At 36.2% G+C, this 57,671-nt stretch carries 59 protein-coding genes and 2 pseudogenes; 41 read left to right on the top strand and 20 right to left on the bottom strand.

The features are described 5' to 3' along the window. Positions 1–46: 46 nt before the first annotated feature. Positions 47–289 (bottom strand): twin-arginine translocase subunit TatC, encoded by a 243-nt coding sequence (locus tag ACIQZG_RS09240; RefSeq protein ID WP_402754886.1) that lies wholly within the window; start codon positions 287–289, stop codon positions 47–49. Positions 290–675: 386 nt separating this feature from the next. Continuing rightward, positions 676–765 (bottom strand): annotated as a pseudogene (locus ACIQZG_RS09235) (AIR synthase related protein); the annotation flags it as partial. A gap of 198 nt (positions 766–963) precedes the next feature. On the opposite strand from ACIQZG_RS09235, the gene ACIQZG_RS09230 reads away from it, so the two are divergent. The 3 genes from ACIQZG_RS09230 to ACIQZG_RS09220 all read left to right on the top strand — a co-directional run bounded on the left by ACIQZG_RS09230 (position 964) and on the right by ACIQZG_RS09220 (position 2,553). After that, positions 964–1,218, top strand: coding sequence for an AIR synthase-related protein (locus ACIQZG_RS09230; RefSeq protein ID WP_402754885.1), 255 nt, complete (start codon positions 964–966; stop codon positions 1,216–1,218). Between the two features lie 120 nt (positions 1,219–1,338). Further along, positions 1,339–2,178 (top strand): MBL fold metallo-hydrolase, encoded by an 840-nt coding sequence (locus ACIQZG_RS09225; RefSeq protein WP_402754884.1) that lies wholly within the window; start codon positions 1,339–1,341, stop codon positions 2,176–2,178. A 75-nt stretch (positions 2,179–2,253) separates the two neighbouring features. Then, on the top strand, positions 2,254–2,553 hold the full coding sequence (locus ACIQZG_RS09220; RefSeq protein ID WP_402754883.1) for a hypothetical protein: 300 nt from the start codon (positions 2,254–2,256) through the stop codon (positions 2,551–2,553). A 135-nt stretch (positions 2,554–2,688) separates the two neighbouring features. Here the strand turns inward: ACIQZG_RS09220 and ACIQZG_RS09215 are convergent, their stop codons facing one another. Then, a complete protein-coding gene (locus tag ACIQZG_RS09215) occupies positions 2,689–2,877 on the bottom strand; it encodes a CPCC family cysteine-rich protein (RefSeq protein ID WP_402754975.1) in 189 nt (62 codons plus the stop codon). A gap of 249 nt (positions 2,878–3,126) precedes the next feature. Between ACIQZG_RS09215 and ACIQZG_RS09210 the strand changes: the two genes are divergently transcribed. From ACIQZG_RS09210 to ACIQZG_RS09195, 4 genes are all read left to right on the top strand, one after another. Further along, complete coding sequence (locus tag ACIQZG_RS09210) at positions 3,127–3,822, top strand: response regulator transcription factor (RefSeq protein WP_402754882.1); 696 nt, start codon at positions 3,127–3,129, stop codon at positions 3,820–3,822. A gap of 2 nt (positions 3,823–3,824) precedes the next feature. Continuing rightward, a complete protein-coding gene (locus tag ACIQZG_RS09205; RefSeq protein WP_402754881.1) occupies positions 3,825–4,736 on the top strand; it encodes a sensor histidine kinase in 912 nt (303 codons plus the stop codon). Between the two features lie 100 nt (positions 4,737–4,836). Beyond that, positions 4,837–5,763 carry an ATP-binding cassette domain-containing protein gene (locus ACIQZG_RS09200; protein WP_402754880.1) on the top strand — a complete coding sequence of 309 codons (927 nt, stop codon included), beginning with the start codon at positions 4,837–4,839 and terminating at the stop codon, positions 5,761–5,763. Then, entirely contained in the window at positions 5,756–6,481 is a 726-nt protein-coding gene (locus tag ACIQZG_RS09195; protein ID WP_402754879.1) for an ABC transporter permease, read from the top strand. The genes ACIQZG_RS09200 and ACIQZG_RS09195 overlap by 8 nt, the downstream gene beginning before the upstream one ends. A gap of 76 nt (positions 6,482–6,557) precedes the next feature. Here ACIQZG_RS09195 and ACIQZG_RS09190 read toward each other — a convergent pair whose 3' ends face one another. From ACIQZG_RS09190 to ACIQZG_RS09175, 4 genes are all read right to left on the bottom strand, one after another. Then, on the bottom strand, positions 6,558–7,058 hold the full coding sequence (locus tag ACIQZG_RS09190; RefSeq protein ID WP_402754878.1) for a hypothetical protein: 501 nt from the start codon (positions 7,056–7,058) through the stop codon (positions 6,558–6,560). Positions 7,059–7,270: 212 nt separating this feature from the next. Then, entirely contained in the window at positions 7,271–7,876 is a 606-nt protein-coding gene (locus tag ACIQZG_RS09185) for a response regulator transcription factor (RefSeq protein WP_402754877.1), read from the bottom strand. After that, entirely contained in the window at positions 7,873–8,943 is a 1,071-nt protein-coding gene (locus tag ACIQZG_RS09180; RefSeq protein ID WP_402754876.1) for a sensor histidine kinase, read from the bottom strand. The genes ACIQZG_RS09185 and ACIQZG_RS09180 overlap by 4 nt, the downstream gene beginning before the upstream one ends. A gap of 61 nt (positions 8,944–9,004) precedes the next feature. Then, positions 9,005–10,138 carry a DUF418 domain-containing protein gene (locus tag ACIQZG_RS09175; RefSeq protein ID WP_402754875.1) on the bottom strand — a complete coding sequence of 378 codons (1,134 nt, stop codon included), beginning with the start codon at positions 10,136–10,138 and terminating at the stop codon, positions 9,005–9,007. 1,231 nt (positions 10,139–11,369) lie between these two features. Between ACIQZG_RS09175 and ACIQZG_RS09170 the strand changes: the two genes are divergently transcribed. After that, positions 11,370–13,130: an ABC transporter ATP-binding protein gene (locus ACIQZG_RS09170; RefSeq protein WP_402754874.1), complete on the top strand. Its 1,761-nt coding sequence runs from the start codon at positions 11,370–11,372 to the stop codon at positions 13,128–13,130. Next, positions 13,123–14,973 carry an ABC transporter ATP-binding protein gene (locus ACIQZG_RS09165; protein ID WP_402754873.1) on the top strand — a complete coding sequence of 617 codons (1,851 nt, stop codon included), beginning with the start codon at positions 13,123–13,125 and terminating at the stop codon, positions 14,971–14,973. Before ACIQZG_RS09170 ends, ACIQZG_RS09165 begins: the two co-directional genes overlap by 8 nt. A 130-nt stretch (positions 14,974–15,103) precedes the next feature. Here the strand turns inward: ACIQZG_RS09165 and ACIQZG_RS09160 are convergent, their stop codons facing one another. From ACIQZG_RS09160 to ACIQZG_RS09150, 3 genes are all read right to left on the bottom strand, one after another. Next, positions 15,104–16,294 carry an MFS transporter gene (locus ACIQZG_RS09160; RefSeq protein WP_402754872.1) on the bottom strand — a complete coding sequence of 397 codons (1,191 nt, stop codon included), beginning with the start codon at positions 16,292–16,294 and terminating at the stop codon, positions 15,104–15,106. Between the two features lie 319 nt (positions 16,295–16,613). Continuing rightward, positions 16,614–17,396, bottom strand: a complete 783-nt coding sequence (locus ACIQZG_RS09155) for an enoyl-CoA hydratase/isomerase family protein (RefSeq protein WP_402754871.1) — start codon at positions 17,394–17,396, stop codon at positions 16,614–16,616. A gap of 1 nt (position 17,397) precedes the next feature. Then, the gene (locus tag ACIQZG_RS09150; protein ID WP_402754870.1) at positions 17,398–17,547 is read right to left on the bottom strand and encodes a hypothetical protein; all 150 of its coding nucleotides are present in this window, start codon (positions 17,545–17,547) and stop codon (positions 17,398–17,400) included. 250 nt (positions 17,548–17,797) lie between these two features. On the opposite strand from ACIQZG_RS09150, the gene ACIQZG_RS09145 reads away from it, so the two are divergent. From ACIQZG_RS09145 to ACIQZG_RS09135, 3 genes are read left to right on the top strand one after another with little or no spacing between them, the layout of a single operon-like run. After that, the gene (locus ACIQZG_RS09145; RefSeq protein ID WP_402754869.1) at positions 17,798–19,117 is read left to right on the top strand and encodes a GntP family permease; all 1,320 of its coding nucleotides are present in this window, start codon (positions 17,798–17,800) and stop codon (positions 19,115–19,117) included. 54 nt (positions 19,118–19,171) lie between these two features. Next, positions 19,172–20,107, top strand: a complete 936-nt coding sequence (locus ACIQZG_RS09140; protein ID WP_402754974.1) for a 3-hydroxyacyl-CoA dehydrogenase family protein — start codon at positions 19,172–19,174, stop codon at positions 20,105–20,107. Beyond that, the gene (locus ACIQZG_RS09135; protein ID WP_402754868.1) at positions 20,104–20,874 is read left to right on the top strand and encodes a 3-hydroxybutyrate dehydrogenase; all 771 of its coding nucleotides are present in this window, start codon (positions 20,104–20,106) and stop codon (positions 20,872–20,874) included. Before ACIQZG_RS09140 ends, ACIQZG_RS09135 begins: the two co-directional genes overlap by 4 nt. A 167-nt stretch (positions 20,875–21,041) precedes the next feature. Here the strand turns inward: ACIQZG_RS09135 and ACIQZG_RS09130 are convergent, their stop codons facing one another. After that, the gene (locus ACIQZG_RS09130; RefSeq protein WP_402754867.1) at positions 21,042–21,665 is read right to left on the bottom strand and encodes a hypothetical protein; all 624 of its coding nucleotides are present in this window, start codon (positions 21,663–21,665) and stop codon (positions 21,042–21,044) included. A 356-nt stretch (positions 21,666–22,021) separates the two neighbouring features. On the opposite strand from ACIQZG_RS09130, the gene ACIQZG_RS09125 reads away from it, so the two are divergent. Together ACIQZG_RS09125 and ACIQZG_RS09120 are read left to right on the top strand one after the other, a co-directional pair. After that, positions 22,022–22,639, top strand: a complete 618-nt coding sequence (locus ACIQZG_RS09125) for an NUDIX hydrolase (RefSeq protein ID WP_402754866.1) — start codon at positions 22,022–22,024, stop codon at positions 22,637–22,639. A gap of 35 nt (positions 22,640–22,674) precedes the next feature. Next, positions 22,675–23,094: a hypothetical protein gene (locus ACIQZG_RS09120; RefSeq protein ID WP_402754865.1), complete on the top strand. Its 420-nt coding sequence runs from the start codon at positions 22,675–22,677 to the stop codon at positions 23,092–23,094. A 276-nt stretch (positions 23,095–23,370) separates the two neighbouring features. Here ACIQZG_RS09120 and ACIQZG_RS09115 read toward each other — a convergent pair whose 3' ends face one another. The 3 genes from ACIQZG_RS09115 to ACIQZG_RS09105 form a co-directional block, all read right to left on the bottom strand. Then, on the bottom strand, positions 23,371–24,042 hold the full coding sequence (locus tag ACIQZG_RS09115; RefSeq protein ID WP_402754864.1) for a class I SAM-dependent methyltransferase: 672 nt from the start codon (positions 24,040–24,042) through the stop codon (positions 23,371–23,373). A gap of 775 nt (positions 24,043–24,817) precedes the next feature. Next, positions 24,818–26,476: a glycosyl hydrolase family 18 protein gene (locus ACIQZG_RS09110; protein WP_402754863.1), complete on the bottom strand. Its 1,659-nt coding sequence runs from the start codon at positions 26,474–26,476 to the stop codon at positions 24,818–24,820. Between the two features lie 138 nt (positions 26,477–26,614). Continuing rightward, a complete protein-coding gene (locus tag ACIQZG_RS09105) occupies positions 26,615–27,670 on the bottom strand; it encodes an NAD(P)/FAD-dependent oxidoreductase (protein ID WP_402754862.1) in 1,056 nt (351 codons plus the stop codon). 146 nt (positions 27,671–27,816) lie between these two features. On the opposite strand from ACIQZG_RS09105, the gene ACIQZG_RS09100 reads away from it, so the two are divergent. The 12 genes from ACIQZG_RS09100 (at position 27,817) to ACIQZG_RS09045 (ending at position 40,151) form a co-directional block, all read left to right on the top strand. Then, the gene (locus ACIQZG_RS09100) at positions 27,817–28,608 is read left to right on the top strand and encodes an ABC transporter ATP-binding protein (protein WP_402754973.1); all 792 of its coding nucleotides are present in this window, start codon (positions 27,817–27,819) and stop codon (positions 28,606–28,608) included. Between the two features lie 14 nt (positions 28,609–28,622). Further along, positions 28,623–29,549 (top strand): iron-hydroxamate ABC transporter substrate-binding protein, encoded by a 927-nt coding sequence (locus ACIQZG_RS09095; RefSeq protein WP_402754861.1) that lies wholly within the window; start codon positions 28,623–28,625, stop codon positions 29,547–29,549. 24 nt (positions 29,550–29,573) lie between these two features. After that, on the top strand, positions 29,574–30,575 hold the full coding sequence (locus ACIQZG_RS09090; RefSeq protein ID WP_402754860.1) for a FecCD family ABC transporter permease: 1,002 nt from the start codon (positions 29,574–29,576) through the stop codon (positions 30,573–30,575). Continuing rightward, complete coding sequence (locus tag ACIQZG_RS09085; protein ID WP_402754859.1) at positions 30,568–31,575, top strand: FecCD family ABC transporter permease; 1,008 nt, start codon at positions 30,568–30,570, stop codon at positions 31,573–31,575. The genes ACIQZG_RS09090 and ACIQZG_RS09085 overlap by 8 nt, the downstream gene beginning before the upstream one ends. Positions 31,576–31,872: 297 nt before the next feature. Continuing rightward, entirely contained in the window at positions 31,873–32,754 is an 882-nt protein-coding gene (locus ACIQZG_RS09080; RefSeq protein WP_402754858.1) for a nuclease-related domain-containing protein, read from the top strand. A 173-nt stretch (positions 32,755–32,927) separates the two neighbouring features. Then, entirely contained in the window at positions 32,928–33,347 is a 420-nt protein-coding gene (locus tag ACIQZG_RS09075) for a MarR family winged helix-turn-helix transcriptional regulator (protein ID WP_402754857.1), read from the top strand. A gap of 12 nt (positions 33,348–33,359) precedes the next feature. After that, complete coding sequence (locus ACIQZG_RS09070) at positions 33,360–34,550, top strand: MFS transporter (protein WP_402754856.1); 1,191 nt, start codon at positions 33,360–33,362, stop codon at positions 34,548–34,550. 163 nt (positions 34,551–34,713) lie between these two features. Beyond that, a complete protein-coding gene (gene efeO / locus ACIQZG_RS09065) occupies positions 34,714–35,583 on the top strand; it encodes an iron uptake system protein EfeO (RefSeq protein WP_402754855.1) in 870 nt (289 codons plus the stop codon). A 6-nt stretch (positions 35,584–35,589) separates the two neighbouring features. Continuing rightward, positions 35,590–36,849 carry an iron uptake transporter deferrochelatase/peroxidase subunit gene (efeB, locus tag ACIQZG_RS09060; protein WP_402754854.1) on the top strand — a complete coding sequence of 420 codons (1,260 nt, stop codon included), beginning with the start codon at positions 35,590–35,592 and terminating at the stop codon, positions 36,847–36,849. Beyond that, on the top strand, positions 36,824–38,545 hold the full coding sequence (locus ACIQZG_RS09055) for an FTR1 family iron permease (protein ID WP_402754853.1): 1,722 nt from the start codon (positions 36,824–36,826) through the stop codon (positions 38,543–38,545). The genes efeB and ACIQZG_RS09055 overlap by 26 nt, the downstream gene beginning before the upstream one ends. A 206-nt stretch (positions 38,546–38,751) precedes the next feature. Next, positions 38,752–39,045: a PadR family transcriptional regulator gene (locus tag ACIQZG_RS09050; protein WP_402754972.1), complete on the top strand. Its 294-nt coding sequence runs from the start codon at positions 38,752–38,754 to the stop codon at positions 39,043–39,045. Then, the gene (locus ACIQZG_RS09045; RefSeq protein WP_402754852.1) at positions 39,042–40,151 is read left to right on the top strand and encodes a DUF2812 domain-containing protein; all 1,110 of its coding nucleotides are present in this window, start codon (positions 39,042–39,044) and stop codon (positions 40,149–40,151) included. Before ACIQZG_RS09050 ends, ACIQZG_RS09045 begins: the two co-directional genes overlap by 4 nt. 10 nt (positions 40,152–40,161) lie before the next feature. Here the strand turns inward: ACIQZG_RS09045 and ACIQZG_RS09040 are convergent, their stop codons facing one another. Further along, positions 40,162–40,644, bottom strand: a complete 483-nt coding sequence (locus ACIQZG_RS09040) for a hypothetical protein (RefSeq protein WP_402754851.1) — start codon at positions 40,642–40,644, stop codon at positions 40,162–40,164. Between the two features lie 130 nt (positions 40,645–40,774). Between ACIQZG_RS09040 and ACIQZG_RS09035 the strand changes: the two genes are divergently transcribed. Continuing rightward, complete coding sequence (locus tag ACIQZG_RS09035; RefSeq protein ID WP_402754850.1) at positions 40,775–41,632, top strand: patatin-like phospholipase family protein; 858 nt, start codon at positions 40,775–40,777, stop codon at positions 41,630–41,632. A gap of 7 nt (positions 41,633–41,639) precedes the next feature. Beyond that, positions 41,640–42,080 (top strand): hypothetical protein, encoded by a 441-nt coding sequence (locus ACIQZG_RS09030; RefSeq protein ID WP_402754849.1) that lies wholly within the window; start codon positions 41,640–41,642, stop codon positions 42,078–42,080. Positions 42,081–42,192: 112 nt separating this feature from the next. On the opposite strand, the gene ACIQZG_RS09025 is transcribed toward ACIQZG_RS09030, so the two are convergent. From ACIQZG_RS09025 to ACIQZG_RS09010, 4 genes and pseudogenes are all read right to left on the bottom strand, one after another. Continuing rightward, positions 42,193–44,034, bottom strand: a complete 1,842-nt coding sequence (locus tag ACIQZG_RS09025; protein ID WP_402754848.1) for an FtsX-like permease family protein — start codon at positions 44,032–44,034, stop codon at positions 42,193–42,195. After that, on the bottom strand, positions 44,024–44,785 hold the full coding sequence (locus tag ACIQZG_RS09020; protein ID WP_402754847.1) for an ABC transporter ATP-binding protein: 762 nt from the start codon (positions 44,783–44,785) through the stop codon (positions 44,024–44,026). Before ACIQZG_RS09020 ends, ACIQZG_RS09025 begins: the two co-directional genes overlap by 11 nt. 97 nt (positions 44,786–44,882) lie before the next feature. Then, a pseudogene (locus ACIQZG_RS09015) lies at positions 44,883–45,862 on the bottom strand (sensor histidine kinase). Next, on the bottom strand, positions 45,859–46,551 hold the full coding sequence (locus tag ACIQZG_RS09010; protein ID WP_402754846.1) for a response regulator: 693 nt from the start codon (positions 46,549–46,551) through the stop codon (positions 45,859–45,861). Before ACIQZG_RS09010 ends, ACIQZG_RS09015 begins: the two are co-directional and overlap by 4 nt. A gap of 686 nt (positions 46,552–47,237) precedes the next feature. Here ACIQZG_RS09010 and ACIQZG_RS09005 point away from each other — a divergent pair. The 7 genes from ACIQZG_RS09005 to ACIQZG_RS08975 all read left to right on the top strand — a co-directional run bounded on the left by ACIQZG_RS09005 (position 47,238) and on the right by ACIQZG_RS08975 (position 52,785). Next, positions 47,238–47,993 carry a hypothetical protein gene (locus tag ACIQZG_RS09005; protein ID WP_402754845.1) on the top strand — a complete coding sequence of 252 codons (756 nt, stop codon included), beginning with the start codon at positions 47,238–47,240 and terminating at the stop codon, positions 47,991–47,993. Further along, the gene (locus ACIQZG_RS09000) at positions 47,990–48,346 is read left to right on the top strand and encodes a GntR family transcriptional regulator (RefSeq protein WP_402754844.1); all 357 of its coding nucleotides are present in this window, start codon (positions 47,990–47,992) and stop codon (positions 48,344–48,346) included. Before ACIQZG_RS09005 ends, ACIQZG_RS09000 begins: the two co-directional genes overlap by 4 nt. A gap of 10 nt (positions 48,347–48,356) precedes the next feature. Next, on the top strand, positions 48,357–49,058 hold the full coding sequence (locus ACIQZG_RS08995; RefSeq protein ID WP_402754971.1) for an ATP-binding cassette domain-containing protein: 702 nt from the start codon (positions 48,357–48,359) through the stop codon (positions 49,056–49,058). Further along, positions 49,059–49,982: an ABC transporter ATP-binding protein gene (locus ACIQZG_RS08990; RefSeq protein WP_402754843.1), complete on the top strand. Its 924-nt coding sequence runs from the start codon at positions 49,059–49,061 to the stop codon at positions 49,980–49,982. Then, positions 49,960–50,898: an ABC transporter permease gene (locus ACIQZG_RS08985; RefSeq protein WP_402754842.1), complete on the top strand. Its 939-nt coding sequence runs from the start codon at positions 49,960–49,962 to the stop codon at positions 50,896–50,898. The genes ACIQZG_RS08990 and ACIQZG_RS08985 overlap by 23 nt, the downstream gene beginning before the upstream one ends. A gap of 251 nt (positions 50,899–51,149) precedes the next feature. Continuing rightward, positions 51,150–51,650: a sigma-70 family RNA polymerase sigma factor gene (locus ACIQZG_RS08980; RefSeq protein ID WP_402754841.1), complete on the top strand. Its 501-nt coding sequence runs from the start codon at positions 51,150–51,152 to the stop codon at positions 51,648–51,650. Then, positions 51,643–52,785, top strand: coding sequence for a hypothetical protein (locus tag ACIQZG_RS08975; protein ID WP_402754840.1), 1,143 nt, complete (start codon positions 51,643–51,645; stop codon positions 52,783–52,785). The genes ACIQZG_RS08980 and ACIQZG_RS08975 overlap by 8 nt, the downstream gene beginning before the upstream one ends. A gap of 54 nt (positions 52,786–52,839) precedes the next feature. Here ACIQZG_RS08975 and ACIQZG_RS08970 read toward each other — a convergent pair whose 3' ends face one another. Further along, a complete protein-coding gene (locus tag ACIQZG_RS08970; protein ID WP_402754839.1) occupies positions 52,840–53,607 on the bottom strand; it encodes a sporulation protein in 768 nt (255 codons plus the stop codon). A 113-nt stretch (positions 53,608–53,720) separates the two neighbouring features. On the opposite strand from ACIQZG_RS08970, the gene ACIQZG_RS08965 reads away from it, so the two are divergent. The 6 genes from ACIQZG_RS08965 to ACIQZG_RS08940 all read left to right on the top strand — a co-directional run bounded on the left by ACIQZG_RS08965 (position 53,721) and on the right by ACIQZG_RS08940 (position 57,595). Continuing rightward, positions 53,721–54,584 (top strand): LysR family transcriptional regulator, encoded by an 864-nt coding sequence (locus ACIQZG_RS08965; RefSeq protein ID WP_402754838.1) that lies wholly within the window; start codon positions 53,721–53,723, stop codon positions 54,582–54,584. Positions 54,585–54,614: 30 nt separating this feature from the next. Then, positions 54,615–55,223, top strand: coding sequence for a transglutaminase-like domain-containing protein (locus ACIQZG_RS08960; RefSeq protein ID WP_402754837.1), 609 nt, complete (start codon positions 54,615–54,617; stop codon positions 55,221–55,223). A gap of 125 nt (positions 55,224–55,348) precedes the next feature. Then, positions 55,349–55,660, top strand: coding sequence for an ArsR/SmtB family transcription factor (locus ACIQZG_RS08955; protein ID WP_402754836.1), 312 nt, complete (start codon positions 55,349–55,351; stop codon positions 55,658–55,660). Next, a complete protein-coding gene (arsB, locus tag ACIQZG_RS08950; protein ID WP_402754835.1) occupies positions 55,657–56,709 on the top strand; it encodes an ACR3 family arsenite efflux transporter in 1,053 nt (350 codons plus the stop codon). The genes ACIQZG_RS08955 and arsB overlap by 4 nt, the downstream gene beginning before the upstream one ends. Before the next feature lie 403 nt (positions 56,710–57,112). Continuing rightward, positions 57,113–57,415 carry a hypothetical protein gene (locus ACIQZG_RS08945; RefSeq protein ID WP_402754834.1) on the top strand — a complete coding sequence of 101 codons (303 nt, stop codon included), beginning with the start codon at positions 57,113–57,115 and terminating at the stop codon, positions 57,413–57,415. Further along, a complete protein-coding gene (locus tag ACIQZG_RS08940; protein ID WP_402754833.1) occupies positions 57,416–57,595 on the top strand; it encodes a helix-turn-helix transcriptional regulator in 180 nt (59 codons plus the stop codon). Positions 57,596–57,671: the final 76 nt, after the last annotated feature.

Here is a 57,671-nt window from a genome sequence, read left to right as displayed (position 1 = left end):
ATTGATTTGAGTGAAGTACCCAGCCGGAACGAAATTCAACCTCAATTTATGGGGGGAAGATACAGGCGATGGTAAAGTAGATCCACATTACATCACCTGGACCTAGTACGATTAAATGATCATCCAAATCTCGAGTGAAAAATAAATAAATATCTTTTACAAAAATGAATGATGCAAAAAGAAAAATAAGAAAAGCTACAATGGTAATAATGAGCCTTTTACGTAATTCATCTAGGTGTTCAATTACATTTAATTCTTTATCGTTTAAATAGATGGCTTTATTTTCCATTTAGAAAACGCCACTCTCACATTAATATTGGGAAAGGTGCAGCGTAACCAGTTACATCTAATCGTTGTATTCTAACTTACCATCAATAAAAATACAAATATATCTAATTTAGGATACTACTGTAATAATTTATCTTGATTATAACAAATTAAAAAATAGTAAATGTGTCTAAATTAGGAAGTTTTTACATTTGAATGTTGTAACATGTCGTAATTATCGTAATTTAGATGCGAAAATAGTGTACTGTTATAATGTACTCGTAACTGCTATTTTTTTGAAAAAAGGGGGGGCAGAATAATGGGGAAAAGAAAAACGATTTATGAATCTACCTTAGACCAAGGTATAACAAAGCGAATCTTTTTAAAAATGTGTGCGGTACTTGCAGCAATAAACCTACACGTTAAATATAACGGTTTCGCTCCATTTACAGCTATATCATTCACAGTACCGGCAACTGCAAGCTTCCCAATCGAGCCTCTTGCATCAAAATAGCCAAAATTGGAATAGTCGTTTCAAATCCAATACCAAGAAAGATTATTTGGAGATTTAGAAAATTTAAATACGATAGAACACTTTAAAAATGAACTGCGGCATTTGTAGAAATGGGTTCAGCCTAATAAGGAAATGGGTGTCTTTGACTATCTCCCTAACTACGAAACCCGTCAATAGACGAAGTGTATGGTGCATGTGATCTGCTAGGCTATGATCCGATGTTCTTAGCGAATGAAAGAAAAGCGATTATCATTGTTGCCAATGAAGATAAAGAGAAAGTTCTTGAAGCACTTCATCAACATCCAGAGGGACAAGATGCTGTTTGTATAGGTAAAGTATCTGATACATCAAAGGGCCAATTATTATTAGAAACACCACTTGGCGTAAAACGAGCACTACATCGCTTATCAGGCATTATGTTGCCTCGTATATGTTAGCGTGTTGAAAAAAGGTTATTTAATATCTATGCTGCACAGTTAATAAAGTGTAGGATAGATTTTTTCAATATTATTCAGGGTTGCTTTCTTATCATAGTTAATAGAAAAAGGAGATATTATATGAAATTAACCGTTTTAGTAGATAATAATACTTTCATAGATCGCTATTTTTTAGGAGAACCAGGGCTTTCTTTTTTTATTGAAGAAGACGGTAAACGCATTCTTTTTGATACCGGATATTCTGAAGCTTTTATAAAGAATGCAGATAAAATGAGAATTGATTTAAGGAATCTCGATTATGTCGTCTTATCGCATGGGCACGTAGATCATACATGGGGTCTGACACATTTAATTAGACTACATATGGAAGCTAAAAATGAAGAAATAATACACAATACGCCCGCGATTATTGGACACCCATTGGTTTTTAACACTAAACTATTTGATCCTGTAGGAGAGATAGGGAGTATTATATCTCATGAAAAGTTAAGTAGACACTTTCCAATCCGATTATCTAAAGAACCTTTATGGCTAACAGATAAAGTAGTATTTCTAGGAGAAATTAAAAGGAAATTTAATTTTGAAGGAAAAGATTCTATTGGGCAAGTAATTACTGAACAAGGTAGTGTTAACGACTTTGTTAAGGATGACACAGCAATCGTTTATAAATCAACAGAAGGGTTAGTTATTATCGCTGGATGTGCACATTCGGGGATCTGTAACATTATTGAATATGCTAAAGAGGTATGTCAGGAAGAGCGAGTAGTTGATATTATCGGAGGATTTCACCTTTTAAATCCGACTAAAGAGCAGTTAGATAATACAGTTCAGTACATAAAGGATCTTAAACCAACTAAGCTTCATGCTTGTCATTGTACAGATTTATACGCAAAAATTGCTCTTTCGACAGCGGCTGATTTAGGAGAAGTTGGAGTAGGATTACAACTTTCATATTTGTAGCATCGTATTGAATTGAAGGATTTCCCGTATACTCTATAGAAATTTTAATATAAATAAATCGAAGGGGCTTGGATTATGTTTAGATTATTTTTCGAATTAATCCGGATAATTGGAATTCTAATACTTCTAGGTGGTTTGATGGGGGCTTTGGTGAAACTACTCTTCGCGATTTTTGGAATAAATGTAGATAATACCAATGGTGGATGGATAGTTGGTATTTCAATTCTTATTTTAATTTTTGTGTTATATAGAAACAAATTTCAATTTTATGGATTTTATAAAGGGCGAGAAATAGTAAAACTTCCGAAAAAAGTGACTGATTGTCTAGTTTTATGTTCGATTACAATGCTATTTATTGCTCCATTTTTCAACTAACGTAATTCGGGGCTTTGGTTGAAGAGTCGGTTTGTCAAATATATAAAAACAGAGGTGATTTCTACCCATTTGTAGGTTAACTCTGTATTTAGCAATCACTTTTAAGAAAACAGTCTTATATTAAAAGGCTTCCACTTATATCATATTCATAGTGTTGTCAGTAGGGAACTTTGATAGTACCTTTAAGTTAATACTTCCTTCATCGCATGCTCTAAATTTTATAAAATTTAGAGCATGTTTTAATGAAACCTCATTTGCACAACCTTTGTAAAAAGGATCTCCATATTGAACGTCGTTAACTTCCCAAATACAAAAAGTACAAATTATATGTGTGCCAGGTCATGAGTTTTTTCATGAAAGTTCAATTAGCGGTTGTCATAGTGTACTATAAAATCTGTTTTGATTTGTATATTTTGAGAATTTAATATTCAGCAAAGGTGTCCTATTTAAGAACCTTTATGTAAGATAGGTTTTGAGATTTGATAATATTGTATATAATTTACTTGCGGATTATATAGGAAAAGAGAGAGAAGTAAAATAAATCAGAGCCGAATAAAAAAGCGAGGGTAAGCAATGGAAAATAAAATATTAATAATTGATGATGATACTGATTTATGTTATTTATTGAAAAATTATCTGATGTTAGAAAACTATAATGTTACTATTTGTAATGATGGAGCTAGTGGAATAAAAGAAGGAATCTCTAATACATATCAACTTATAATTTTGGACATCATGCTTCCAATTATGAACGGATTTGAAGTGTTGACTACGATACGAAAGACAAGTAGTGTACCGATTTTAATGTTAACTGCTAAAGATTCAGAGGTAGATAAAGTATCTGGATTACGACTTGGTGCTGATGATTATTTGACAAAACCTTTTTTGCAGAATGAATTCATAGCGCGAGTCCAGTCACTGATCAGGCGATATACGATATTTAATGCAAAACATGAAGAGTCAGAAACACTTTCTTTTAAAGGGTTGGCCATCAATCGTCAATTAAGAATAGTGAATGTAAATGGTGATACCATCAAACTAACTGCAAAAGAATTTGATCTGCTGCTTTTTCTTGCGTCCAACAAAGGTCAGGTTTTCACAAAGGAACAAATCTATAATCATGTGTGGAAAGAGGAATATTCTTATGATGACAGTAACATTATGTCCTTTATCAGTAAGCTAAGGAGAAAAATTAAGAATACTGAACTAGAACTTGATTATATTCAAACGATACACGGTGTTGGTTATAGATTTAACCTGGGGGTGTAGGTGTGCCATATTTAGTAATTACATGCGCAGTACTAGTTATAATAGTACTCTTTCAATACCTACACATCCGAAAAACAAGGAAACAACTTCACACTATTTCTGATATACTCGATGAGGTTCTAGAGGGGAATTTAGATCGTAGATTATATGCAAATGAAAATGACAGCACAAGTGATATAGCCTATAAAATCAATGAGATTGTCATACATAACAAGAAACAATTGCTCGCGCATAATAAGTCTGAGAAGGCATATAAAGAATTAGTGACAAGCCTTTCTCATGACATTCGGACACCACTTACTTCTTTAGTAGGTTATCTAGAAGCACTTGATAGAGATTTAGTCAATTGTAACGAAAGAGATCGATACATTAAAACAGCTAAAAATAAAGCGTTAAGCCTAAGTGAATACATACAAACACTTTTCGAATGGTTGAAGCTAGAGTCAGGGGAGTGGCTCTATTCGTATGAGAAAGTAAACATATGTGAACAAAGTAGAGTAATTATTGCGGAATGGATTTTTAGATTTGAAGAATTGAAAATCGACTATCTTATTGATATTCCTAACACTGCTATACCAGTAAATCTCGATGTGAAAGTATATGAAAGAATAATGAATAATCTATTATCAAATGTACTTAAACATAGTCAAGCTACCCAGATTGGAATTTCAGTTTCTTATAATGAGCATAGTGCTATGATCAAAATTGCTGATAATGGAATAGGTATTTCAAAAGAGGATTTACCTTATATTTTAGATAGACTGTACAAGTGTGACTATTCTCGAAGTACAAGCAGTAATGGATTAGGGTTGGCAATTGTCAATGAGTTAGTCATCGCACACAATGGGCAAATCAAAGTGGAAAGTAGTTTGAATAGCGGTACAACATTTGTAATTTCACTCCCTCGTATATGACGTGGGAGTTTTTTTAAAACATACAAATAGCCAAGTATAGGCAAGGTTTTGGCAAGGTTCATAGATTATCCTATTTTTAAGGTTTGAAAGGAGCGTTAAAATGTCGAAAGAAATTATTCTAACTACAACTAATTTAACAAAAAAGTACAAGAAGCAAATTACAGTGAACAACGTTAACATCAATGTGAAAAAAGGAAGAATCTATGGACTATTAGGGAGAAATGGTGCTGGGAAAACGACTGTAATGAAAATGATTTTAGGGTTAACTTCTATTTCATCTGGAGAAGTTAGTATATTTGATCAACCAATAAAAAATAACAAAAAAACAATCTATCCTAGAATTGGTTCAATTATTGAAGTGCCAGGATTCTATTCAAATTTAACAGGTACAGAAAATCTAAAGGTCTTTGCCAGACTAAGGGGGACGATAAATCCTAATGCAATTCAGGAAGCATTAAATGTTGTCGGCTTGCCATTTAATGACAAGAAGACTTTCTCTTCCTATTCGTTAGGTATGAAACAACGTTTAGGCATTGCAAATGCATTACTGAATGATCCCGAACTATTAATTCTCGACGAGCCCACCAATGGACTTGATCCAATTGGAATTGCTGAAATAAGAATGTTTCTACAAAAGCTTTGCCATGAACAAGGTAAAACGATTGTACTTTCAAGTCATATCTTATCTGAAATTGCATTAATGGCAGATGATATTGGGATTATCCATAATGGTGTATTACTAGAGGAATGTACACTTGAAGAATTACAAAAGAAATCTGAACAGTATGTAAGTGTACAAACAACGAATATGATCGACACTGTTCACATTTTGGAATCAAAACTAAATATAACGAATTACTCAATAGAAGATGATAACTTTATCAAAATATATGACTTAGCTCATTCTGTCTCACTGATCGCTAAGGTATTAGTTGATGCAAACATTGAATTAACGCATCTTCAGTTATGTACCGATAATTTAGAGGATTATTTCAAGAAAATAACTGGAGGTGAGGGCATTGCTTAATATCCTAGCGAATGAAAGATTAAAATTAAAAAGAAATAAATTAATACCTATGTGTACGTTAATCGGGATAATGCTACCAATCGCTATGATACTTGCAGACTTATCAGCTAAAAATGCAGTTGTTTCTTCTTTTACAAGTACTGAATGGGTGAATCGATTAGTTTTACCTATCCAGGTAATTGTTTATCCGGTATTAAGTGGCTTTATAATCACTTTTCTTATCCAAAAAGAATATGTGGAACGAACAATGATAAACACACTGACGGCGCCTACTAATAGAATTAAACTTGTACTAGGCAAATACATCATATGGTCCTTATGGGGCGTCATATTAACACTATTTTTTCTGTTGATCACATACGGCGGTGTTTATCTGTTATTTGGAAAGACACAATTAATAGAAGGTCTTTATGAAATAACGGAATTATGCTTAAAAACAGGCATATTAAACTTGCTTTCTATGAGTCCAATTTTAATTATTTGCATTTTACAAAGGCATATTTTTTATCCGAGTTTGCTCTTTAGCTGCCTTGTATCAGGAATAGGATTTGTTGGGCTTTATTGGTCTGAAAGCATCCGTAACGTAATTCCTTGGTCAGCAGTTACTTCTATTACTTTTCTAGATTCAAATGTACTACTACCTTATGTGTCAATAATAGAGTGTTATATATGTGGGCTGGCTTTTAGTTTTTACTCATTTAATCGGCAAAATTTATAGTATGAATTATAAATATTTTTTGTAAGCATGAAGAATTGCCAATCTACTAGAGGCAATTTTTCACGTTTATTATCAGTTAAAGTATTTTAATCAATCTCACATGCGTAAGTTTTTCATTAAATTGGATAACAGCTTCGTCTAAATTATTGAAAAGGGTTAGATAGTCGTTTTCCAAACTTATATAAATACCGTTTAAGAAACCACAATTTTTTAGTTCCATTAGAAGTATGTCATTAATCTTTTGACCTATATAATTTTTTGATTGATGTACTTCATTCATACGCCATTCAAGTATTAAATCAGGACTGTTAAACCAACTTATTTTCTTCGATAAATCGATGCTATTCCATGTAATCGCTATTTCATTATCATAAAGGGCATTAAATTCAAGCTGGATATCATTTAATTGAACAACAATTGGACAATCAGCCCAGTGTTCGTTTGTATTTGCATCATGAACAGTCCAAATGGCAGCGATTTCTTGTTCAATTATTTTCGATAAATGTGGTCGTTGCTCAGATAAAAAGAGATTAGCATCGGAGTAAAATGTTGGTTTATAGTCAGTAATACCAAACATGTAATTTCCTCATTTCGCTAGTTAATGATGTATAAGGGGGTTGATCTTGATCGTGTAAAAGGTGGAGTTCAACGATACTTACTATCTATAAATCATGAACGGGATCTCGATAATTTGGAAATGAAAAATATATAGAAAAGGGAATTAGTGTTGATTGCCTTTTCTACATATAATAATGGCTAAATAGATGTTTATTTATTGGGTTATTATCGTTAAATCCAGCCTTTTTCACTTGCAACTGTAGCAGCTTGTTGTCTGGATTCTACATCGAGTTTTTGAATAGAGGTCGATAGATAGTTTCGAATAGTGCCCTTTGTTAAATATAATTTTTTACTGATTTCGTTTGTTGTACAGCCTTCTTTGACAAGTTGTAATACAGCGATTTCTCGTTCATTTAATGGATTTTGTTCTTTCATAAATAGAGTAGCTGCTAAATCTCTACTAACAACCTTGTCTCCGCGATTTACTTTTCGTATGGCTTCTATTAAATAGTCGATTGGTTCATCTTTCAGCAAATAAGCATTTACATCGCAATCCATCGCTTTTTGTAAATAGCCAGGTCGTGCAAACGTAGTAACAATCATGACTTTACAGGGTAAATGTGCATTTTTGATTTTTTCTGCAAGATCAAGTCCAGTGAGGTAGGGCATTTCAATATCTAATATACAAACGTCAGGAATTTCACTTTGAATAACATCCCAAGCTTTTTGTCCATCTGAAACTTCTGCTACTACCTGGATATCGGACTCGAATGACAGCAACGATGTTAAGGCACCACGTAACATTTGTTGATCTTCAGCTAATAGGACACGTATCATAAGATTCGCTCCTCCTTTCTAGAGTATTGGATAGGCAGCTTTAACGTCACAATGGTTCCACCATTAACCAAATTATCAATGGAAGCGGTTCCTTGAAGGGCATTCATTCGTTCCTTCATAGAAGAAATACCATTACCTAGACCTTGGTTTTCGAGACCAACACCGTCATCAGCAATTTTTAGACAATAGTTATGGTCAATACATTCAATTTCAACGTTACAATTTTTAGCTTTACTATGCTTGATAAGATTTGTAGTAGCTTCTCTAAGACATAAAGCAAGCATTGTTTCTTCCACACTTGCTAATAGGGTATCGGAACTCTGATGATTCAGCTTAAACGAAATATTCGCTGTCTGTAATAGGTTTTTACAATGAAATAGCTCACTTTCTAGTGAGATAAAATTCATATCTGATACGATTTCTCTTACTTGTTTTAGTGCAGTGCGTGTCGTAGATAAAATGTCATCTAATTCATCTTTAGCTCTATTTGGATCTCTGTCCATCAGTTTTGTTGTTAACTCGGTTTTTATTTTAATCATTGTTAATGTATGACCAATCGTGTCATGGAGATCTCTTGCAATTCGTTGTCTTTCGTCTTGTTGTACGAGTTGTGTATTCACCGATGCTATTTCAATTTTTAAGCTTTTTGTTTTCTCTACAAAGTAAATTAATATAGGGAATATTATTTGAATCATCATAATTGGGACGATTATAGGGTCTTCTATTTTAAATAGCTCTCCAGTTTCAACCCATAAAACTATGATAAACATAAGGGCGATGGCAAGCATTGCCGAAGCTATATGCCATTTGGCTTGTGCTCTCCCGATTAAATCCGCGAACATAAATCCAAAAACTAATATGTTAGAGTTTATATAGATTCCAAAAATTGCTATAAGTAAGAGTCCTGTTAATGTTGCCAGATATAGACGCCAATCCCTATGCCATAATGCAATATAAAACGCCAAAAAGAATAAACTGAGGATAATAACTTTGACTACTATCGATAAATCAGAGTCAGAACTTAATACAATTGATATTAAAAAAATAATAGATACAACGTCGATCACTAAATATTGTTTTGCTTGATCTCTTGGATAAATTTTTATACTTTACACCAACCCTTGTCGTTTATTTAGTTGCTACGGCTTGAACCGCATGTTTACGAATCCATTCCAAAGGTCCAACATGGAAATGTTTTATACAAATATGAGCAATGAATAGTTGGAGAAGTGAAAGGGTAACCCATATGGCTATAACTTCAATACTATTTAGCTTTCCACCTAAACCTAAGCCCCACCCATAGAAAATGAATGATGCAATTATATTTTGTAGAACGTAGCAGCTTAAAGACATTTTGCCAATTTGCTCAAATCGCCGCCAAAGCCAATTTGCTTTCTTACATTCTATCATTTTACCAAATATACCAATATAACCAAGAGATAAAATCGGTGCAAATAAATAGCGAACAGGTAAATCCAAAGCTCCACCAGGAATAAAGATAAGAAGATTTAAGGGTACACCAATGTACAGCCCAATAGTAAACAACTTTTTACGCGCTTGACGACCATTTTCATCTTGAGTAAATACGCCGTTACGCATTAATTTTACGCCCATTAAAAATAAGAAGATATTCATCGGAATAATAAAGATAGCCTCTGTTCTAAAAAACCAAAAATTCGTTAAACGATTGACGATTTGTTCAAACCAAGTACCATTTTGATAGAGACTCATAATCGTATCGTTGGTAGGTAAGGTCATATTAGCACCTAGTAAAGCACTTATTAGTATGAGTAGAATCAGTAATGTATGAAAACCTCCAATCATATATAAAGCACGGTTAATGGCTTTATTTCCGGCCCTTACAATAAACGCAACGACAATGGCTGTCACAGCGTAACTCATCAAAATGTCATATTCCATTACGAAAGTGAAATGGATAAAGCCCTCTACAAATAAGAATAAAATTGTCCAAATGTAGACACCTGGCCAAGCATTGCCATTCCGAATTGCTTGTTGATATTTTAGTTCTAAACCAACTCCAAACATAATGGTTAACAATCCAAGCAGCTTACCATTTACGAGAAATAAGACAAGCATTCGAAGAAAATCATTCAATGACCACCAACCAGTATAAGCACTTGTCGTAATGTAAGATAAGTCCCCAAGATAAGCAAAAATCCAAATGTTTGTCCCTAGAGTTCCTAATACGGCAAATCCTCGTAAAATATCGATTAAAGGTAGTCTTTGCGTACTATTTATCATTCATATCACTCTTTCTATGTTTTCTTATAACACAATGATACAGAGGAATAGACATACAAAATATTCACACCCGTCAAAAGTACTTTGTGACAGGTGTCATATTGTACTGAATTTTTTGCTAAGAGGGAGTGAAATAGGGGCTCATCTGCATTTTTACAATTCTAAAATTATTCTGCCGCTATCTGAATTAAGGAGGAAATTTTCTTGCATTTTTTGAAAATGGTTAGACGAGACTTTAACATTACGGAAAATGTAATTCTAGGATAATATTTAAAATAGCGCCAAAATTATAATTTAATAGTACAAGTTGTAAGTTGTCATATTCGTATTTTTTTCTGGGAGGTATTCATGATAAAAAAATTACAATTTGAAATGGAAAGTGATCGGAGTTTATTATCCTCAACATTAAAGGACTTAAGAATATTTGTTGACCATTACGGAAACTCTAAAAGAATAAAAATATAAACAAAAGAGGATTTTTGAGGTCTTCTTTTATTTAATACAGTATCAACATTCTTTTAGAACATAACCTTGGAAAAAAGATTTTGGAGCAATTTTTGGCTTCGTTCAAATATTCTTCGTAGCAACAAGTTCACTTGGTGTTATCGTTTCTGGTTTAATTTATGATCTTACACAAAGCTATACAGTGGCATGGATCATATTCCTGGGATTATTCATCCTAAGTATGATTTGTATTTTAATCGCAATTGGTATGAAAAAAACGCGATCGAAGTTTGAAGAAATTCCTCTAGAAGAAAGTTTGGAAGTAGTGTGAAATCGTGCTATTTTAAGCAAGAGGGATTCCTTTTGGAAAAGTAAGTCTTAGTGGCTACTATTTACATAAGGGTCTCTCTTTTTTTGTTGTGTTTTATCTGTATTGGTTAGGTCATCAACCAATGTAAATATTTTCGTGAAAGTCTAGAAAAAAATTCATAAAGTGCTTTGTAAGTGTGAATTAAAGCAAGTTGAAAATCTAATTGTAAATTTAAAAAAGAAGGTTCATAATAATCGTTACGAATAGTCTGATTTTTGAATTAGTGATTGCTTAATTTCGGGATACCTGCATATAAATCATGGTAGAATATTTTAATGGTGGAGGTTGGACTGACACTGGAAAGGAGATCAACTTTTCACTCTATTGGTAATGATGAAATTTGCTTAATCACCACACCTATACTGACAAATTGTGCAATGTAAATACCTTACACTAAAAGATAAAGGGGGAGAAGCCATGCTTAGAATATTTAAATATATGCAAAGAAATGAATGGCTTTTTGTTGGTATAAGTCTAGTATTTATCGTCATACAAGTATGGCTCGATTTAAAGTTGCCAGACTATATGGCAGAAATTACGACACTTATTCAAACAGAAGGCACAACGACCGCAGATTTACTGGCACCTGGTAGTTATATGCTGTTATGTGCAATCGGAAGTATGATGGCAGCAATGGTGGTTGGTTATTTTGCAGCAAGGGTAGCGGCGGGACTGTCAATGCGTTTACGTGCAATGGTGTATGACAAAACAATGATGTTCTCGATGGAGGAAATCAATACGTTTTCTACATCTAGTTTGATCACGCGTTCGACGAATGATATTACGCAGATTCAGCTTATTATTGCAATGGGCTTACAGGTGATTATTAAGGCACCAATTTTAGCAGTATGGGCGATCGTGAAAATTTCAGGAAAGAATTGGCATTGGTCAGTTGCTACAGGTGTATCCGTCTTTGTGCTAATCATTATGTTAAGTGTAGTAATTTTATTTGCCCTACCTAAGTTTCGTATTATTCAATCCTTAACAGATAATTTGAATCGTGTGTCAAGAGAAGGGTTAACAGGCTTAAGAGTGATCCGTGCCTATAATGCAGAACAATATCAACATGAGAAATTTGAAAAAGCCAATGAAGATTTAACAGCTACTAATTTATTTGTAAACCGTGTGATGGCAATTATGATGCCAGGAATGACCTTTATTATGTCTGGTCTTAGTGTATCGATATATTGGATAGGGGCTTATATTATAAATGAAGCAAATGCGATGAATCGTATTCAGCTTTTTTCGGATATGGTGGTTTTTAGTGCTTATGCAGTTCAAGTGGTGATGGCGTTTATGATGCTAAGTATGATTTTCATCATGCTTCCACGTGCTGCCGTATCGGCAAAACGGGTACTCGAAGTGTTAAATACAAAATCAAAAATCACAGATGGTTCGAAAATTGACGGCTTGCCTGGAATGGTGGGAGAAGTAGAATTCAAAAATGTTGATTTTGCTTATCCAGATACAGAAGAACCGATCCTCCACAACATTAGCTTTACAGCCAAAAAAGGGGAAACTGTGGCATTTATTGGTTCAACAGGTAGCGGTAAAACTTCTGTGGTTAACTTAATTCCTCGCTTCTATGATGCCACAAGAGGGGAAATACTCATTGATGGCATTAATGTAAAAGAATATAAGCAGGAAGCTCTACGCAATAAAATCGGTTATGTTTCTCAAAAAGCCATTTTATTTAGCGGAACGGTCGCTTCAAATGTAGCTTTCGGTAAGAATCCTCAGGAAAATGCACAGGTACTCTTGGGAAATGCAATTGAAATTGCCCAAGCAAAGGATTTTGTAGAAGACCGAGAAGGGCAATATGATAGTGAAATTTCTCAAGGCGGAACAAATGTATCAGGTGGCCAAAAGCAACGATTATCTATTGCGCGTGCTATTTATCACCAGCCAGAAATTTATATTTTTGACGATTCTTTTTCTGCGTTGGATTATAAGACCGATCGTACATTACGTACAGCATTAAAAGAACTAACTACAGAGGCTACAACCTTAATCGTGGCACAGCGTATTGGAACGATTAAAGATGCTGATCAGATCATTGTGTTAGATAACGGGGGAATTGTAGGTAAGGGTACACATAGAGAATTACTTAAAAGTTGTCCTACCTATATCGAAATCGCCTACTCACAACTTTCGAAGGAGGAGTTAGAAGATGAATAAACAAAATCCATCTAGACCAGAGCCTCCTCCTAAAGTGGGGAAGCCTCCAGTTGGGGGAGGCCCACCGGGGATGAAGCCGATGATTGGAGAAAAACCAAAGCAATTTAAAGCTACAATGCGCGAACTAATTGAGTACGCAAAGCAATATATTCCTTTTGTGATGATCGCACTTTTACTAGCATTAATAGGGGCTATTTTAAATGTAGTTGGTCCAGATATATTAAGTGAAATGACCAACACGATTGCCGCCGGGCTAGCTACATCCATTGATCTAGATGAAATTAAACGTTTTGGCTTGATACTGGCGTTTATGTACGGCTTTGGTCTGTTATTTAACTATGTTCAAGGCTTTATCATGGCAACAGTGACACAACGTATTACAAAGAAAATGCGTACAGACATTTCAGATAAAATGCCTCGTATCCCTTTAAAATATTTCGACAAAACGAGTATCGGAAATGTACTAAGTCGCGTAACAAATGATGTTGATACAATCGGTCAAACATTAAATAACAGCTTAGGTTCTCTCGTGAGTGGGCTTGCTACATTTGTAGGTGCCATCGTAATGATGTTTTATACAAATTGGATAATGGCAATCTCGGCGATTTTATCAACGATTATAGGCTTTAGCTTCATGTCCTTTATTATGAAGGGCTCACAAAAGTACTTTATCGCACAGCAAAGGGAACTAGGTCTGATTAATGGGCATATAGAAGAAACTTACGCGGGTCATACTATCGTAAAAGCGTATAATGGTGAAGAAAATGCGAAGAAGGTTTTCCATGATATCAATGAGCGACTATATACAAATGCGTGGAAATCTCAATTTATGTCCGGCTTAATGATGCCGGTGATGATGTTTGTCGGTAATTTCGGCTACGTAGTCGTTTGTGTAGTAGGTGCCATTTTAGTGAATAATGGTGCCATTCAAATCGGTACAATTGTGGCATTTATGATGTACATTCGCTTATTCACACAGCCACTTGCCCAATTGGCACAAGCTGCAACAAGTATGCAGTCTACCGCCGCAGCAAGTGAACGCGTATTTGAGTTCTTAAAGGAAGAAGAATTAGAAGATGAAGGCGAAAAAACTCAAAAGCTTGCAAGCGCAAAAGGGGATGTTGAGTTCAAAAACGTCCGTTTTGGCTATGACGAAGAACATGTCGTCATTAAAAACTTTTCTGCTAGTGTAAAGGCAGGTCAAAAAGTTGCGATTGTAGGTCCTACTGGGGCGGGTAAAACGACATTAGTCAATCTATTAATGCGTTTTTATGAAGTAAATGAAGGGGAAATCACCATTGATGGAACTCCAATACATTCATTAACGCGTGAAAATGTTCATGATCTGTTTTGTATGGTTCTTCAGGATACTTGGCTTTTTGAAGGAACAATTCGTGAGAACATTGTCTTTTCTAAAGAACATGTAACGGATGAACAAGTAGAGCAAGCTTGTAGAGCAGTAGGTTTACATCAGTTTATTAAAACATTGCCTGCTGGATACAATACAGTACTAAATGATAAGGCGAATCTTTCAGCTGGGCAAAAACAGTTACTAACTATCGCCCGAGCAATGATTGAAAATGCGCCACTCCTCATTTTAGATGAGGCAACAAGTTCAGTCGATACGCGGACAGAGATACTGATCCAAAAAGCGATGGATGAATTATCTAACGGAAAAACATCCTTCGTAATCGCACACCGTTTATCTACAATAAAAAATGCAGATTTAATTATCGTCATGAAAGACGGCGATATTATTGAGACAGGTAACCATGAGGACCTTCTGGCAAATGGCGGGTTCTATGCAGATCTTTACAACAGTCAATTTGAAGACGTATCTTAATTAGTTAGTAACAGTATTTAAAAAGAAGTATCAAAGGACTACTGAAACGTCCTTGATACTTCTTTTTTAATTTTATATTTAGGGATTACTTTTAGTTCGATAATTATAGCAAGTGTTTGGTACTTCTCTTTTATGCTAATTTTTTTTGTTTTTGATCTAAAAAATAACTATAGAAAGTTAGCAAACTTGCACATACTGCAACTATTCCACCGACCCATGTTACATTCATTAAATTCCCTTGATGGTAGACAATTCCGCCTAATGCAGAACCAAAGGCGATACCTACGTTACTTGCCACTGGCATAAGTGAAGCGGCAAGTCCTGTTGCTTTTGGCTGATATATTTCGGCAAGGTCAATTAAATATAGCTGAGTAGAAGTTGTTAAGAGAATGGCCATCAACGACATTAAGCCGATATTTACTAGTCCTAAAGTGAAATGATTAGTTGTCCAAAATAAACTAGTTAGAACAACTGCCTGTATGAGAAAAACAAACCGAAGGCGACCGATTGCATTGTGGCTAGCAATCTTCCCTGCGAGGATGTTACTGAAAATCGAGATAATACCGTAACCAAATAGGATTAAACTAATTGAATGACTTGGTGCCTCCATTCCTTTCAAGATAGGAACAAGATACGTAAAGATGGTATAAGTTGCACCGAATCCGAGGGCAGGAATGAAAAAAGCCATCAAAATTCTTGGTTTCGTCAATAAAGAAAATTGATCCCGTATCGAACTACGTACTTGGCTAAGGTTATTTGGCAAGACGAAAAAGGATGCTAAATACGCAACTACTCCTAGGAGAGTAGTAAACATGAAAGTAGCATTCCAGCCGTAAGCTCCTGCGATAACAGTACCAATCGGCACACCAACGACATTTGCAAGTGTAAAACCACCGAAAACGAACGAAATAGCTAGTCCACGTTTATTAAGCGGCATTGTTTCACTTGCTACAATCATAGCAAGTGAGATTAATACGCCTGTTACAATCGCTGTCAAAATTCGAAGTGAAAGGAGCATTGTGTAGCTCGTCGAGATTACACATAAAGCGTTCAGGAAGATGAAAACTCCAATCAAAAACAACATCCATTTACGCTTTGGAAAATGACTTGTTATTGCCATGACTATTGGTGTGGTGATGGCAAACGTAATGGCAAACGCGGAAACAAGTGTGCCTGCTTTAGCATTCGTTATTTGAAGGCTCGATGAAATATCGGTTAATATACCGACAATCATAAATTCGCTTGTCCCGAGCACAAATGTTAATGAAGAAAGTGTTAAGATAAGCAACCAATGTTGCTTGGTTAAATTTGTGGGGTGCATAAGTACCTCTTTCTTAGATGAATTTAAATGTGTCATAGAGTAATTACACAACATTAACATCATACCAAAATAATTTTACGAGAAAAACCCTTTCTAATGTATTACTAACATCTATATGGAATCGGGAGTTAATAAGAATTAGTATGTAAAAATTTCTAGCAATACCGAAAACCGTATCACCAGTAAGTGATACGGTTTTCGTTAATATATATATTCTTATTTAATGAGTAAAATAGTTACCAATCATTCCCATGATATTAGGTAGAGCGGAAAGATATTATACTTTAATAGAATGGAAATCTATGCTAATAATCCTGTATTAACGATTTTGGAATTTTGGGGTACGTTTGTTGATAAATGCTTGGACGCCTTCCTTTACATCTTCTGTTTGGAAAACGTCACCGAAATAATGTGCTTCAATCTTCAGTCCATCTTGTAAGGAAACATTTCTGCCGTGATCAATTGCCAACTTTGCATATTTCAATGCTTGTGAAGAGTGACGAGTCATTTTTTTAGCAAAATGACGTGCTGTTTGTAATCCTTCACCTGCGGGTACAACGGTATTGACTAAGCCGATTTCAAGTGCCTGTTGTGCGGTTAGGGGTTCTCCGGTGAAAATTATTTCTTTGGCCTTTGAAATACCAATCAATCTAGAAAGTTGTTGAGTACCACCAGCACCAGGGAACAGCCCTAATTTCACCTCGGGTAAACCAATTTCTACATGCGCCTCTGCAATACGGAAATCTAGACTTAGTGCCAACTCACAGCCTCCACCTAGTGCTAGTCCATTCAGTACACAAATAGTGGGTTGGGGCAAATTCATAAGAGCCTCAAATGGTTCCTGTAATAATCTTGATTCTTGATAGGCAACTTCATGTCCTTTACCAATTAAGTCTGGGAATGACTTTATGTTACCTCCTGCCATAAACGCTTTCGTTCCTTCACCAGTCAAAATGACTGCACGCACTGTATTGTCAGTCGAAAGATTTCGTGCAATTTGAAGTAATTCGATCACGACATCTTTGTCTAAAACATTAACAGGAGGATTCTGTATAGTGATTATTGCCAATTCGTCTTCGCGCGTTACTTTTACTTTTGTCATATTAAATTCCTCCTATTTTTAAATGTTCATTTTTATACTTTTCACGAAGTTCAAACTTTTTTACTTTACTAGAAGGAGCTAGTGGAATTTCATCCAAGAATACTATGCGCTTCGGCCTTTTATATTTTCTATGTAAAAAAAACATATCCAAATCAATCCCTCCTTTTACAATACACTCTACAATATGCACTTCAATATTCTGATTATTCCTTTTTTCTATCAGTTTAGAACGGGGGCGAATCTCTTGGGAAAATACTATTAATCAACATTATTAAGGTATTTATTCTATTAGAAATGAATACCTTGTTAAAACGGAATAAGGGATTTGCTCAGTTAGTAATATCGTTTTAAAAAGGGAATTATTCTTCTTTATACAATTATTTCGTTAGAGGGGGGGTAGTATGTTAGGATTTATCGGATTAATTGGCGGATTAGTATTACTAATATTTTTAACAGTAAAGGGGGTAAATATCCTAATTGCGGCACCATTTTCTGCGTTGTTTGCAGGTTTACTAAGTGGGATAGTAATTTTCCCACAGATAGCTGCGGAAGGTGAAACGAGTATTATCACAGGATACATGGGTTCTTTTACATCATTTGTTTCCTCATGGTGGTTAATGTTCTTAGCTGGGGCCGTGTTTGGAAAGGTTATGGAGGATAGTGGAGCTGCAGACAGTGTTTCTAAATGGATTGTTGATAAAATTGGTGGTCGTTTTGCTTTAATTGCTGTTATGTTTGCTTGTGCAATTTTGACATATGGTGGTGTTAGCTTATTCATCGTTGCATTCTCAGTATTCCCAATGGCATTAAGTTTATTTAAACAAGCGGATATACCACGTCGCTTTATTCCAGCATCTTTAGCATTGGGTTCGGTAACCTTTACAATGACATCAGCAGGTTCACCAGAAATTCAAAACTGGATCCCTATTGAACACTTAGGAACAACAGCATATGCTGGGTGGGAAGTAAGTTTAATAGTAGCACTATTTATGATGATCTTCGGGTATTTAATATTAAATATGATAATTAAGCGTGCGATAGGCCGTGGAGAAAAATTCGTAGCGCAACAGCAAGACAATTTCAATTTTGAAAGTGATCGTGAACTACCAAATCCAATTTTAAGTTTAATACCATTATTAGTTGTATTAATTTTATCGTATATTTTCCATGATTCATTGGGTACTTCTGCACTAATCATTGCTTTACTAGGTGGTATTTTAACAGCATATTTAGTTAGTTTCAAATACATGAAAAACCGCGAAAAAGCAATCGCAGATGGAGCTTTAGGAGCTGTTATTGCAATAGCTAATACCGCGGCGGTTGTAGGATTTGGTGGTGTTGTGAAGCTAACGGATTCATTCAATGTAGCTGTAGAATGGGTAACTAATTTACCAGGGTCACCCTTAATTAGTGGAGCCTTTGCGGTAGCAATCATTTGTGGTCTAACGGGTTCCTCTTCAGGTGGTCAGGCGATTGCGTTACCTTTACTAGCACCACATTATCTAGACATGGGTGTAGATCCAGAAGCATTGCATCGTGTTGTTGCTATTTCCTCAGGTTCACTTGATACGTTACCACATAGTGGTTATGTTGTAACGACTATTAGCTCAATTGCTAATGAAAGCTATAAAGATGCTTATCCCGCTTTTGGGGCAGTTACGGTTATTCTTCCACTTCTCGGAACAATACTCGCCATTATTTTATTCTCAATAGGTTTGTAAATGATAAAAGGGCTACTCGTTCATTTCATTTAAGGTGGAACAGATTATGAAAAAATAAGTATTATAGGTGCGGGCACAATGGGACATTCGATAGCTTTATCAATTGCTTGGGTTAATTATTCTGTGGTTGTATTTGCAATTAGTGATGAAGAAGTGCAAAGTGCAAAAGTTAATGTAGAGGAGAAATTGCAAACACTTATTGAAACACAAGTTATTACAACAGGACAAGCAGTTCAAATAATGAATTGCATGGAATTTACAACTGAACTTGAAGAATGCTTAGCCGATACAGACTATGTCATTGAAGCTGTGCCTGAACAACTAATACTCAAACAAGATATTTTCGCGAAAATCGAACAGCTTATCGCGCCATCTATACCGATTGCAAGTAATACTTCGGGCATACCTAGTAAACAGCTCATTGCTAAGCTAGCACAACCTGAACGCTTTATCATTACACATTTTTGGAATCCTGCTCACTTAATTCCGCTTGTGGAAGTTGTACCGAGTAGCGCGACTAACGATGTGACAATGAATAAAACATTACAATTATTAAAGCATTTACGGAAAAAACCAATCGTTATTAAAAAAGAGCTTCAGGGCTTTATCGGCAATAGGCTACAATTTGCACTTTATCGCGAGGCACAATATTTACTTGATGAGGGGATTGCCTCGAAGGAAGATATCGATACGGCTATTACCCATAGCATCGCTCGCCGTTTACCAATCACAGGTCCTCTAATGTCAGCGGACTTAACAGGTCTAGATGTCGTAAGCTCAATTTGTAGCTATTTATATGAAGATTTATGCAATGAAACATATCTACGGCCAGTAACAAATAAGTTAGTAGACCAGCAGAAGCTAGGTTTAAAAAGTAGTGAAGGATTCTATCAATGGCCAACTGAGAAAGCAAAAGCTATTAATAAACAGCGAGAGCAATTGCTCATAGATTTTTTGAAGAAAGATTTAACTCAGGAGGGAATTACATGAAAGGACGTGTATTATTTATCACGGGTGCAACCGGAGGAATCGGCTTTGAAATTGCGAAGTCATTTCTAGCACAAGGGGCAAAAGTCGTTATCACAGATTTAAATGAAGAAAATATTAAACAAGCTGAAGAACAGTTATCTACAATAGGAGAGGTGGACGGAATTATATGTAATATCGCTGTTGAGGAGGAAGTCAAAAGCGCGATTGATTTCACTGTAAATCGTTTCGGCTCAATAGATTACTTAATCAATAGTGCAGGCCTTCAACATGTTGCTTTTATCGAAGATTTCCCAACCGATAAATTCGAACAAATGATACGGATAATGCTAATAGGTCCCTTTATGACAATGAAATATGCGCTACCTTATATGAAGGAGAACAATTACGGTCGAATCATTAATATTTCATCTATCAACGGTTTAATTGGTTTCGCTGGTAAGTCTGCTTATAACTCTGCCAAACATGGAGTTATAGGTTTAACAAAGGTAGCAGCATTAGAGACGGCTCAATACAATATTACAGCAAATACCATTTGTCCAGGCTATGCTGATACAGCATTAGTACGCGGACAATTTGAAGATTTAGCAAAAACGCGGAATATTACCGTAGACCAGGTGTTGGACGAAGTTCTTTATCCTCTTATTCCTCAAAAACGACTACTTGATGTAAGCGAAATTGCTGGCCTAGCAATTTACTTAGCAAGTGATTTGGCAAAAGGTATGACAGGTCAAGCCGTTACTTTAGATGGGGGCTATACAACACAATAAAGTTATTAGAAGGCCATGAAGTACGTACTTACGTAGACCATGGCTTTCTAATATATTTAGTAAGCGAAATCTCCTGTTTGTAATACAATTAAACCCTTTTTGTAAAGTAGTCGTAAATATATAAAGGGGATCTGTTTAATAGATGTTTTAGACTTGTTGTTCTTTCGTTAACATTTGTACTTAAACGTAGGCTCAGTCTGAATATAGAAAGCATTTCTCACTTGTGCACACCAATTTGCAAATGCGGATCTCCATTCCGGCGTACTAAAGAATTGATCAACAGTTTGCGTTTCTGAATGCCAAACGATAAATAGGTTTAGTGGGGCAATTCCTCCAGCCCAAATTCCATTGTTTGCGTCAGTATCTTCTTCACGGACGAGTAATAGGGGCAGCCCAAATTGGAAAGCCATTGAAGGTTCTACTTGTGAATAAACTGAACCTTCCCAGACCGGAGTAGATGGAGGAAGAGGGCCTTCATTAACAGCAACTTTCTGAATTTTAAACCGGCGGAAGTTTACTGCCAACATGCCATAGCTTGATGAAACTAATCGACGTATATCAGTTAAAATAGATTCGGGATAACTTTCGCTTAATGGTAATGTACGCGGAAAAAGTAAAGCATTTTCAATCTCTAAAATAAGACGGTTTAGAAAGCGTTGTTGGTTATCGTTTAAATGAGTTGTCGTACTTAAGAATATGGGAATGCGATAAGCACGGTCAATACATGCTTGGTGTGCAGGTTCTATTTTTCCTGTATCTTTACGTGAAGGGCTATGTTCATTATTACCCATTTTCTCACCTCCTTTTTATAGTAGTATATGAAAAAGGGAAAAGTGCGTTTGGACAAACAGCTAGATTACATACAGTGTAGAATCAAGGATTTGAAGAAATCTACGGCATTATTAAGTAAAGATTTTTTCAGGACTTAGTGGAGTTCCAGCTAGCTGCCTGTGAGGAAGTATAGGATTGATATAAGGTATACTTTCGGGTAAAGTAGCGATAAGAATAAACCTTGGTAGAATTGTATTGGTTTAACCTAAGGAGAATGCTTTCTTTTCAATTTTTAAAACAAGTAAACGGAATATATAGCCTTAGCGTTTGTGGCTTATAATTGATAATTAGCTAAAATATTGAGGTGAGGGAATTCATGTTCCTAGATAAACTACAGAATCAATTAAATCAAGATCAACTCCAATTTATAGGAGAGGAAACCGCTTTTCGTGCTGCCGTTTTGATTCCTTTAGTAGTAGTGGATGGGGAATGGCATATTCTTTTCGAAGTTCGGTCATTCACAATGCGAAAACAGCCAGGGGATATCAGTTTTCCAGGTGGTCGAATCGACGCAACAGATTCTTCACCTATGGCAGCAGCTGTACGCGAAACATCCGAAGAATTAGGTGTCGATCCAAAAACAATTCATGTTGTGGGGCAATTAAGTCCCTATATTACTTCTTCTTCATTTATTACATACCCATTTGTAGCAACCATTGATTCGGATCAATTCCTACATGCTTACAATAAAGATGAAGTTGAAGAGGTATTTATAGTACCAATCAAGTGGTTATTGAATTATGAGCCTTATAAGCATGAAGTGTCTGTTGAGTTAGTACCTTCACCAGACTTTCCTTTTGATAAAATTGTAAACGGAACACAATATCAATGGAGAACTCGTTCAATGGAAGAATGGTTTTTCGATTATGAGAAATATACAATTTGGGGCTTAACAGCGAGGATTTTAAAACATTTTATAGAGATATTAAAATAGTAGATGCTTTAAAAATTATAAAGGGAGAGCCTATGATGATTACAGACTCTGCTTTTACTAAATTTGTGATTTTTGTAGAATTAATTAGAGTATTTATAAGCGGACTCGCGGAATTATTTTTTTATTACAAGGCTAACTATGTGTTATTTGCTATACTTCTACTAGTATCTAACGCCATCTTTGTACTAGGTCTGTTAGGAGCCATCGAAATTAAGATAGTATTCTATTATACTATCTTAATGTACTTTGCTTATTTTATTTATTCAATAAAATTAGTTTGTGCCGTTTGGTTTGATAAGACCTTATCACTAAAAACTTTACTTACGATTTTCTTGATGTATTTCAGTTATGCTCAACTTTGTGTTTATCTACTAATTAGAAGTTTTATCACGTTGTATAAAGGCAAAAGAATTGGTACTGTTTCATGGGATAAAACCGCAAGAAATAAAGTATAGCATTATAATGGATTCATCATAAAAATGACTGGATTGAATGGGATAAAAAATAGAGACCTACTATAATTTTCTCACAGACTATTAATTTTGAAATACCCCGTAAATGTTAGAAGCAAACTAGCATTAACGGGGTATTTATTTTGTAGGTAATAATAAAAATGAGCTCCGAATAAATGGATTGATTTATTGGAAGCAAAGGTCTGCTACTTTTTCGAAGTATTTAAAATACATCTGAGGATTGTTATAGCTAATTAATGTATCCCTTTCGTCTAAAAGCTATTTAGTACATGAATAAATTCTATAATCTAAAATTCCGGCATATTTTATGTGCATATCATAATGTTTATTCATTATCTCGTGAAATTCAGGTTCAATATACTCTGAGTATTGAAATTCAGGTTGTGAAGAGATTGATTTGTTATTTTGTATACGAATATTATTAAAACCAGCCCGTTTTAATAAATCAACCCAATCTTTTTTCATAAAGCAGGAATCAAAACCATAGAATTGTTTGATTTCCTGCTCACTTTGTTCTTCGAGCTGTTGGTTAATTGTAAACTCAATAGCAATGAATCGACCGCCATTTTTTAGTAAACGGTAGATTTCTTTAAGAGCTCTAGGTTTATTGACAAAAGAAAGAACAGATTCAGATATGATAAAATCAAATTTTTGATCGGGGAACGGGATTTTTTCGATGGAACCTTGTAATATTTTTACAGGTAAACGGTCTTTTTTCATTCTTCTCTTAGCCTTTGCTACCATTATCGAATTAATATCAATACCAGTTACATTTGCTTCGTACTTATTAGCTAAATAGGCAGCAGTTTGGCCTGTACCACATCCTACATCTAAAATGTGAGAAATTTTGCTAACGTTCTCAGCCTTGAATATTTCCTGAGTTAGATTAATCCCTCCAGGATGTGCACCTCCAACGCCAAATTTGGACAAGAAATCTAGATACTTGGAATTCTGTATTAGAAACACCTTCTTTATTCGTCATGTTTCTATAATATGAAATTAAAAATAGTATGGTTCCTACATCAGATAAAGTTGATCTGACAAGAACTTAACAGAAGAAAGGTGGGGGGGAAGTATTGCTTAAAATGTGCTGAAATGGAGAATGAATCACTAGAGTTCAATATTTTCTCGTATGACTTCTACGAAAGTCTAATCCAAAAAAAACTACAGACATATACTAAATAAAAGTTTCTAGATAGGGGGTGAATTGATGCCATATTATCCACCGAATTCAAGAAATAGACCTTTCCCACCAACATATAGTCAAGGTTTCGGCCCTCCTTATCAAGGGATGCAACAGCAACCTTTCTATTATCCTACGCAACAGCCCCCAGCATCTAGATTTGGTAGATTACCAAGTCATTTAAATACCATCATGGGCCATGCAGGAAGGATATCATATGGAGTAAATATGTTGAGGCAAATGGGATCGCTAATAAGTTTCTTTAGATAGTTGATCTGGATGGAAGATGAATAATTGATTGCACATCAATGGAAAAAACGTTGATGTGCTTTTTAGTGTCGGGTATGTTGAATTACATTTGTTCAATAATTATAAAAATGCCAAGAAAAGCGCGCTGATTCTCTCCTAGGTAGATCGAAATACGCATAGTAGGGAGACATAAGCTAAAAACAGGGTTGAGTCTACAAACTTATGTAGATCAAGCCCTGTTTTTTTTATGTTTTAGTTAGTAACCTATTAATTTTATTTTGGATATTTTTCTAAATCTGCACTCGCACGATTGACCATTGCTGCTACTTGCGCTCGTGTTACAAAGTCATTAGGATAAAATCCACCGTCTTCTTTACCTTTAATAATACCCTTACTACTTAGTTTTAAAATTTCTTCATAAGCCCAGTGTTCTTTTTGAACATCGGAAAATGGAGATTTAATCGTAGTATCTAATGGATAATCTAGTATTCTCGCCATTATTGCTGATAGTTGAGCTCTTGTAACTTGAGAATTTGGTTCAAAGATGTTTGGTTTTGTTCCATTCACTATATTATATTTATGTGCTAATTCAATAGCCGTTTTTGCCCAATGGTCGGTAGGAACATCAGTAAAGTAATTTGGAACTGGTTCGTTTTTGTCATTTAAACCAATCGCTTTTGTAAGAATCGATACAGCTTGAGCTCTTGTTAAAAAACTATTTGGGTCAAACATGTACTCATTTTTACCCTTAATCCATCCTTTGTTATAAAGGAACATAATGTCTTCCTCAGCCCAATGATTTTCTGAATCTATAAAATTATGTTTTCCATTCGCCCAAGAAGAATAGAAATTCCATATTTTAGGTTCTTCTTGTGTTAAACTCCAACTACCAGTTCCTCTTATGTTGTATTTTTTTACCAATCGTAATTTGTATTTTAAAGATAGATCATTTTCATACCATAATGTATAATTCCCTGGTGTAAGTTGTTTACCATTAATATACGTAGGTGAATCATTGCTTTTCACTGTAAATTTTGCATAAGGTGATTTTGAAGCATTATCAAAATAGACCTTTCCTTTATACTTACTCACTAAGTTTGATACATTTTTATTTGAAACACCATAACCACCTTGTGATTCGCTATCATTCCAGAATCGACCATAAAACGGAAGACCTAAAACTACTTTTTTCGAATCAACACCTTGTTTAAGTATATATTTAATCGAATTTTCCACAAATGATAAACTTGCAACAGGACCTGCTGGACCACCATTCCAACTTTCATCATACGCCATTATCATTAAGTAATCGGTATAGTTACTTAGTTTTAAAAAGTCATAAGAACCATGCCATCCTGATGTCCATCCATTAGGGTTGGCAGCAACCGCGATTGATAATGTTTTATCTTTAGGCATTTTTTCACGTAATAATCGAATGAAATCTGTAAAGTCTGCTTTATCTGTATGGTTTAAATTCTCAATATCTACATCTAAGCCATCCAAATTGTTTTTTACTACAGCATCTACAAGTTGAGTAGATAGGCTTTCTCTATTTTTCATAGCAATTTGCCCTAATTTTCGATCAAAATGATTAGAAATGAATGGAACGACTTTTAATCCTCTCTTGTGCAATTCTTGTACTAAATTTTTATCAATTATGTTTTTTAAACTGCCGTCTGCGTTTAGTTCAAAGAATAATGGTGTCGCTGTATTTAACGCACCTGAAGCTAAATCTAAATTTTTTAAATAGTTGCTAGAAGAGCTACCATATAAATAACTTAAATGAACGTCATTTACTGATGCATCTGCACTATATGGAGAGGCAAATAACGTAATTAACAGGGAGGGAATTAGTAAACAATTAATCAACTTTCTATACATTACTTTATCCCTACTTTCATTGAAGATTTTGTACGCCTTATTATCTGTCAACTAGGTATAGGATTTCAATTATAAAAATATGGTTTCATTGAGTTATTTAGTAAATTTAAGAGATTAGTTGATTGAAGAATAATCAAAAGCCAGCAAAATAGCTGCTGGCTTTTGATATCGGTGGTATTTAAATGTTTGTCATGATTGTTTTACTTTTACAAACTGTTTTTCAATAATAGAACGGTTCTTCGCTTTGAATGCTTCGTTATGGGAAGAAACTACAGCATTTCGATGTGCTGTTGGTTCTAAGTAAGTTTTAATCGAGTTGACGGCGTTGGCCGCATCTTGGAATGTACCTAGAAGCAGATGGATTTTTCCTTCGAATGTTAAAATGTCACCTGCTGCAAATATTCCAGGCTGCGCAGTTTCACCAGTTGCTTTTCCTTCGAAGTAATAATTATCTTTTTTAGGTATAGCAATAGAAGGTTCAAATGCTAATGAAGCTTCTCGATTATAGCCATGGCTGACAATAATCTCATCGATTTGGCGTGTGTAGCTTTGTTTGGTTAGTGAATTTTCGCAGGTTACTAGTTGAATGGCTGTTTTATCTGTATTGGCAGTTAGCTTCGTAATAGAAGTATTACATTCGATTTTCACACCAGCATCAAGTGCTTCTTGAATCGTTGCCTCATGTGCAGATAGTGTTTCATTTCGATAAACAACTGTAACGCTATGAGCAATTGCTTGTAATTCTACTGCCCAGTCGAGTGCGGCATTGCCACCACCAGAAATGATGATGTCTTTTCCTAAAAAGCGCTGTAAGGATTGCACGGTATAGTGCAAATTCGTCATTTCGTATTTCTCTGCACCTTCTAATGTAAGCTTTTGGGGGTTAATGATACCGCCACCAATCGCTAGTAGTACTGTTTTAGAATAATGTATTTCGCCTAGGTTCGTATGTAAAGCAAAAATATCATTTTTACGTTCGATAAAGTCAACTTTTGTTCCTGTTAAAATCGATGGATCAAACGTTTTCGCTTGGGTGATTAATTGTTTCACAAATTGCTCGCCTAACACTGGGGGATGCCCACCAATATCCCAAATCAACTTTTCAGGATAAAGTAAAACTTTACCTCCAAGCTGTTCCTGACTTTCAATTAGCTTCGTTTTCAAACCTCTTAACCCACTATAAAAAGCGCTGTATAGTCCCGCAGGCCCACCGCCAATGATCGTTACATCATAAATATCATGCATTTTTTTATCCACACCTTTAATAATAATAAAAAACTATTTGACAAATACATAGTTGATAACTAAAATTACGATAGTGATAATGATTATCACTATCGTTTAGTGAGGCAATCATATCATGTAATTATGTAAAAAGAAAGAGAGGATACATTTTGCGTTTACAAATTGAATCGATTCGTGTTGGCTACGAGGGTAAAACCATTGTGCATGATTTATCGCTTCAAATTCCGGACGGTAAAATCACGACCATTATTGGATCGAATGGCTGTGGTAAATCCACACTGTTAAAAGCGATCACGAGAATAATGAAGCACGAGAGCGGACAAGTAATTTTGGATGGTGAAAGTATTTCAGTGATGAAAACGAAAGACTTAGCAAAAGAACTTGCAATTCTGCCACAAAGTCCGGAAAGTGCACATGGTTTAACCGTCGAAGAACTAGTTTCATATGGTCGATTTCCATATCAAAAGGGCTTTGGCAACTTATCTCAAAAAGATAAGGAAGTCATTAACTGGGCTTTGAAAGCAACTAAAACGGATGCATACCGTACACAAACGGTCGATGCATTATCTGGTGGGCAACGTCAGCGTGTATGGATAGCGATGGCGCTTGCACAGGAAACCGACATTATTTTTTTAGATGAGCCAACAACCTATTTAGATATGGCCCATCAATTGGAAGTTTTAGAATTACTGCGTGAGCTTAATGAAGAAGAGGGACGCACGATTGTTATGGTGCTTCATGATTTAAACCAAGCAGCACGTTTTTCAGATTACATTGTGGCACTCTCACAAGGAAAGCTTGTGAAATTTGGAACAGCAGAAGAAGTCGTTGTACCAGAAGTGTTACAGGAAGTCTTTCATATTGATGCAGTAATCGGCAAAGATCCACGGACAAATAAGCCGATGTGCATTACATATAACTTATTACAAACCGTTTAAAGGGGATATTCAAAATGAAAAAATGGTTATTACCAATGTTTATGATGGTCGTATTAGTGCTAGCAGCATGCGGCATTAGCGAAGAAAGCTCAGAAAAAACAGACAAGGGTGCTGAAAAAGACTCGTCAGCAGAAACGATTACGTATCAATCTGAAACAGGCCCTATTGAAGTGCCAGCAAATCCAGAACGTGTTGTTGTATTATCGTCATATGCAGGCGATTTAATGGAGCTTGGTGTCAATTTAGTAGGGGTAGATTCTTGGTCTGCTATGAATCCAAACTTTGCAGAAGGCATTAAAGATGCTGAAATTGTTGAGAATACAGATATCGAAAAAATCTTAGAACTAGAGCCTGATTTAATCATTGGTTTAAACAATATTGAAAATGCTGACAAACTAGCAGAAATCGCACCAACAGTTTTATTTACTTACGGTAAAAATGACTACTTACAACAACATATCGAGATCGGTAAAGTTGTGAATAAAGAAGCGGAAGCAACTGCATGGGTAGAAGATTTCAAAGTTCGTGCAGCAGATGTAGGTACAAAAATTAAAGGAAAAATTGGTGAAGATGCAACAGTTACGGTTGTAGAAAACTATGAAAAACAATTCTACTTATTCGGCGATAACTGGGGACGTGGAACAGAAATCTTATATCAAGCAATGGGCTTAAAGATGCCTAAGAAGGTAGAAGAAGTTGCTTTAGAGCCTGGTTACTTTGCAATCTCTCAAGAGGTTTTAGGTGATTATACAGGTGACTATGTAATTTTAAGTTTAACAAAAGATCAAGATACTGCATTTTTAAATGCTGATTGGTATAACGAAATCGAAGCGGTGAAAAATGGTCATTTATTCGAAGCAGATGCAAAAGCATTCTATTTCAATGACGCGAAAACACTTGAATATCAACTAGATTTCTTTGAAGAAAAGTTCTTAAAATAATTTCAGTAGAGAGTAGCGAAGGTAATGATTAAGTTTCGATATTTTCCGTTTTGGCTTAAGGTGTTGCTTGGTTTCATTTTATTAGTTTGTACTGCTTGTATATCGCTATATTTTGGAGCAGCGAATACGACTTTAAAAGATGTTTACGAAGCAATTCTTGGACAAAGTGGCGGAAAGCATTATTCAATTTTACGCGAAATTCGATTCCCACGTATCATTGCGGCAATCTTTGTTGGTAGTGCATTAGCAGTTGCGGGGGCGATTATGCAGGGAGTCACAAGAAATCCATTGGCTGATCCGGGGCTTCTAGGGCTTACCGCAGGTGCCAATGCAGCACTTGCCCTGACGATGGCTTTTGTATCTAATACATCATATTTTATGCTTATTTTTGCATGCTTTATTGGTGCTGGAGTAGGGATGATCATTGTCTATGGTATAGGCGCATCTACTAAAAACGGCTTTTCTCCGTTAAAACTTGTTTTAGCCGGTGCAGCCGTTTCTGCTCTATTACAAGCTATTGCAGATGGTACAGGTATTTTATTTAACATCTCAAAAGATGTAAGTATGTGGACAAGTGGCGGCTTAATCGGGACTACTTGGCAGGCACTTATTATTGTGCCGTTTATCGTATTTGGGTTAGTAGTAGCATTTATTTTTAGCAGGCAGCTAACGATTTTAAGTTTAAACGAAGAAGTAGCTGTCGGTTTAGGACAAAAAACGACGATAATTAAAGTCGTGATGATGACGGTAGTCGTTGTATTAGCAGGTGCTGCTGTTGCACTTGTTGGAAATCTAGCATTTGTTGGTTTAATGGTACCGCATATTGTACGCGCCTTTGTTGGAACGGATTATCGATTTGTATTGCCGATGAGTGCATTAGTTGGTGGTTGGTTTATGCTGACAGCTGATTTTGTAGGTCGTATGATCAATGCACCGTTTGAAACGCCGGTGGTGGCAATTATTTCGATTATTGGCCTTCCATTCTTCTTACTTCTTGTACGTAAGGGAGGTCGTCAATTTGCTTAAAGCGGGGCGGAAAAAACAACGGACATGGCTTCTAGTTTGGATATTGTTGACGATAGCCATTTTCATATTGGGTATTTCGATGGGTGCTGCTTCGGTATCTATCAATCGTATAGTTCCGATACTATTCGGAGATGGTAGTTTTAAAGAATCTTTCGTATTGTTTTCGGTACGTTTACCTAGATTATTTGTATTGGCTGCAGCAGGGATGGCATTAGCGTTAGCAGGTGCTGTGCTACAAGGCGTGACAAGAAATGATTTAGCCGATCCTGGAATTATTGGGATTAACGCTGGTGCAGGAGTCGGTATTACATTGTTATATTTGTTTGTAGATGGGGATCTACCGCATTTTGCATATGTTCTACCGGTTGTCGGATTTATCAGTGCGATATTAACGGCATTATGTATTTATTTCTTTTCGTATAAGAAAGGTCAAGGTGTACAACCTGTGCAGTTGATCTTGGTTGGTGTTGGGGTTGCTTCTGCATTGTCAGGTGTAATGATGATGCTGATATCTTCTGCTGAGCGAAGTGACGTTCAGTTTATCGCTCAGTGGCTTGCAGGTAGTGTTTGGGGCACTGATTGGCCATTTTTATGGGCGCTGTTGCCATGGTTGATTGTGTGTATACCTTATATTTTCTATAAGGCAAATGTCTTGAATGTCCTAGCCATGACCGAGCAAACAGCGATTGGTTTAGGGATTAATATTCAGAGGGAGCGCCTGCAATTATTGATCGTAGCTGTTGCACTTGCCGCAGCTGCAGTATCGGTGACAGGTGGAATTGCCTTTATCGGCTTAATGGCACCGCATATTGCCAAGCAGCTTGTTGGGCCACGCTATCAATTCTTTTTACCATTAACATTATGTATCGGGGCGAGTTTATTGATGTTCGCTGATACGATAGGACGAGTGGCGATATCCACGGCTACAGTGCCAGCTGGGGTTGTGGTCGCATTTATTGGCGCACCGTACTTTTTATACTTACTACGCAAAAACGACTGAATGGATTTTTCCGTTCAGTCGTTTTTTAGGTGGGGAGACGGTTAGAATCCGAAAAGAGACGGATAGCGGTGAGGAAAATACAATAGTTTGCAGAAATCGATTCATTTTATCGGACTATAGAGCTAGTAATATTGAAAGAGAAATTAATTTGAGATAAGTGGATTTCAAGTTTCTGCGAAGAGCGTTTTCGTATCATTTTCTTGCTTATAATAAAATCAAAAAGGGGGCTGAGACGATGATTGTATTAGCACGTCAAAAATCAGAAACGCAAAAACGTTAGAGGCACTACTTCGGCGATTGCCAGCTTCGCATAATGAGTACGGCTATTTTCAGGAATGGCATCGGCGACTAAGTGCAGGATTTGCTGGTGAGCAAAGGGTTGATCGTGAATGGCTTGAAATCGATTTGCCGCAACCACATTATATTTTGCATGATGTACAGGTCACGAACCACTTCGGCACAACACATCAAATAGATACCATTTTTGTTTGGCCATTTTTTGTCCTTGTTTTAGAAATCAAAAATATTGTCGGTCATTTGGAATACGATGCCACTTTCCATCAATTTAATAGAACAACTGTGGAGGGGAATGTTGAAGGAATGACCGATCCGATTAATCAGGTGAAGCGACATGTAGAGTGGCTGAAGCGATTGCTCAAACAATTACAAATAGAGATACCTGTAAAATATGCAGTCATATTTGCGACGAAAAATGCTATACTTTCGCAAAGTTTAAGGGATCAGCCTGTGTTCCATGTATTCGGTTTACGCTACCAAATGAGGACATGGTTTCAGCATTACAGTATGGTAAGGGCCAGTGGCGAGGTGCTTCATCAATTTGTGGAGAAATTACTCACTTTGCATAAGCCAATGAAAAGAGATTTTGCATTTCCATTACAAGACATCAAGACAGGAGTATTGTGCCGCTCTTGTGCCTATACGCAAAAAATGCAGTATCACCATAAGAAGTGGCATTGTTTGCACTGTGGGATGGAAGACGACAAGGCAATACTTCTAGCACTGGAGGATTATCGATTATTACTAGGTAAAATGATAACGAATAAAAGTTTCTGTATATTTTTTGATATTCGCTCACCGAATATAGCGTATAAAATATTGAAACAGCTTCCGCTACAGGCTACTGGCACAAAAAGACACCGGAAGTATTGGATTACTTGAAAAGGGGCTAGCAGGATAGAACGGTGAAAGTGACGGATAGAATCACAAAAGTGGTGGATAGAACTGTCGAAGTGACGGATAGAAGCGGCAAACTGACGGATTGGGCCCCTAGACAATAAGCAAAAACAGGAATATAGTTACCTTGGCTAACTAATTTCGGAAGGGATGATTTTTTGACGATTGAACAGGATTTTTTTAATGAGTACCGTTTGATGTACCGTCCGTTTACGAATCAAATCAATTTACAGTTAGAGAAATATCAGTTGTATAGCTCACAGTGGGGGCTCCTAAGACTATTAATGGATAAGGGTCCACATTCGCTTGTAGGAATTGCGAACTATATGTACATAGAAAAGCCGAGTGTGACAAGGCTTGTGCAAAAGTTGATAGAACTCGGTTATGTTGAAACAGTGGCGGGCAAGGATAAGCGAGAAAAGTTAGTGCAGTTAACGGAGCACGGTGAAAACATTGTCCATGAGATTCAGGCATACTTAAAGCCATTTTTAGAGGACTCATTAGCAGGTGTATCAGAACAGGATATTGAAATTGCTACTCAGGTGATAGCAAAAATCCGTGCGAATATTAAGAAGTAGGTGAAAGACGAAATGAAAGAAACCAAACAGAAATTATGGACCAAAGATTTTTTAATCATATCGCTAATTAATTTTACGATTACATTGATTTTCTTTTTATTAATGGTGACAATTGCCGGTTATGCGGTCGATGAATTTGGGGCTTCGACGAGTACAGCTGGGTTGGTGTCAAGTATTTTTATTATCGGAACGCTATTTGGCCGTCTTGGTGGAGGCCGTGTGATAGGAGAGTGGGGAAGTAAAAAAACTTTATTTTATGGACTATTATTATTTGCTATTTCGACGATGTTGTATTTTGCGGCAGTCAATTTACCGTTATTGATGGTTAATCGTTTATTACAAGGAACTGCATTGGGGTTGGCAAGTACAGCGACAGGCACAATAATTGCGCAGATTTTGCCGCCGGAGCGTCGTGGTGAGGGGATTGGCTATTATAGTTTGAGTGCGATTTTGGCGACGGCGATTGGACCATTTGTTGGGATTCTATTGACGCAAACCTTTACTGATTTTCGCATGATTTTTGCAGTAGATTCCGCGCTGGCTATAATTTGTTTTATGTTGTATTTTATCGTGTCAGTGCCTGATGCGCCGAAGAGGGCTAAAGTCAAAACAGGGTTTAAGCTATCGAATTTCATTGAAATGCGCGCTGTGCCGATTTCACTTGTGGCGTTAGTGATTGGCTTTGCTTATTCTGGGGTTATGTCTTTTATGACGTTTTATGCAAAAGAACTAGACTTAGTTACTGCAGGTAGCTATTTCTTTATCGTATATGCCATTGTGGTGTTAATGTCACGCCCGTTTACCGGGAAGCTTCTGGATGCAAGAGGAGCTAACATAGTGGTCTATCCTTGTCTTGTAATCTTTACAATCGGCATGTATGCCTTTAGTTCTGCAACGACTAGCTTCATTTTTTTAGTGTCAGCTGCATGCATTGGAATTGGCTACGGTAATTTCAACTCGGTCGCTCAGGCAATAGCCATTAAAGTGACACCAAATGAGCGATTAGGACTTGCGACATCTACTTATTTTATTTTGTACGATTTGGGACTCGGTGTCGGGCCATTTTTCTTAGGTTTTTTTGTACCGATAATGGGATACAGTGGGATTTTCTTCGCAATGGTTTTCGTAATAATACTTTCAATCGTGCTATATTATTTCTTATATGGAAAACAAGAAAATTCGAAACAAGCAATAATATCGTAGATTATAATCATTATATTGTGGAAAAAGCGTCGATTCTGCTAGTTGAAAATAACTTTCAACTGCAAAATGACGTTTTTTTCTATAAATAAAAATACATCTTGCAATCGGGTTTGATAATCATTATCATTCACAATATATACTAATTCGAAAGTAGGAACATAGAATGAAACATAAATCATTACTAACAGTTTTGGTGGCAGGTGGAATTTTAATGGCGGGCTGTGGTGACACAGAGGAAGCAGATAAAGGTACGGCTCCTGCAACAGAACAAGAGGCATCGGCAACTGAAGAAGTGGATTTAACTGCTGAATTAACAGCTTATAAAGAATTTGCTTTAGAGCAAATGGATCAATTCCTAAATGAAACAGAAAACTTTGTCAACCTTTTCAAAGCGGGGGATATTGAAGGTGCAAAGGCTGTTTATGCTCCAGCGCGTATGTATTTTGAACGTTCTGAGCCAATCGCAGAAAGTTTCGGTGATCTTGACCCTCGTATTGACGGACGTTTAGCGGATATTCAAGAAGAAGGAAAAGGCGAGGAAGAGTGGACGGGCTATCACAAACTTGAATATGCACTTTGGGAAGAAAATAAAACTGCTGGCTACGAAGCAATTGCTGACCAACTATTAGCTGATGCAAAAGAATTACATGCACTTGTGCAAACAGTGGAAGTTACACCAGACCTAATGATTACGGGTGCTGTAGATTTATTAAACGAAGTATCAACATCAAAAATTACGGGTGAGGAAGAAATCTACTCACATACTGACCTTTATGATTTCAAAGCGAATATTGAAGGTGCCGAAAAAATCTTTGAAATCCTTCGTGCAAAATTAGAAGCAAAAGATAAAGAATTAGTTGCTACATTGGATGAAAAATTCAAAGCAGTCGATGATTTACTAGCGCAACACGCAACAGCTAACGGTGGCTACATTTCCTATGAAGAGTTAACAGAAGAGCATACAAAAGCATTATCAGCTGCAGTCAACCAACTTGGTGAGCCATTAAGTCAAATGGGAATTATTTTGGAGTGATAAATAATGACAACGTCAAATGATGAAAAATGGATCAATAAAAAAATTTCTCGTCGTGACATGTTGAAACTTACAGGCATCGGGGCAGCTGGTGTTGCCATCGGTGCATCTGGTTTCGGTGGTGTCATGAAAGTAATGGGCTACGATGTATTCGAGCCGGTTGCAGATAGTAAAACGGCAATCAATAAAGTAGATTTTTATGGTCAATATCAATCTGGCATTATCACACCAGTCCAAACGCATATTTACTTTGCCTCTTTAAATGTCTTAGTGACGTCAAAGAAGGAATTACAAGAGTTGTTCAAAAAATGGACACCTCTTGTTGTGCGTTTAATGAATGGTGAATTGATGGTAGATTTAACGACAAATACGAGAGTGCCACCAGGTGATACAGGTGAAGCCGAGGGTTTGAATGCTTCCAATCTTTCAATTACAGTCGGTGTTGGTCCATCACTTTTCGATAAGTTAGGTATAGCAAACTTGAAACCAGCCGAGCTTGCAGATTTACCACACTTTCCAAAAGATCAACTGCAAGAAGAGTTTACAGGTGGCGACATTTGCATTCAAGCATGTGCAGATGATCCACAAGTGGCATTTCATGCAGTACGTAATTTAGTGCGTGCTGCTTCAGGTAAGGTGGAAATTAAATGGTCGCAAGCTGGCTTTAACTCGTTCCCTGCGGCGGGTGGGACACCACGTAATTTGTTTGCATTTAAGGACGGCACAGTGAATCCTGCAATAACTGATAAAAAAGATTTACAAGAGGTCGTGTGGGTAGATAAAGGCTGGTTAAAGGGTGGCTCTTATTTAGTCGCACGTAAAATTCAAATGCACCTAGAAACCTGGGATCGGACGTCACTAAAAGATCAGGAAGCTACGTTTGGTCGTTATCGTGATAGCGGCGCGGCATTCGGCAAATCGAAGGAATTCGATGATTTTGACGTTGATGCAAAAGATGAAAAAGGGGCATATATAATGCCGGATACGTCACATGTGCACTTAGCGCGAAAATCTAATGCGCGTATGCTTCGTCGCTCGTATTCTTATGCTTCAGGTGTGATGACCAATACTGGTGCACATGATGCAGGGTTATTGTTTATATCCTTCCAAAAAGACCCGGCTCAATTTACAGCTGTGCAAAACAGTTTAGGTCGTATGGATAAAATGAATGAATATATTACCCATCGAGGCAGTGCAGTGTTTGCTTGCTTCCCTGGCGTACAAAAGGGGAGTTATATAGGTGAAGCACTTTTTAACGCGCTTTAGTTTATTCGCATGTTTACTATTTGCACTGGCAGTTGTGCCAGTGCAAGCAGCGCAGTCCTACAGTCATTTATACATATCTATTAGTGACGCACTCATGAACACCAAGAAGGACAAAGTAGCCGATGCTGAGCAATCACTGGAGCAGTTTGCGACTGATTGGGCTTTAGTAACATCTGAGGAAACGAAAGCGAAAGAAAAAGTTGATGAAGTTTTAGCGCAAGCGGTGGATGCAATATCTAAGGAAGAGCGTTTAGCGGCGTTGTCGGCATTATCCAATGCACTCCGTTCTTTAGAAAACCTTGAAAACCCAGTAGATGAAGCGGCACAACGAGCAGAATTTGGTGCGAAATTTAAGCCCGTGATGAGTGAATTCGAGAAAGCATTAGCAACTGGTGAAGTAGTAGCAATCGATGAAGCATATAAAGAGTTTAATATTAAATGGAATAAACTCGAACGTCCTGTACGAGAGCAAAGTATTCCAATGTACGGACAAATAGAAACTCAAATGGCTTTCCTACGCATTTCAATTTCAGCAGAGAAGCCAGATTTGGCGTTAATGCAAACACAGTATGATGAGTTAAAGCAAACGATTGAGGATTTTGTTGCTGGCGATGAAACAGCAGAAGTCATAGAGGGTGAGTTTTCTTTAGCGACATTAGTAGCTTATATTGATGAAGCAAATGATCACATTGATGCAGGCGACTACAAGGCAGCATCTGATAAGATCCGTGAATTTATCAGGATATGGCCGAGCGTTGAACTTGAAATATCGACGCGTAATAGTAGACTTTATACGAAAATTGAAAGTGATATGCCTATCCTAGTGAGTGAGTTATTAAAGTCAAATGTTGACGCAAAAGGCATTAAAGAAAAGTTGAATACTTTCCGCACAGAAATTGAATTAATTCAAGGTGATACTGATTATACGTTTTGGGACTCAGCGCTTATCTTACTACGCGAGGGCTTAGAGGCACTACTAATTATTTTGGCGTTAGTGTCATTTTTAGAGATGGCAGGACAAAAGCAAATGCGCAAATGGATTTATGTCGGTGCAGCTTTCGGAATTTTATTGTCAGCGATAGCAGCAGTGCTAATGGCGACGATTTTCAATTCTGCTACTATTGATACGAACCGTGAAGTGATGGAAGGCTACGTTGGTCTACTTGCCGCCGCGATGATGATAGGAGTTGGTATTTGGCTTCATAGTAAATCGAGTGTGGCAAGCTGGAATCGTTATATTTCAAAACGAATGGGATCGGCGATTTCAAGTGGTTCAGTCATAGCAATGGCATCAGTCAGCTTCTTATCCGTTTTCCGTGAAGGAGCAGAAACACTAGTGTTCTACGCAGGCATTGCACCGAAAATGGAAATATCCCAATTCGTGCTAGGCATTGTCGTGGCACTAGTGCTGTTAGCCATCTTTGCAATTGTCCTATTTAAGGCAAGTGGCAAAATACCGATTCATAAGTTTTTCGCTGTAGCAACGATTTTAATTTATGTGTTGGCTTTCAAAATAATTGGCGTGAGTTTGCATACATTGCAGCTAACGGACAAAATTTCTACAACGATTGTGGACGGCTTGCCCGTCATTAGCTTAATTGGTTTCTATCCAACAGTGGAAACGATTATTGGACAAGCTATTTTACTAGTCCTTGTAGCGGTTACTATCTTCTATAAGAAAAAACAAGAGAAATAATACTGAGGCTGTGGCATATTGCTGCAGCCTTTTCGTGTTATGTAACCTGAGCGATAAGTATTGTAAAACAGATCGCTCCTATGAATATTAAATATAACAATATATACCTTTTTATGTCACGGTGTGATATAGTCAAGATACGACATAGTCACAGTGCGACATATGGAGGTGGATGAGTGGAAAAATTATTAAAAAAATATGTACCGATGACAGAGACTGCTTTTTACATTTTGCTCTCATTAACAGAGCCGAGGCATGGTTACGGCATTATTAAGCGCGTTGAGGAATTGACCGATGGACGCTTGAAACTTGGATCAGGCACTATTTATGGTACCCTCACTAAAATGCAAAAAGATGAAATGATTTCGATATTTGCCGATGAACGAAGAAAAACAATCTATGAGGTAACGGGCATTGGCAAGAAAGTCATGCAGGCAGAAATGGTTCGTTTGAAAGAATTGCATGAACATGTACTACGTTTTGAGGGGGAGTTCTTATGAAAAAATTGAGACTTTTTTGGAGTTATCAATTAGTTAAAACAGAGGAATGGCTTTCGCAAATGGCAAGAGAGGGATATCATCTCAATGGTTTTAATCACTTAACACGAGTGTTTTCGTTTATCGAAGGACCGTGTGAAAATGTGACATATGCTATACAAATAGAGAAGGTAGAACCGTCGAGTGGGCTTATAAACAGTGGATGGCACATAGTTGCATCTTCGGCAAAGTGGCAAGTGTTGAAAAATGAGGAGTCTACAATTTCCGCATTTCCTTCTCGTGATGAAATTGTAAAGAGAACGAGATTGCATGCTTATTTATTTTTACTAATTACATTTTTATATCTCTCCTTACAAATGCCTGTAATCATCATTTTGGGATTAGCTTCTAGTGTTGTAAGTGACCAGTTTGTAATAGCACCTCTTTTAATGCCAATCTTCATATCTCTAGTGCTTATCGCACTTACACTATTTGTTTTTCGTGCATATCGGAAGTTTGAAAAACAAGAAATGGATTTGGAAGTTGTACGAATTAGCATGGGCCGTAAAATACGGAAAATTCGTCTTGGATGGATGTATACACCACTACAAACGAAGGAATGGCTTGAGAAACTTGCGAGGCAAGGACTAGAGCTTGAATCAATCTATGGTGCTTTTTTTACTTTCCGAGAGACAGGGGCCAAAAATATTATTTATGAAGTAAGCTTTGAACCGAGCGTAAATACTACTTTTTTTACAATTCATAAAGAAATGGGTTGGCAATTGAAGTATGCGTCTAATATTACGTGGCTTAATTACTCCATTTGGGCAATACCTTATGATGACTTTGAGGAAGTACCAGCTTTTACGTATGATCCAAAAGAAAAAAAGCGTAATGTTAAAAAGGCATTTATGATGAATGCTGGATTGGGTACTCTTGTGTTGCTTGTATGTTGTCAATCATTTTTTATTAATATAAATGTTATGCTTGATCCTTTTTTTGAATGGTCATTTATGGGGATATTACGCAGCCTACTCATAGTAGTAATTATTATGTGGATTATATTATACTTCAAAATTATTGCAGGTTTTAGAAGAGAAATGAAAATGTTAAAAGCTTCTCAAGGGTGAGAGGCTTTTTCTATGCATCCGGTAAGAATGAAACATTTATTTTGGAGACGTTTTTTATGATTTTTCTAAAAAACTTTAATGTCAACGCACCATAAATAAACCATACCAAATAAGGTAGCATTGCGATAAAAAATCCCCAAAAATATAAATCAATAATGCGCGATATGGAAATAAACAATGTCCCGCTAAAACCGACTAATAATAATACCCAAACGAAATTTTTAACAGTTGAAGAAAGTGATGTCGTTAAAAAGAAAAATTCTAATAAAAAGATAACGATAAAAATTAACACGGCAATTATTACGCTATAAATGACTACAAACTCAGGGGCAAAGCCAATCTTTCCACCACTGGGATTATCCAAACCTCTTAATGAATGATACATATATTTTTCAAACGACGGATGTTGAAGAATGGATGATGCAGTAAGCCACTGACAAAAGATCCATAAAATTAAATACATATCTCGATATTTAAACTGGTAGTTAAACAATTCCATTCCTCCTTAGAATAATTAACGGCGTCGGATTTTTAAAGTTTCTTCTAATTAGAATAATTTTTAGAGAAAATTCAATGTTATTCCTGTAAAATAAAGGTGACCAATAGATTGGAAGAGTGATTGAATGATACAAGTAAATGTAGAAAATACAAGTTTAATATTAGAGGGTGGAACGTTTCGCACACTGTTTACGTCAGGTGTTCTTGATGCATTTTTAGAGCAGGATATCATGATGCCTTATGTTGTAGCGATTTCAGCTGGGGCAATCAATGCTTGCTCGTATGTATCGCAACAAAAGGAGCGTTCTTTACGTGTATTAATAGATTATCGACATGATAAGCGCTATATGGGTTGGAAAAATTTCTTGAAAGAAAAAAGCTTATTTGGGCTCGATTTTGCCTATAATGTGATCCCAAATCAGTTAGATATTTTTGATTGGGAGACCTATCAAAAGTATAATGGCACGCTTAAATTTGGCGTGACCAACGCAACAACTGGGCAGGTAGAGTACATGGATGCGTTGGAAATGGACCGCGAGTGTATGATGCTACGTGCCACTTGTGCCATTCCAGTGCTATTTCCTGAAATCAAACTAAATGATACACCCTATTATGATGGGGGATTAGCAGAGCCTATCCCGATTCAGCACGGAATTGAACAAGGATTTGACAAGCATGTGCTCGTGTTAACTCGTCCAAAAGGCTATCGTAAAGAGATGGATAGACAGAGTAAGTGGGCAATGAAGTTACTATCAAAACGTTATCCGAATCTCGTGAAAAGTATGGAAAGACGTGCAGATCATTATAATGCCTCACTCGAGTATTGTGAAAAGCTTGAAGAAGAAGGGAAAGCTTTTATTTTCCGTCCGACAGAAGCGCTCAATAGCTTTGAAAAAGATAAAACACAAATGCGCTCGAATTATGAGATGGGCTATGAGCAGGCAATGCATCAGATGAATGCATTAAAACAATTTTTAAAATGAAGGAAGGATGGATGAAATGGAGAGTCAGGTAAGGTATTCATCAGATGCAGGGAGGGGCTATATTTATTTTAATGAACGTTCAAAAAATAATATACGTTATACGGGAGATTTAGAATTAGAGGAAGCTCATGAATTTTTACTAGATTTTGATAAAAAGTGGAATATTGTCGGCATTGAACTGGAAGGCGTAGCAGCTCAAAGAATCAGGAAAATTGCCGGGCAATCTCACGTGTTTCAAAAGAAAGTAAATACAGATGGACAAGTATACTATGTTTTACGGCTCACGAATGAAAAAATCAGAACAACTATTTTTCATCCTAAAGCAAAAGATATTCATTTTCACTTTGCGGATGTCCCTTGTCAGGATTATGTTGGCATCCGGGATTTTATCGGTATCGATATTCTTGATAATGATTTTTATTCAGAGCAGTATTTAGTTGGAGATTAGCAAAATGTTCAACGATACTCATTAAACATAAAATTCCTTTTTAGTGGAGAAAGGCGGGCATTCATCCGTCCAAATCCACTAAAAAGGAATGTTTGCGTGAAAAGTTACATCGTTAATTGATTAATTTTTTTAGATAACCTCGACGAATCATCAAAAAACTTACGATAAAAATAAGTAAAAACAAACTAATTCCTATCACAGTCATTTGATAAAACGACGCTGAAATCATGCTACGCATACCAAACATCACACCAAATAAAAGGATGGATGCGAAAGTAAAAGGGATAAAAACTAACATTGCTAGTTCTTTCGTGACAACAGAGCTTAGTTCTTTTACGGAAAGACCGATTTTTCGGATACCTAGATATTTCAACTTTTCGCCTTCGAGCGATGTTTGTAAATAGAAATATAAAATACTCATGGCTGCACTTAAGAAAATTAGGCTGAGCATAAATCCGATAAAGAACATTATACTCTTCACAAAATTTTCTGTATCGTATAAACCTATTTTAGAAGCGATTAAATGCAAATCGGGTTCTGAAATTATTTTTTCTTCAATGGATTTTGTTTCATCTATTTTCTCTTTCCAATTTTCGACCTCGTACGCAAACACTTTATAAATAGGGAAGTTGATTGTTTCATATATTGCATCGGGTACAACATAGTACATATTTTGGAAGCCAGTTGATAAAATGTTCTGTTTTTCAAGACCGGCATATTTTAGCTGACCAAATGGATAGTCAAGAATTGCATCTTTGTTTGGTAATACACCTTCATTACCTGCTGCAATATAGTATTCATTGTCATTTAACGAAATGGAGTCGTGTAAACCGAGCGCGTTATAATTCGAAACTGACATGAAACCGATACGACGATTTTCATCGCTCTTAAAGGCCGAATAATATGCATCATAATTACCGGATTTTTCTAATGTCTCTTCGATAAAGGCGACATCTTGTACTTCTGTTGTATTCCTTGGAAGAGAAGTATATTGGAAGCTATACGGGTATAGGCTTTCTGTCTTTTCCTCTACATCGTAGTAAGAACTATAAAGTACGCTTGTACATAGAAATACTCCAAGCAATAAGACAGTTAGTAAATAGATGAGATGCGCATGTGAGCGTCCTTTTGCTTTTAAATTTGAAACAAACAGCATATTTGTCTTTTTAAAGTAAGATGAACGTTTTTCGAGTATTCGTATTGCCAATAATGTTCCTTGTGTAAGGATGAAGTAGATGGAAATCAGTAGGCTAGCGAAAAGTGCCATGTAATAGATTGTGTCTAATTGTAAAATCCATTTTAGCTCTAATTTTAAGGCTAGCAATAACAACCCGCTTACTACTAAAGCTAAAATTAGTTTTCGTGGGACTGGTGTTATTAATTTTTCAGTTGTGACATCTGCTTTTAATAGTTGAATGGCTTCTTCTTTATTAATAAACCGTGTCATGAATTTGGAAACTACAAAAAACAAAATTGTGAACAGGCAGATTGTTACGATAATTGCTATGATTGGTACATACATCCCGAATTGATCAGCTTGTAATACTCTTTTTGCGACCATTAAAAATAATGGTGAAACAATGAGTCCAAGGATAATCGCTGTGACGATTGCAGCACCACCAATTAGCATATTTTCTCTGAAAATCATCGTGCGAATTTGTTTCATCGATGCACCCATGATCATAAATATACCGAGACTTTTTGTTTTCTTTTTCAAAAATGCAAAAATCGAATAAATGATAAAAATAAACGAGAAAATGTAAATAAAGAAACTCGCGAACATCATCGTAATTCCAAGCGTACTTGTCGTATCAATTAAAGCAAGCATCGGATGGAACGCCGTGATAGAAAATAAGAAAAATACTAAAATAGAAAATACACTACTTAAAAAGTAAGAAATATAGGTCCACTTATCACGTAAAATATTTTGAACGACAATATCATTAAATTTCATGCTGTGCACCACCTAAAAATGCGAGTGTGTCCATAATCTCTTGGTAAAATTGCTGCTTATTATTTCCTCGGTGTACTTCGTTGTAGAGAATACCGTCTTTAATAAAAACAACACGCTGTGCGAAGCTAGCCACATATGCATCATGCGTCACCATTAAAATTGATGTTTTAAATGTTTTATTGACGGAATCAAATAGTGACATAACATCATTTACTGCTTTGGAATCTAGGTTGCCTGTTGGTTCATCGGCTAATAATAAACTTGGCTCATGAATAACAGCGCGTGCGATTGCCACACGTTGTTTCTGACCACCTGAAATTTCAAATGTACGTTTCTTTAAGATTCCCTCAATCCCTAAAAAATTTACAACGTCCGTTAAGCGTTTTTTCATTTCATTTGCCTGAATAGAGTCAAGCGCTAATGGAAGGAGAATATTCTCTTCAACAGTTAATGTGTGGACAAGGTTAAAGTCTTGAAATACAAATCCTAATTCATTGCGACGAAACTTCGCTAGTTCATCATCATCTAACTCATAAGGATTTTTTGAATTGATCGTAATGACACCACTTGTTGGGCGATCAATGGTAGAGATGCAGTTCAGGAACGTTGTTTTTCCGCTACCAGAAGGACCCATCACTGCAACAAACTCATTTTCACCTAGTTGAAAATCGATCCCTTTTAATGCTTTGTATATAATTTCTCCGGAATACTCCTTTTGAAGTTGGTTGACATGTAATATTGTTTTTGACATTGGTTCGTAACTCCTTTTGTATCAGTTGTTAGCTAAAGTATAGATACAACTGACCTTCCTATACATCGCTGTACATGACAGCAATATGACAAAATCGTCATATTACTCTTTTCATGCCCTTTGAAAAATCAATCGTAATTGTTGTTTCGTTATTCGCTGATTGTAATTGGAATGGATGATCCAATGTTGTAAGAATCCTTTCCACTAAATAAAGACCAATGCCTGTCGATTCACCTTTCAAACGTCCTTTATAGCCTGTGTAATAGAGGTCAAAAACACGGGCTATTTCATTTTCAGGAATCGTGACACCATTATTTTTAATACGTAACTTGCCATTCTCATAATCGATGAGAACAGAGGTATTACGCTCCCCATATTTAACCGCATTACTCAATAGCTGATAAATAACAACCTTCAACCATTTGCGATCAGAGTAGATGAGGACATCTTCTTGTATTGTAGTTTTAGGGTACATCTCTTCTTCAATGAAATAGTCCTTCAAATCATTAATGACTTCTTGTATTGCTCCTTTTAACTGAATGGATTCTATTTTCAAATCCGCCAATAAATTTGTTGAGCGACTGTATGTTAGTAGCTGGTTTAAAGAAAAATTCAACTTGTTACATTGGGTTTTCACTTTCTGCCATTCGACTAATAAACTTGCCTCTTTCCACTGGTTTGACTGGATGAGTAATTGAATGACAGAAAGAGGGGTTTTCATTTGATGTACCGAATGTGAAATCATCAGTTGTTGCTCTTTTGAAAATTGTTTGTATTCTTCCTTCTGTGTCAGGAAATGGTTTGAATCAATTGTATTTGTTTTGCGTAGGCTTTTTCGTACGGCGCGATTGGTTGATGGATCGTTTGAAAGATTTCATTACTAATATGAGTGTACATTTTTTTTCGGCGGAGATAACGGATACATAACAAGATGACTAATAGAAAAGAAGCTAAAAATACAAAATAAGCAAAATGGTTTTCAAAGCCATCTAGTTGTTGAATTACAATGGGTAGACAAATGAATGTAAAGATATATAGGACAACAATACTTATATGATCCCTCAAAAATAGCTTCATGTGCGGTTCTCCGATAACTGATAGCCAATACCACGAATTGTGATGATGGCTAATGATGAATGAATAGCTTCTAATTTTTTTCGAAGTCTTACAATATTGACGGAAAGTGTATTTTCCTCAACAAACGTCTCGTCATCCCAAATAGCTGTAAGTAATTGCTGTCTTGTAACGACATTCGGAAATGCTTCAAATAGCATTGTACACAGTCGAAGCTCCTTAACAGTTAAAAGTTCCTCATGTTCAAGCGTATTTAATCTAACTGTATCTATATTCAAAGTAGTATTTCCAGTTTTGAGGATACGAGCCTGTGAATCCGCTGCATATTCACCATAAATCCTACGTATCTGTCCATTAATTTTCGCCAATACCACATCAAGTGAAAAGGGCTTCGTAATAAAATCATCAGCACCGTTTTCAATCCCATAAACTTGATCGGTATCACTCATACGAGCAGATAGAATCATAATTGGACAATTCGAGACTTGCCTTATTTTGCGAGACCAATAATAGCCATCGAAGGCAGGGAGATTTATGTCCATTAAGACAAGGTGCGGTTGAAATTCTTGAAAATGATCAAGCACTCTATCAAAGTCGACCACAATTAAGCATTGATAGCTATATTTTTCTAGCTGTTTTTGTAAGGTATGGGCGATTTCCATGTCATCTTCCACGATTAAAATTTTGTACATCATATCCTCCTGCTTTATCTACTATTTTTCACTTCAAATGATTCCATAATACACTGTTTTGATGATAAAAGCAGGCTAGAGTCTTGAATTTGTATTTGCTATAGGCATTTTAAGATTTATATTTGTAAAAGTAATTCGGTCGAAGGAATGATTTGTAAGAAAAAGAAGTGATCCATTCCCCTGAGAAAAATCGTTTATCGCTAAGAGAAATGTTAATTTTCTAGTATCCGGCGACCGATGCTATATCGGCATAATTACATATTATCCGACATTTTAATTTGTAATTTTAAAAACAAAAAAAACAAGCCTATAAAAAGTAGATGACCTCTTACAGGCTGTAAATGGAACATTAAATGGCTTAATTGAGTCTTATGTGTAGGTGGTTCATCATCAATAGTAGGGGATGACATTTGGTAAACGTACAGATCAATAAATGAAGGCTAGTTGTTTGGTGTGAAGGCTAGACGACTTCTATGGGATTGGCTTCTTAGATTAGACCCTGGAGCGAGTAAAACAGTTCATAGGACGCCCCATGGAAAGCGCCTAGCCGGAACGGAAATCAGTCCCAATTCAGGGTGATGACTCGAGTAGGTTACAACTATACCAATTTAAGTAAACTAATTATTGCCAATTTATATGTAATAGTGTACTATCTAACTAGCACACTATTACATGAGGTGGTCACATTGGATAAATTTTTAGGATTATTAAAAAAGGAATGGGTGCTTTATCGATCGTGGTGGTTGGTGGCAATTATAGGCGGTCTGATTTTTATTTATTGTGGGGAGCATTTTCTTGATCGGCGGACTGATATAACTGATCCTCGGGTGATTTTTACAAGCTGGGTTTTGGTCCTAGGCACTTTTTTTGTAGTGTTTCAGTTTTTAGCTAGTATTCATAATGACTTAAAGACAAAAGAGATATGGCTTCATTCAACGAGCTCGATTGCCCAGTTAGTTGGGGTGAAAATTGTTTTCGCACTTACTAGTAGCATTGTTTTTCTTACTATTATTTCAGTCTTTGGTCTACAAGACTTCATTGAGGCAACTTTTATGCAGGTATCATTTTTGCACTTTATGACCGTTTCAAGTTTATTTATAATGCAATGCATATTGATTCTACTGACCTTATTATTTTTTACCCTAAATGTCTATTTAAAAAAATACATTGGACACTTTGCCTTTATTATTTCATCAGGAAGCTTCATTTTAATCATGAAACTATGGACTGGATTTCGCGAAAGTATCAATTATGAGAAAATTTTTTATCACGGTGAAATATCTACGGAGGGACTATCGAATTTATTGCCACAGTCGAATGGATCATCATTCTTTGTCATTTTGGGACCTATCTATGTGGTGGAGACGCTAGCATTTGTTTTATGCTACTGTATGCTTTACATCGTTGCAACAAAGTCGCTTGAGAAGGTGGTTTTGCGATGACATTAGATTTTTCACGTGATAAGCCGATATATAGTCAGCTAGTTGATCGTATTTGTGGGGATATTTTAAAAGATAAGCTGTTACTGGGGGACCGACTTCCATCTGTTCGTGAGTATGCGGTGGAGACAGGTGTGAATGTGAATACAGTACAACGCGTGTATAAGGAGCTTGAAGCGATGAATATAACGGAAACGAAACGTGGTCAAGGGACATTTATTACAACGAGTGAAGTGCGTATAACCGCATTACGAGAAGAGATGAAAAATCAACTCGCCCAAAACTTTTTAACATCCATTGAAGCACTTGGGTTTTCGAAAGAAGAAATGCTCGATGTTTTACAAAACAAATCGTGAGGTGAAGAAATTGTTGCAAGTATCAAATGTTTCTTTTCGGTATTTAAAAAAGCCTATTTTACAAGACGTGTCTTTTCTATTTCCGATTGGGCAAATTATCGGACTTGTCGGAGAAAATGGGAGTGGCAAATCGACATTATTAAAAACAATGGTGGGACTCACAACTCCGAGTAGTGGGGAAGTAATGCTTGATGGTAAGACAGTTACGCGTCAAAGTGCCGATATGATTGCTTACTTGCCAGATACAGATCTTTTTTTTGATTTTTATACGGGCGAGCAACTCTTTTTACACTATGCATCCCAATTTAAAGACTTCTCTTATGAAAAAGCGTGTGCTGTCGCTGAATATTTGCAAGTAGATAAGCAAACGAAACTCAAGTATCTATCAAAAGGAAATCGTGGACGTATGAAAATGGCGGCAACTCTTGGGCGTCAAGTCCCGTACTACATTATGGATGAACCATTCTCTGGGCTTGACCCGATGGTACGTGAATCACTGATTAAGGGGCTTATTCAATTTACTGATATTGAAACACAAACGATAGTGTTATCGACACATGAGTTATATGAAGTCGAACCGATTTTAGATCAAATCATCCTTTTGCAAAATGGGGCAATTGTTGCACAAGAAGAAATGGAAAATGTCCGAGATCAAAACAATCAAGATGCCGTCCAGTGGATGAAATCGTACTACAAGGAGAAGGTGAAATAAATGAACAAACAACCAATTGTTCAACTTCAAAATTTATCGAAAACGATTCGGGGGAAACAATTAATTCAGCATTTGAATTTAGATTTATATCCTGGCCAAATCACAGGGTTTTTAGGTCCAAATGGGGCAGGGAAAACAACAACTATTCGCATGATGACTGGATTGATGCATCCTTCAGATGGAAAAGTCATAATTGATGGGCAGTCTTTGCAAGAGCATTATGAAGAGGCGATTAGTAAGGTCGGGGTAATTGTTGAAAATCCTGAAATGTATAAATATATGTCCGGGTATAAAAATCTACTGCACTTTGCACGCATGCATAAAAACGTGCCCAAAAAACGTATTGATGAAGTGGTGCAACAAGTCGGATTAGAAAAACGTATTCATGAAAAAGTATCAACGTATTCGCTTGGAATGCGTCAACGTCTTGGCTTAGCTCAAGCACTTTTACACCGTCCGAAGTTTTTAATATTAGATGAACCGACAAACGGATTAGATCCAGCTGGTATTCGTGAGTTCCGCATGTATTTACGTAAAATTGCGGATGAAGAGGGTGTTTCAATTTTTGTTTCTAGCCATTTGTTATCTGAAATCGAGCTGATGTGTGACCGTGTAGCAGTCATTCAAAATGGCAAATTAATCGATATCCGTGACATACATAGTGAAACCACTTCACTTTACTATATCGAAGCAAAGTCAAATGAAGACGTAGCAACGCTTTTAACAAAATTAAACTACAGCTTTACGTTTGAAAATAACGGTGTTATTGCAGAGGTGAAGAAAGAAAATATCCCGGCCTTAATCACTCAGCTTGTGCAAGAAAATATACAAGTATTTGCGGTACAACCATATCAAAAAACGTTGGAAGATCAATTCTTAGAAATGACGGGAGGTGGACAAATTGCTGAAGCTAATTCAAAATGAGTGGATGAAAATGTGGCAAAAGCAGGGTACTTGGGTAATGCTTATCTTCCTAGTCATATTCATTATTGTTCCTGGCGGGATGACAAAATATCAAGATACAAAGAATGCAGAGGATACTACGTGGCAAGAAGTCGTGCAACAGCAAATGAATTTTTATAAGGATATTCTTGCGAGTGAAGATCTTTCAGAAACGGATATCCAAAACTATGAAGAAGAAATTGCCATTCGTGAATATCGCTTAGCAAATAATGTGCCGATACAATTAGAAACAAGTATAGCTGACTTTATGGCATTCTCAAGCAACTGGGTCATGTTAGTGACACTATTTACAGTGGTTTTGGCAGCAAGTATTGTATCGAGTGAATTTTCAACTGGGACGATTAAAATGCTGTTAACGCGGCCAATTTCTCGTGCGAAAGTTTTAACTTCAAAATTAATAACTGTCTTTTTATTTGGTGTGTTATTACTCATTGTGAACATTGGTGTGAGTGCAATTACAGGATTTGTCCTATTTGATGCAACAACTAGTGCACCGCTAGAAATGGTGGACGGTAATATTGTAGAAAAGGATGTATGGGGTGATTTAGGGTATTCCTATTTACTTGCATGTGGAGACTTTGTCATGTCTACATTGTTCGCCTTTTTTGTAGGCTCAGTATTCCGCTCAAGTTCACTTGCAATTGGCTTAACGATGTTTTTATCATTCATGGGTCAAATGATTGTGTCGCTATTAAGTAAATATGAGATTGTCAAATATATTTGGATCACACATACGAATTTAAAACAATATGAAACAGGTAACATCTTGGTAGAGGGTATCACCATGCCATTCTCACTTACAGTACTTGCAATTTACGCTGTACTGTTCATAGTAATAAGTTATCTATCATTTATGAAACGTGATGTCACGGCATAGAAGAACATTGTTTGCTAGAGGGTCTGCATGATAGAATCAACTTTTCTACACGATAGGATGCAAAAAATGCACGATAGGTGATTGATCATACATGATAACCTATATCGCTTTCGTATACAAAGGGTGTCTCAGAAATAATTCTGGGACACTCTGTTTGTTTTAACTATAGTTGAAAGTGAAATTTTTTAAGAAAAAATGCGTCCTTTTTCGGAAAGTTCCCGTCTATAGGGGTGAAGAAAGGGGGGCTGATAATGGAGATTGAACATATAATTCATACATATGGCGACTATTTGTACCGAGTTGCTTTTATTTATACGAAAGATAAGAGTGCGGCGGAAGAAGTCGTACAAGATGTCTTTTTTAATTTTTATCGCAAGCAGTCGCAATTTAAAGGCGATGCGACGTTAAAAACCTATTTAATCAAAATGACGATTAACCGCAGCTACGATTATTTGAGAAGCTGGAAAAATAAACGGCTTGTACTAATGGAAAAAATAACAGGAAAGTCGAGCGTAACAACTGAGCAACTACTTCTTACAATGGAAATGCGTGGAGAAATCACTCAAGCTGTATTGGGATTACCTGTAAAATACCGTGAAATCATCGTGCTATATTATTACGAAGAGTTTTCAATAAAAGAAATTGCAAGTTTAACGGATGTGGCAGAATCAACAATAAAATCAAGACTGCAACGTGCGAGGAGTAAACTAAAGATGATATTACAGGAGGAGGGGGAAATGAGTCATGAATAAAGAACAATTTCAAAAAGAAATGGATAGTGTACGATTATCGGGGGAGCAAAAGCGCAAATTGATACATCATGTACAACACGGACCACAGAAAAAGCTAGTGAATTGGGGCTATCGTATTGTTTTACCCAGCTTTATAGTGTTAACAATTTTCTTTGTTATGATGACCATTTCAGGCGAAACTCCTCAGATTACTACGACAGGGAAGACGATACAAGAGGATACACATGAAAGATGGATCAACGAAACCATAATCTTATTTATAGTTAATGCATTCTTACTAATAACAGCCATCGTACTAGCGGTGCGTTTATTATATGTTACAAAACGTTGGCAGCACATACCGCGTGTTATACGTGCAAGGCAGCTACTTAGCGCACATAAAAAAATGGTTATGTTCCATGTAATAGCAGTCATCTTAAGTGTTATAAGTTTCTGGTTTTGGGAAGGCATTTATTTCTTTTACACAGAAAAGTTTATATCGACTGACTTTTCACTGTTAATTGGGGTTGTTGCGTTACTGATTAGTGCAATTCTAGGCACAGCTTATTTTGTATTTATCCATTTTTATGCTACAACGCGTATCGAGGATACTACTTGGAAGGACGTCCTACGTTGGCAAGGTTATTCGATTCTAAGTACCTATACCATTCTACTTCTTTTTATTGCTCCGTTTTTACTGAGTAATCCAATTGCGTGGTTTATTAATTTACTCGGTATAATGATAATGCTCAATATGTGTCTGTTAACTTCATATTTGCTACGCAATATGAAAGGAGCGACCTGTCCACATTGTAATGTTACGTATACAAAAAAAGAGTTAAACAAAAAAATGAGAACGCTTTATCGTAGACAATGTAATCATTGTCAAAAACCAATTTACTTAACAAATAAAACCCGTACAATATACTTCTTACCACTCGCAGTACCAACGGTAGTTAATGGATCAATAGATATTACTTCTTTTGTTATTGAAATGATAGGTAATATTTCTTTTGAAACTGCATTTAGCGATAATTTTTCTTTTATAACTTTAGTAATAATGAGCGCTATGTACCTTTGTTATTTTGTGTATTATTATTTGCCATATGTTACGGAGTTTCAGAAAAATGAGGATAAAATAAAGCCTTTGTGGTGAATAGGAAAGGTAAAGCAGAAGAAACTTCAAGCTGTTTCTTCTGCTTTTTGTAGATTAAAGATGCTTAGAAATAATCTGCTGTAACTTCCCTTGTAAATTCGGTAAGTCTTGCGTAGTAATGGTTGTACGGACAAAACTTTCATCCATATCTAATGCTTCTGCGAAGAAACTGCCTATGCCTTTGACTTTGCGGTCGATTTGCATTAATAGTTCCATTGAATGTTCTGATTGTGATAGGAAGACTACCTCTAGCTCATCTAGATGACTACGATATTGTAATCCTGGTGCAAATTCAAATTCTTGCATAAACGGATAGTTTTTAAGGAAACGTACTGATGCCTGTTTACATTCAGCTTCTCGTAAGCGGAAGCCTAGCCCATTGACTGCATCTAATACGTTAGCAGCTAGTTTAGACGGTTTTACATCGATATAATCTTTGTCTTCTGGATCAACAGCATTTTTAATATCAAGCTCGGTTTGGACCCAAACTTTTGTTTTTCCAGCTGTAATTGGCGTATCAAATGGTAGCGTCATTGAAAATGGAATTACTTTGTTTTCTCCTGCTTCAATCGAAAATGGCTCCGTTACTTTTTCCTTGTTTACAGCAGCCTTATCTGTATATTTTTTATCGTTCGCTTCACGGACATATGTTGTGTATACCGTTAAATAAATTGTATCAATTTGCTGAGCGACATTACCACCGCGTACCAAGATTTCACCGCGCATTAATTCACCAGCAGCGTAAGTAGATCTTTCAAGTTTCGTATCAACAGTTGCTGCACCAACACCAATACTTGCTAGTACTTTGTTAAATAGGGACATTTTAATTCCTCCTATAATGTTAAGATTACTATACATACGTATCATATAATAAAAGGTTTCAATGAGCTAGAATTTTCCGATATACTAGAGGGGAAATAATGGGGGGGATTCAAATGGAAACAGAATGGTTAAGAACCTTCATCGTTGCAGCAAAAACAGAGAATTTCCGTGAGACAGCAGAAAAATGCTTCATGATGCAATCTACAGTGACGAAGCATATTCATCATCTTGAAAAAGAGTTACAGACACCCCTTTTCGAACGTAACAATAAGCAGGTAAAACTTAATAGTGTGGGTGCACATTTTTTACAAAAAGCAGAAATGATTATAGAAACTATTGATGAAGCATTAAACAGTACAGCCTCCTTTGTAAATGGATTTACCTCGCAATTAACAATTGGTGTAGCGCCACAAATTGCGAACTCCACACTACCTTTAATTGTCGGAATGTTTCAACAAAAAAGACCGACAATTCAACTATCAATAGAATTACTTAAATCCAATGAAATAGGGGAAGCAGTTTATGCAGGGCAGGTAGACATCGGTTTATCAAAATTATCATCGACGCGTAATCTACAAACGGAAATCCTTGCACAAGAGCCACTTCAACTAATCGTACCAATGTCAAAGAAAGAGACTGATGTCCTGACATTATTACAGCAGGAGACAATTTTAACACATGAGTATGCTCCTTATTGGCAGGAGGTGCAGCAAGTTCTTCAGCAATTCCCATGCTATAAAAGTATGCAACTCAATCAAACAGAGCTCATTAAAAACTTTGTGAAGCAGGGGTTAGGTATCGCATTTTTGCCAAAGAGTGTAATCGATTCAGATCATCAACATCAGCTCTTATTTAGTTGTTCAGTAAAAGAATTTCAGCATATTGTGTCAAATACATACTTCTTAACAAAATATTTTACGGCTGATAGCGATGCTTTTTTTGAAGTGTGTCAAAATATCTATAGGGCTAATAAATAGTTTGGTTACTTATTCAAGGAGGTCAATTCAATGTCTTTTATTATAGAATCAAATAATATGGCCGATTATCTTTTAGAAACAGAAGAGATAAATTATTCACATCCAATGATTCAATATAAGATTTCTGAACTTTTCCCGAGCGATTTAACGGATATTCAAAAGATAGAAATTGCTTTTAGATTTGTGCGAGATCAGATATCTCACTCATGGGATATTCGAAGTGACATTGTAACTAGAACTGCATCAGAGGTGCTAGAAAAAAAGAACGGTATTTGTTATGCTAAGTCGAATTTATTAGCAGCTTTACTGAGAGGGGAAGGGATTCCTTGTGGTTTTTGTTATCAAAGACTGATGATTTTTGATACGCCAGAAAAAGGTTATTCCCTACATGCTTTTAATGGAGTTTATATCGAATCCTTAAGTAAATGGATTCGCATAGATGCTAGAGGAAACAAACCCGGTGTTCATGCCGAACTTTCGTTAAAAGAAGAGAAATTGGCATTCCATGTTAACGAAAAAATGAATGAAAAAGACTATCCAACCATCTTTGTTAAACCAAATGAAAAGACAATGCAGACCTTGAAAAAGTGTAAGAGCGCAATAGAAATGTATAAAAATTTTTTACCTGATGAATTGTAAGATAGAGTAATTAATGAATGTTTTTGTATAAGGCTTGCATTGCAGGTCTTTTTTTGTTGTTGCATTTTAATGAAAGTAAGCATAATATAAGTGTATTCTTATATATAAATTTAATGAGGTGACTTATGGACATTCAATATTTAGAAAAGCAATTAAAAGCTGTCGCAGATGCCAATCGGTTAAAGCTATTAAGTTGCTTAAAATCTGGTGAAGTTTGTGTATGTGATTTAGTCGATGTACTTGGACTTTCACAACCTGCAGTAAGCCAGCAATTAAAAAAACTAGAGGAAGCAGGGATTATTACTGCTCGAAAAGTTGGTACGTGGAGGCACTATCGTTTAGTGGAAGAACAAACGCCACTCATGCAATCCATTTTAGCACAGCTAGAGGGAAAAGAAACTTGTCAATGTGACACTAATTGTGAGGTTACCTCGTGAAAAATCACTCTTTAACCAAACAGCTTTCTTTTTTAGATCGTTATTTAACCCTCTGGATTTTTGTCGCCATGGGAATAGGTATTATCATTAGCCTACTAGTTCCACACTTTAAAGAAATACTTAATGCGGCAAGTGTCGGTACAACAAGTATACCTATTGCGGTTGGTTTAATCGTAATGATGTATCCTCCACTTGCAAAAGTAAAGTATGAGGAAATGTGGCGTGTCTTTAAAGATGTAAAAGTGTTAGCGCTATCCTTATTCCAAAACTGGCTACTTGGTCCGTTTTTAATGTTCTTTTTAGCAATCATTTTCTTACGTGATTACCCGGAGTACATGGCCGGACTTATTATGATTGGCCTAGCTCGGTGTATTGCTATGGTGATAGTATGGAACGACTTAGCAAAAGGGGATCGTGAATATGTGGCAGGATTAGTGGCTTTTAACTCCGTATTCCAAATCTTTATGTATCCAGTGTTTGCATGGTTGTTCTTAACGGTTATGCCTAGTTGGTTTGGTCTTGAAACATTTACTATAGCAATATCTGTTTGGGAAATTACCAAAAGTGTACTAATTTATTTAGGTATTCCGTTTGTAGCGGGGATGCTTACACGTTTCATTGGTATTAAGGTGATGGGGGAGCTTACATACGAAGAGAAGTTTCTTCCGAAAATTTCACCACTAACACTTATTGCACTACTATTTACTATTGTGATGATGTTTGCGCTTAAGGGCGATACGATTGTTGAATTGCCATTAGATGCCTTACGTATCGCAGTTCCTTTATTGATTTATTTTATTATTATGTTTGTTATATCCTTCTTTGCCTCAAAAAAAGCAGGAGCGAGTTATCCAGTCACAACAGCACTATCATTTACTGCTGCGAGTAATAATTTTGAGTTAGCTATAGCTGTTGCTATATCAGTATTTGGCTTACATTCTGGTGCTGCGTTTGCGGCTGTTATTGGTCCACTAGTAGAAGTGCCGGTACTAATTGCCCTTGTAGGTGTGGCATTACGTTGGCAGAAAAAATACTTCAAAATAATTTAATTATAGGTAGTATTAAAATACCGAAATCACTTTCTTTACTTGTACGGGCAACTTATATCGTAGCCAAATAAAAGATAGTAGGTCGAGAAAATGATTATCTGCAGTTTTCGGTGGCTTATAGAATAAATCCAAGTGCTGAGAGAGCATGGAACTTGGTGAGTGTCATTATTTCAAACCAAATCCCAGATACGAATGATTACGAAATTTATAATAGTGTATCAGAAGAAGGACTGTGTTTTCACAAAATCACAGTCCTTTTTTGATGTGCGAATCATGGAAGGCTAAATATGAGGCTCTTCGCCAAATATATAATGTAAAAAGAATTTGACATTTATTAGACCGATGTTACAATGAAAAGTGTCAAATTCTTTTTACATTTTTAAAGGTAAGGAGGTTACGAAATATGAATTGGATAGTTGTTTTATTTTTTTCGATTTTCGTGATTTGTGTTCTACTAATAATTATTACGCTTACGTCATTGCCTAAATTGGGGGATGAAAGGAAAAATTTCATTAAAATGAAAGCCCAGTCCTATGCTTTTACAATTGTAATTGGTTTGCTGTTAATTGAAATCATCGAAATTGTTTATTTAACTTTTTTGACAGATGGTTCTTATGAAGGGATGAATCCAATCACCTTTCTTGTAGCAATTTCAGTTGTATATTTACTCGCATTACTATTTTCTAAGAAGAAATACGGTGGTTAAATGAAGAACAATATTAGGGAATTAAGAAAGTCTGTAAAGTTATCTCAAGAGGAACTGGCTAAACTTAGTAATGTCTCAAGACAAACGATAAATGCTATTGAAAACGATAAATATGACCCTACCTTACAGTTAGCTTTTAATATAGCCACTGTACTGAATACTGAACTGAACCCCGAATAGTGGACACTTTAAAAAGTGACCCTATTCGGGGTTTTTTGTTCATTTCACAAAAAAATCTCGTTATACTAAATATACG

The organism is Lysinibacillus sp. NPDC096418, assembly GCF_044762775.1.
Lineage (GTDB): Bacteria > Bacillota > Bacilli > Bacillales_A > Planococcaceae > Lysinibacillus.
The sequence above is the reverse complement of the archived record's forward strand: the minus strand, read 5'-3'. Positions and strand labels throughout refer to the sequence as shown.

Excerpts from the sequence above, each read along its gene's own strand:
- ACIQZG_RS09095 (WP_402754861.1), top strand. The coding sequence starts at position 28,623 with ATGAAAAAATGGTTATTACCAATGTTTATGATGGTCGTATTAGTGCTA.
- ACIQZG_RS09070 (WP_402754856.1), top strand. The coding sequence starts at position 33,360 with ATGAAAGAAACCAAACAGAAATTATGGACCAAAGATTTTTTAATCATA.
- ACIQZG_RS09165 (WP_402754873.1), top strand. The coding sequence starts at position 13,123 with ATGAATAAACAAAATCCATCTAGACCAGAGCCTCCTCCTAAAGTGGGG.
- ACIQZG_RS09240 (WP_402754886.1), bottom strand. The coding sequence starts at position 289 with ATGGAAAATAAAGCCATCTATTTAAACGATAAAGAATTAAATGTAATT.
- ACIQZG_RS09035 (WP_402754850.1), top strand. The coding sequence starts at position 40,775 with ATGATACAAGTAAATGTAGAAAATACAAGTTTAATATTAGAGGGTGGA.
- ACIQZG_RS08965 (WP_402754838.1), top strand. The coding sequence starts at position 53,721 with ATGGAAACAGAATGGTTAAGAACCTTCATCGTTGCAGCAAAAACAGAG.
- ACIQZG_RS09210 (WP_402754882.1), top strand. The coding sequence starts at position 3,127 with ATGGAAAATAAAATATTAATAATTGATGATGATACTGATTTATGTTAT.
- ACIQZG_RS08940 (WP_402754833.1), top strand. The coding sequence starts at position 57,416 with ATGAAGAACAATATTAGGGAATTAAGAAAGTCTGTAAAGTTATCTCAA.
- ACIQZG_RS09020 (WP_402754847.1), bottom strand. The coding sequence starts at position 44,785 with ATGTCAAAAACAATATTACATGTCAACCAACTTCAAAAGGAGTATTCC.
- ACIQZG_RS08945 (WP_402754834.1), top strand. The coding sequence starts at position 57,113 with ATGAATTGGATAGTTGTTTTATTTTTTTCGATTTTCGTGATTTGTGTT.
- ACIQZG_RS09175 (WP_402754875.1), bottom strand. The coding sequence starts at position 10,138 with ATGATAAATAGTACGCAAAGACTACCTTTAATCGATATTTTACGAGGA.
- ACIQZG_RS08980 (WP_402754841.1), top strand. The coding sequence starts at position 51,150 with ATGGAGATTGAACATATAATTCATACATATGGCGACTATTTGTACCGA.
- ACIQZG_RS09125 (WP_402754866.1), top strand. The coding sequence starts at position 22,022 with ATGTTCCTAGATAAACTACAGAATCAATTAAATCAAGATCAACTCCAA.
- ACIQZG_RS08970 (WP_402754839.1), bottom strand. The coding sequence starts at position 53,607 with ATGTCCCTATTTAACAAAGTACTAGCAAGTATTGGTGTTGGTGCAGCA.
- ACIQZG_RS09200 (WP_402754880.1), top strand. The coding sequence starts at position 4,837 with ATGTCGAAAGAAATTATTCTAACTACAACTAATTTAACAAAAAAGTAC.
- ACIQZG_RS08975 (WP_402754840.1), top strand. The coding sequence starts at position 51,643 with ATGAATAAAGAACAATTTCAAAAAGAAATGGATAGTGTACGATTATCG.
- ACIQZG_RS08955 (WP_402754836.1), top strand. The coding sequence starts at position 55,349 with ATGGACATTCAATATTTAGAAAAGCAATTAAAAGCTGTCGCAGATGCC.
- ACIQZG_RS09025 (WP_402754848.1), bottom strand. The coding sequence starts at position 44,034 with ATGAAATTTAATGATATTGTCGTTCAAAATATTTTACGTGATAAGTGG.
- ACIQZG_RS09105 (WP_402754862.1), bottom strand. The coding sequence starts at position 27,670 with ATGCATGATATTTATGATGTAACGATCATTGGCGGTGGGCCTGCGGGA.
- ACIQZG_RS09010 (WP_402754846.1), bottom strand. The coding sequence starts at position 46,551 with ATGTACAAAATTTTAATCGTGGAAGATGACATGGAAATCGCCCATACC.
- ACIQZG_RS09155 (WP_402754871.1), bottom strand. The coding sequence starts at position 17,396 with ATGACAAAAGTAAAAGTAACGCGCGAAGACGAATTGGCAATAATCACT.
- ACIQZG_RS09090 (WP_402754860.1), top strand. The coding sequence starts at position 29,574 with ATGATTAAGTTTCGATATTTTCCGTTTTGGCTTAAGGTGTTGCTTGGT.
- efeO (WP_402754855.1), top strand. The coding sequence starts at position 34,714 with ATGAAACATAAATCATTACTAACAGTTTTGGTGGCAGGTGGAATTTTA.
- ACIQZG_RS09030 (WP_402754849.1), top strand. The coding sequence starts at position 41,640 with ATGGATGAAATGGAGAGTCAGGTAAGGTATTCATCAGATGCAGGGAGG.
- ACIQZG_RS09220 (WP_402754883.1), top strand. The coding sequence starts at position 2,254 with ATGTTTAGATTATTTTTCGAATTAATCCGGATAATTGGAATTCTAATA.
- ACIQZG_RS09170 (WP_402754874.1), top strand. The coding sequence starts at position 11,370 with ATGCTTAGAATATTTAAATATATGCAAAGAAATGAATGGCTTTTTGTT.
- ACIQZG_RS09160 (WP_402754872.1), bottom strand. The coding sequence starts at position 16,294 with ATGCACCCCACAAATTTAACCAAGCAACATTGGTTGCTTATCTTAACA.
- ACIQZG_RS08990 (WP_402754843.1), top strand. The coding sequence starts at position 49,059 with ATGAACAAACAACCAATTGTTCAACTTCAAAATTTATCGAAAACGATT.
- ACIQZG_RS08960 (WP_402754837.1), top strand. The coding sequence starts at position 54,615 with ATGTCTTTTATTATAGAATCAAATAATATGGCCGATTATCTTTTAGAA.
- ACIQZG_RS09045 (WP_402754852.1), top strand. The coding sequence starts at position 39,042 with ATGAAAAAATTGAGACTTTTTTGGAGTTATCAATTAGTTAAAACAGAG.
- efeB (WP_402754854.1), top strand. The coding sequence starts at position 35,590 with ATGACAACGTCAAATGATGAAAAATGGATCAATAAAAAAATTTCTCGT.
- ACIQZG_RS09185 (WP_402754877.1), bottom strand. The coding sequence starts at position 7,876 with ATGATACGTGTCCTATTAGCTGAAGATCAACAAATGTTACGTGGTGCC.
- ACIQZG_RS09120 (WP_402754865.1), top strand. The coding sequence starts at position 22,675 with ATGATTACAGACTCTGCTTTTACTAAATTTGTGATTTTTGTAGAATTA.
- ACIQZG_RS09145 (WP_402754869.1), top strand. The coding sequence starts at position 17,798 with ATGTTAGGATTTATCGGATTAATTGGCGGATTAGTATTACTAATATTT.
- ACIQZG_RS09225 (WP_402754884.1), top strand. The coding sequence starts at position 1,339 with ATGAAATTAACCGTTTTAGTAGATAATAATACTTTCATAGATCGCTAT.
- ACIQZG_RS09190 (WP_402754878.1), bottom strand. The coding sequence starts at position 7,058 with ATGTTTGGTATTACTGACTATAAACCAACATTTTACTCCGATGCTAAT.
- ACIQZG_RS09130 (WP_402754867.1), bottom strand. The coding sequence starts at position 21,665 with ATGGGTAATAATGAACATAGCCCTTCACGTAAAGATACAGGAAAAATA.
- ACIQZG_RS09050 (WP_402754972.1), top strand. The coding sequence starts at position 38,752 with ATGACAGAGACTGCTTTTTACATTTTGCTCTCATTAACAGAGCCGAGG.
- ACIQZG_RS09000 (WP_402754844.1), top strand. The coding sequence starts at position 47,990 with ATGACATTAGATTTTTCACGTGATAAGCCGATATATAGTCAGCTAGTT.
- ACIQZG_RS09135 (WP_402754868.1), top strand. The coding sequence starts at position 20,104 with ATGAAAGGACGTGTATTATTTATCACGGGTGCAACCGGAGGAATCGGC.